Consider the following 56431-nt stretch of genomic DNA (forward strand, 5'->3'; position numbering starts at 1 on the left):
GACCGCGCGGGCGAGACTCTCGGGAAGGCGCTACGTGAGTCCCAACGGCTCCGACCGCTCGCCGCGGCGCCCGATGCGGCGGAAGCTGCTGCAGGCACTGACCGCGGGCCTGGTCCTTGCGACCGCAACCGGTTGCACATACGAGGACTTCCCCCGCCTTGGCATGCCCACCCCGACCACGGAAGAGGCTCCGCGGATCCTCTCCCTGTGGCAGGGCTCATGGGCTGCCGCGCTGGCCACCGGCGTGCTGGTGTGGGGCCTGATCCTGTGGAGTGCTTTCTTCCACCGGCGCAGCCGCACCAAGGTCGAGGTACCTCCGCAGACCCGGTACAACATGCCCATCGAGGCCCTGTACACGGTGGTCCCGATCATCATCGTCTCGGTCCTCTTCTACTTCACCGCCCGCGACGAATCGAAGCTGCTCAGCCTCGAGAAGAAGCCCGACGTCACGGTCAACGTGGTCGGCTTCCAGTGGAGCTGGTGCTTCAACTACATCGAGAGCGTCGACGGTTCCACCGGTGACGCGAAGTCCGACAAGAACCTGGCCGCGATCCCGGACCGGTACAAGAAGGACTTCCCGGCCGACGCGGGCGGTGTCTACACCTGCGGCACCCCCGGTGAGCGGAACCCGCAGACCAACAACCCCGGCCCGACCCTCTGGCTCCCCGAGGGCAAGACGGTCCGCTTCGTCCTCACCTCGCGTGACGTCATCCACTCCTTCTGGGTGGTGCCGTTCCTGATGAAGCAGGACGTCATCCCGGGCCACACCAACGCCTTCCAGGTGACCCCCAACAAGCAGGGCACCTTCCTGGGCAAGTGCGCCGAGCTGTGCGGCGTCGACCACTCCCGGATGCTGTTCAACGTGAAGGTCGTCTCCCCCGAGCGCTACGAGCAGCACCTGAAGGACCTCGCCAAGAAGGGGCAGACCGGTTACGTTCCGGCCGGCATCGAGCAGACGAGCCCCGAGAAGAACCGGGAGTCGAACATCCTGTGAGCATCCTCAACGAACCCCAGGGTGCCGCCGCAGCAGGGTCCCACTATGAGGACGAGCTGCCGGTCCGGCGCCAGCGCCGCGGCGAAGTCGCCGTCAAGTGGCTCACCACGACGGACCACAAGACGATCGGCACGCTGTACCTCGTGACGTCGTTCGTGTTCTTCTGCATCGGTGGCGTGATGGCGCTCGTCATGCGCGCCGAGCTGGCCCGTCCGGGCCTGCAGATCATGTCGAACGAGCAGTTCAACCAGGCGTTCACGATGCACGGCACGATCATGCTGCTGATGTTCGCGACGCCGCTGTTCGCCGGCTTCGCCAACTGGATCATGCCGCTCCAGATCGGTGCCCCCGACGTCGCCTTCCCGCGGCTGAACATGTTCGCCTACTGGCTGTACCTGTTCGGCTCGCTGATCGCCGTGGCCGGTTTCCTCACCCCCGCGGGTGCGGCCGACTTCGGCTGGTTCGCCTACTCCCCGCTGTCGGACGCGGTCCGCAGCCCGGGCATCGGCGCCGACATGTGGATCATGGGCCTGGCCTTCTCCGGCTTCGGCACGATCCTCGGCTCGGTCAACTTCATCACCACGATCATCTGCATGCGCGCACCGGGCATGACCATGTTCCGCATGCCGATCTTCACCTGGAACGTCCTGCTGACCGGTGTCCTGGTCCTGCTGGCCTTCCCGGTCCTCGCGGCGGCGCTGTTCGCCCTGGAGGCGGACCGCAAGTTCGGCGCCCACATCTTCGACTCGGCCAACGGCGGCGCGCTGCTGTGGCAGCACCTCTTCTGGTTCTTCGGCCACCCAGAGGTGTACATCATCGCCCTGCCGTTCTTCGGGATCATCTCCGAAGTGATCCCCGTGTTCTCCCGCAAGCCGATGTTCGGCTACATGGGCCTGATCGCCGCGACCATCTCGATCGCCGGTCTGTCCGTGACGGTGTGGGCCCACCACATGTACGTCACCGGTGGCGTCCTGCTCCCGTTCTTCTCCTTCATGACGTTCCTCATCGCCGTCCCGACGGGCGTGAAGTTCTTCAACTGGATCGGGACGATGTGGAAGGGGTCGCTGAGCTTCGAGACCCCGATGCTGTGGGCGGCCGGCTTCCTGATCACCTTCACCTTCGGTGGTCTGACCGGTGTCATCCTGGCCTCGCCGCCCATGGACTTCCACGTCTCGGACTCGTACTTCGTGGTGGCGCACTTCCACTACGTCGTCTTCGGCACCGTCGTCTTCGCGATGTTCTCCGGCTTCCACTTCTGGTGGCCGAAGTTCACCGGCAAGATGCTCGACGAGCGCCTCGGCAAGATCACCTTCTGGACGCTGTTCGCCGGCTTCCACGGCACGTTCCTGGTCCAGCACTGGCTGGGCGCCGAGGGCATGCCGCGCCGCTACGCGGACTACCTGGCCGCCGACGGCTTCACGGCCCTGAACACGATCTCGACGATCAGCTCGTTCGTGCTCGGCCTGTCCGTCCTGCCGTTCTTCTACAACGTGTGGAAGACCGCCAAGTACGGCAAGCCGGTCCAGGTCGACGACCCGTGGGGCTACGGCCGCTCCCTGGAGTGGGCGACCTCCTGCCCGCCGCCGCGGCACAACTTCCTCACCCTGCCGCGGATCCGCAGTGAATCCCCGGCGTTCGACCTGCACCACCCGGAGATCGCAGCGCTCGAGCAGCTGGAGCACGCCGGTCACGGCGCCGCCGCCGTCGCGGGCAGCAAGGAGGCCGGCAAGTGAAGATCCAGGGCAAGATGTTCATCTGGCTGAGCGTCTTCCTGCTCGTCATGGCGACCGTCTACGGCGTCTGGTCCAAGGAGCCGGCCGGCACGACGGCCCTCTTCCTGGCCTTCGGCCTGTCCATCATGGTCGGCTTCTACCTGGGCTTCACCGCCAAGCGGGTCGACACCGGTGCCCAGGACAACAAGGAGGCGGACGTCGCGGACGACGCCGGCGAGCTGGGCTTCTTCAGCCCGCACAGCTGGCAGCCGCTCTCCCTGGCCATCGGCGGCGCCCTCGCCTTCCTGGGGGTCGCGGTCGGCTGGTGGCTGCTCTACTTCTCCGCCCCGCTGATCCTCATCGGCCTGTGGGGCTGGGTCTTCGAGTACTACCGCGGGGAGAACCGCACCCAGTAGCACGCGCCGCGCGCGGCAGAGCCCGGACACTCCGTGAGGAGGGTCCGGGCTCCTGCTTTTGCCGTAATCGGTATCGCCCGTCCGTGTCACCCAGCGTGCCGTGGTTGACGCCGCTCCCTAGCGTGAAGCCATGAGCCACGAACCCCGCCCCCGCACCGTCGTCAGCTGCACGCTGCTGGTGATCGCCCTGGTCGCGGGCGCAACCGCCTGCGGCTCGGACGGCAACCCGCTCGCCTCACGCCCGTACGACGCGACGGACCGGATCTCGTTCAACGTCCCCCGCGGCGACGCCGAGAAGGCCGACCCGGACAAGCCCCTGGAGATCAGGGCGGAGGACTCCGGCGAGCGGATCACCGACGTCACCGCCCAGGACGCCACGGGCCGCCACGTGGCGGGCGAACTCGCCGCCGACGGCCGTCGCTGGCACAGCACCGAGCCGCTCGCCGCAGGCGCCCGCTACACGGTCCGGGTGAGCACCGAGGACGAGGACGGCGCCCCCGGCCGCCGGGTCCTCACCTTCGACACCGGCACACCCGCCGCCAAGAAGCGGCTGACCGTCACCTTCGGCCCCGGCACGGGCACCTACGGCGTCGGACGGCCCGTCACCGCCGAACTGAACCGGCCGGTCAAGGACCCCGCCCAGCGGGCCGTCGTGGAACGCGCCCTGAAGGTCGACGCCAGGCCCTCCGTCCAGGGCGGCTGGCACTGGGTGGACGACAAGACGCTGCACTACCGCCCGAGGGACTACTGGCCCGCCCACGCCACCGTCCGCGTCCGCAGCAGCCTCGACGGCATCAAGGTCGGAGACCGGCTCTGGGGCGGCAGGTCGAAGGGCGTCACCTTCACCATCGGCGACCGCGTCGTCGCCGTCACCGACGCCTCCGCGCACTCCCTCACGCTGTACCGCAACGGTGAGGAGGTGAAGGAGATCCCCGTCACCACCGGAAAGCCCGGCTTCGAGACCCGCAACGGCGTCAAGGTCGTCCTGGGCAAGGAGTACTTCGTACGCATGCGCGGCACCACCGTCGGCATCGCCGAGGGCTCCTCGGAGTCGTACGACCTGCCCGTGTACTACGCCACCCGCGTCACCTGGAGCGGCGAGTACGTCCACGCCGCCCCCTGGTCGGTCGGCTCCCAGGGCTCCGCCAACGTCAGCCACGGCTGCGTGGGCATGAGCACCGCGAACGCCGAGTGGTTCTTCGAGAACGTCCGTGAGGGCGACGTCGTCCAGGTCGTCAACAGCGACGGCGACACGATGGAGGCCTTCGGCAACGGTTTCGGCGACTGGAACCTGGACTGGAAGGAGTGGCGCGAGGGCAGCGCCCTGGCCGCCGGCACGCAGAAAACCCAGGAGGACACCTCGAGGCTCCGGCCGACGGCCGTCTAGCGCGCCCCGGCGCTCAGGTCCCGGCAGGGCCCTCGGACGCGCCCACGAGGCTCCGGCGGCGCAGCAGGGACGCCAGGGCCTCCGCGAGCTCCACGGGGTCCACCGGCAGCGTCACGGCCGCGTCGGCGCGGCTCCAGGTCGCCAGCCACGCGTCCTGCGGGCGCCCGATGAGCAGCAGCACCGGCGGGCAGCGGAACACCTCGTCCTTGATCTGCCGGCACAGCCCCATGCCGCCCATGGGCACGGCCTCGCCGTCCAGCACACACACGTCGATCCCGCCCCGGTCCAGCTCCGTCAGCACGGCGGCGGGCGTCGCGCACTCCAGGAACTCGACCAGGGGCGCGTCCGGGGCCGGCCGCCGGCCGGCGGCCAGCCGCACCTGCTCCCTGGTGTTGGCGTCGTCGCTGTAGACCAGCACCGTGGCGGTCGCCTGCATGGTTCCTCCGCGTCATTGGAGTGGAACTTCGGGGTACCGATGGGGCGGATGCTACTCCCCCGGACACCTCGTCAACACCTGTTGGAACATGCCTGCGATGGGCCATACGGGCAGTACACGGGGTGCGAACACTCCGAACGGCACCCCCCGGAGTGAGGGCGGGATAAGCGACCGACATAATGTCGGTCGTGGCGACAGCAACGACAGTAGACACCGGGCACGCGCACCCGTCGGTCAATCGGCCGAACCTCACCAGCGTCGGAACCATCATCTGGCTGAGTTCCGAGCTGATGTTCTTCGCGGCCCTCTTCGCGATGTACTTCACCCTGCGATCGGTGACGGGTCCCGATCACTGGAAGGAAATGGCGCACGCGCTGAACCTTCCGTTCTCGGCGACGAACACCACGATCCTGGTGCTCTCCTCCCTCACCTGCCAGCTCGGCGTCTTCGCCGCCGAGCGCGGTGACGTGAAGAAGCTCAGAATGTGGTTCATCGTCACCTTCGTGATGGGTGCGATCTTCATCGGCGGTCAGGTGTACGAGTACACCGAGCTGGTCAAGAAGGACGGGCTCTCGCTCTCCTCCGACCCGTACGGCTCGGTGTTCTACCTGACCACCGGGTTCCACGGCCTGCACGTGACGGGTGGCCTCATCGCCTTCCTGTTCGTCCTCGGCCGCACCTACGCGGCGAAGAGGTTCACCCACGAACAGGCGACCGCGGCCATCGTCGTGTCCTACTACTGGCACTTCGTCGATGTCGTCTGGATCGGCCTCTTCGCCACGATCTACCTGATCAAGTAGCCGGGCCCGATCCCGCACCCGTCCCAGAAGCATCGACGCAGAAGATCCTGACACCGGGGTAATCCGTGAAAAAGCTCTCCGCACGACGACGCCATCCGATGGCGGCGCTCGTCGTCCTACTCCTCGCGCTGGCATGCACCGGGGGGCTGTACGCCGCGTTCGCACCCGCGAGCAAGGCGCAGGCAGACGAAACCGCACAGTCCCTCGCCATCGAAGAGGGCAAGAAGCTCTACGCCGTCGGCTGCGCCAGCTGCCACGGCACCGGCGGTCAGGGCACCTCCGACGGTCCGAGCCTGGTCGGCGTGGGCGCCGCGTCCGTCGACTTCCAGGTCGCCACCGGCCGGATGCCGGCCGCGACCTCCCAGGGCGCCCAGGTGCCCAAGAAGAAGAACATCTACACGCAGGCCGAGATCGACCAGCTCGCCGCGTACATCGCCTCGCTCGGCGCCGGCCCGGCCGTCCCCACCGAGGCCCAGTACGGTCCCGAGGGCGCGGACATCGCCGAGGGTGGTGAGCTGTTCCGCAACAACTGCGCCCAGTGCCACAACTTCACCGGCAAGGGCGGCGCCCTGACCCGGGGCAAGTACGCGCCTTCGCTGGAGGGCGTGGACCCGAAGCACATCTACGAGGCCATGCAGACGGGCCCGCAGAACATGCCCTCCTTCCCCGACACCACCATGTCGGAGCAGAACAAGAAGGACATCATCGCGTACCTGGACGCGGTCAACAGCTCCGACACGGAGAGCCCCGGCGGTCTTGAGCTGGGCGGCCTCGGGCCGGTCAGCGAGGGCCTCTTCGGCTGGATCTTCGGTCTCGGCGGGCTGATCGCCGTCGCCGTGTGGGTCGCCGCCCGGACCGCAAAGGCCAGGAAGTCATGAGTAGCCAAGACATCCCAGAAGAGAACCTGCCCGCTGAGCAGGATCACGCCCACGGAGCCGTGGACGTCGCGGACGAGAAGCACCCGTTCGCCGACCCCGGGCTGCCGCCGCACGAGCACCGTGTGCAGGACATCGACGAGCGGGCCGCCAAGCGGTCCGAGCGTGCGGTCGCCTTCCTGTTCACGCTGTCGATGCTGGCCACCGTCGGCTTCATCGCCTCCTACGTGGCGATCCCGCACGACAAGTCGGTCTTCATCTTCCCGCTCGGCCACATCAGCGCGCTGAACTTCGCGCTCGGTATGACGCTCGGCGCGGCCCTGTTCTGCATCGGCGCGGGCGCGGTCCACTGGGCCCGCACCCTGATGTCCGACGTGGAGATCGCCGACGAGCGGCACCCGATCGAGGCGGCGCCCGAGGTCAAGGCCAAGGTCATGGCCGACTTCCGGGACGGTGCCAGGGAGTCCGCGCTGGGCCGCCGCAAGCTCATCCGCAACACGATGTTCGGTGCGCTGGCCCTGTTCCCGCTCTCCGGCGTCGTCCTGCTGCGCGACCTCGGTCCGCTGCCCGAGGACAAGCTGCGGCACACGCGGTGGGCCAAGGGCAAGCTGCTCGTCAACATGAACACCAACGAGCCGCTGCGTCCCTCGGACGTCGCCGTCGGTTCCCTCACCTTCGCCAAGCCGGAAGGCCTGGAGGAGGAGGACCACGACTTCCAGACCGAGATCGCCAAGGCCGCCCTGATGATCGTCCGCATCCAGCCGGACAACATCAAGGACAAGCGCGAGCTCGAATGGTCGCACGAGGGCATCGTGGCGTACTCGAAGATCTGCACCCACGTGGGTTGCCCGATCTCCCTGTACGAGCAGCAGACGCACCACGTGCTGTGCCCCTGCCACCAGTCCACCTTCGACCTGTCCGACGGTGCCCGAGTGATCTTCGGTCCCGCCGGTCACGCCCTGCCGCAGCTGCGCATCGGCGTGAACGACGAGGGCTATCTCGAGGCGCTCGGCGACTTCGAAGAGCCCGTCGGTCCTGCCTTCTGGGAGCGCGGATGAGCAACAAGGACGACCGCCGCAAGGCACCCGCGGGCGAGCGGGTCGCCGACTGGGCCGACGGCCGCCTGGGGATCTACTCCCTGGCCAAGGCCAACATGCGCAAGATCTTCCCGGACCACTGGTCCTTCATGCTCGGTGAGATCTGCCTCTACAGCTTCATCATCATCATCCTCACGGGTGTGTACCTGACGCTGTTCTTCCACCCGTCGATGAACGAGGTGGAGTACCACGGCAGCTACGTCCCGCTGCAGGGCCAGCTGATGTCCGAGGCCTTCAACTCGACCATGCACATCTCCTTCGACGTGCGCGGTGGTCTGCTCATCCGGCAGATCCACCACTGGGCCGCGGTCATCTTCCTCGCCGGCATGTTCGTGCACATGATGCGCGTCTTCTTCACGGGCGCCTTCCGCAAGCCGCGCGAGATCAACTGGCTGTTCGGCTTCCTGCTGTTCGTCCTGGGCATGTTCACCGGTTTCACCGGCTACTCGCTCCCGGACGACCTGCTCTCCGGCACCGGTGTCCGCTTCACGCAGGGTGCGATCCTGTCCGTGCCGATCGTCGGCACGTACATCTCGATGTTCCTGTTCGGCGGGGAGTTCCCGGGCGGCGACTTCGTCGCGCGGTTCTACTCGATCCACATCCTGCTGCTGCCGGGCATCATGCTCGGGCTCGTGGTCGGCCACCTGATCCTGGTCTTCTACCACAAGCACACCCAGTTCGCGGGTCCCGGACGCACCAACAAGAACGTCGTCGGCATGCCGCTGCTGCCGGTCTACATGGCCAAGGCCGGAGGCTTCTTCTTCCTGGTCTTCGGCGCCATCTCGGCCATGGCCGGCATCGCGACCATCAACCCGATCTGGGTGCTGGGCCCCTACCGTCCGGACCAGGTGTCCACCGGCGCCCAGCCCGACTGGTACATGGGCTTCGCCGAGGGTCTGATCCGCGCGATGCCGGGCTGGGAGATCAACTTCTGGGGCCACACGCTGGTCATGGGCGTGTTCGTCCCGCTGGTGCTGTTCGGTCTGTTCCTCGGTGTGATCGCCATGTACCCGTTCATCGAGTCCTGGATCACCGGCGACAAGCGCGAGCACCACATCCTGGACCGTCCGCGCAACGCCCCGACCCGTACGGCCTTCGGTGTCGCCTGGGTCACCGGCTACCTGATCATGCTGATCGGTGGTGGCAACGACATCTTCGCCACCCACTTCCACCTGTCGATCAACGCGGTCACCTGGTTCGTCCGGATCGGCTTCTTCGCCGGACCGGTCATCGCCTTCGTGATCACCAAGCGGATCTGCCTCGGCCTCCAGCGCCGCGACAAGGACAAGGTGCTGCACGGTCGCGAGACCGGCACCATCAAGCGCCTGCCGCACGGTGAGTTCATCGAGGTGCACGAGCCGCTCAGCCAGGAGGCGCTCTACACGCTCACCGCGCACGAGCAGTACAAGCCCGCCGAGATCGGCCCGACGGTCGACGAGAACGGCGTCGAGCGCAAGGTGAAGCGCACCGAGAAGGTCCGCGCCAAGCTGAGCAAGGCGTACTACGGCGAGGAGAACCAGATCCCCAAGCCGACCGTCGAGGAGTACAAGGAGATCACGAGCGGCCACGGCCACCACTGATCACTGCGTCGCCACGCACCCCAGAAGGGCCCCGTCCGGTGTACGGACGGGGCCCTTCGCCCTGTCCGCGGCTGGATAGGGTGGAACCGTCGAGACGCGCGTCCCGTGCAGCGGGACCACACTGACCCAGGAGCGGCTTATGAGCGCTGTGACCCCCGCCGGAGGCGACACCGCGGCGGCCCGTTCCTGGCCCGAGGTGCTGAACGCCCTGCTGTCCGGCCACGACCTGAGCGCCGACGCCACGGCGTGGGCGATGGACCGGATCATGCGCGGCGAGGCCACCGACGCGCAGATCGCCGGCTTCGTGGTGGCGCTGCGCGCCAAGGGCGAGACCGTCGAGGAGATCAACGGACTCGTCCGCGCGATGTACGAGCACGCCAACGTGATCGAGGTGCCCGGCCCGGCCGTCGACATCGTCGGCACGGGCGGCGACGGCGCGAAGACGGTCAACATCTCCACGATGTCCTCGATCGTCGTCGCCGGCACGGGCGTCAAGGTCGTCAAGCACGGCAACCGGGCCGCGTCCTCCGCCTCCGGCGCCTCGGACGTCCTGGAGAAGCTCGGCGTCCGCCTCGACCTGACCCCGCGGCGGGTGGCCGAGGTCGCCGAGGAGGCGGGCATCACCTTCTGCTTCGCCGTCAAGTTCCACCCGGCGCTGCGTCACGCGGGCGCCGCGCGCGGCCAGCTGGGCATCCGCACGGTGTTCAACGTCCTCGGCCCGCTGACCAACCCGGCCAGGGTCCGGGCCCAGGCGGTCGGTGTGGCGGACCCGCGCATGGCGCCGATCGTCGCCGGTGTCTTCGCCGAACGAGGCCACTCCTCGCTGGTGTTCCGCGGCGACGACGGCCTCGACGAGCTGACGACGACCTCCACCTCCCGGGTCTGGGTGGTGCGGGAGGGCAAGGTGACCGAGGAGTCCTTCGACCCGCGCGACGTCGGCCTCGACCTCGTTCCCGTCGAGGCCCTGCGGGGTGCCGACGCCTCCTACAACGCCGAGGTGGCGCGCAGGCTGCTGGACGGCGGGACGGGTCCGGTCCGCGACGCCGTCCTGCTGAACTCGGCGGCCGCCCTGGTCGCCCTGGAGCCGACCGGGGCGCCGCTCGCCGAGCAGCTGCGCGCCGGCATGACCAGGGCCGCGGAGTCCCTCGACTCGGGGGCGGCGAAGCGGACGCTGGAGCGCTGGGCGGCGGCCACCCACGCCTGAGCCGGGACAGCGGCCGGCGAGGCGCGGTCCGGACTCCCGGTGTCTCAGGACATGGACCGCGCCTCGCGCGCCGGTGACCGTGTGGCAGAATGCCGTACCAGGTCATGAGTGACAGTCATGAGGCCCCGGCCGACTGTCCGGCAACCCTCCGTCCGTGGCGGGGTGCCCCGGGTGAAGACCAGGCTGTGGACAGAAAGGTCCACGGCAAGCGCGGACCCCTCACCGCACCAGGGGTCCTGGTCGTCGAGGAGCCTTCCGTGAGCAAGCGAATGCGATAGGGCCGCAGAGCCCCGCCTCCGCATCCCTCCTTCACCTTTCCCGCGCTCGAGCCGTAGCCGCTCGCGTGGTGAATCCCCCTGCCTCTCACGGGAGTTCAGCCATGTCCGTCTCCACCGCTGCCGCCGCCCCGACCCTTTGCGCCCCCCTGCCCGTTCTGGGACGGGACGTCACCGTCCCGCTCGTCACCGGCGGCGAGGTCGGCTACGCGGCCCTGGACTACGCCGCCAGCGCCCCCGCCCTCCAGCGCGTCTGGGACGACGTGGCCGCCTACGCCCCCTACTACGGCAGCGTCCACCGCGGCGCCGGACATCTTTCCCAGCTCTCCACCGACCTCTTCGAGAACGCCCGCCGCACGGTCGCCGCGTTCCTCGACTGCCGGCCCGACGACCAGCTCGTCTTCACGCGCTCCACCACCGACTCCCTCAACCTCCTGGCCGCCGCGCTCCCCGCCGACTGCCAGGTCTTCGTCTTCGAGACCGAGCACCACGCCGCGCTGCTGCCCTGGAAGGACGCCCGGGTCACCTGCCTCGACGCCCCGCGCACCCCGCTCCAGGCCGTCGCCGCCCTGGAGCGGGCCCTCGCCGACCGGGAACCGCACGGCCCGGCCCTGGTCTGCGTCACCGGCGCCTCCAACGTCACCGGCGAGTTGTGGCCCGTACGCGAACTGGCCGCCGCGGCCCACGCCCACGGTGCCCGGATCGTCCTGGACGCCGCCCAGCTCGCCCCCCACCACCCGGTGTCCGTCCGCGACCTCGACGTCGACTGGGTCGCCTTCTCCGGCCACAAGCTGTACGCCCCCTTCGGCTCCGGCGTGCTGGCCGGCCGCGCCGACTGGCTGCGGGCGGCCGAGCCGTACCTCGCCGGTGGCGGTGCCAGCCGCAGGGTGGCCCGGCGCGCGGACGGGGGAGTGGACGTGGAGTGGCACGAGAGCGCCGCCCGGCACGAGGCCGGCTCCCCGAACGTCATCGGGGCCTACGCCATCGCCTCCGCCTGCAAGGCCCTCACCGAAGCGGGCTTCGACACCCTGGTGGCCCGTGAGCAGCACCTCGTGGAGAAGGTCCGCACCGGCCTCGCGGAGGTCCCCGGGGTACGGATCCTGTCCCTCTTCGGCGACGACGCGCCGCGGGTCGGCGTGATCTCCTTCGTCGTGGAGGGCTGGAACAGCTCCCACTTCGCCGCCGCGCTCTCCGCCGAGTACGGCATCGGCGTCCGCGACGGCCTCTTCTGCGCCCATCCCCTGGTGCGCACCCTCCTCGGGGGCACCCCTCACAGCCAGGGCGAGTGCGGCGCCCCCGAGGCGGCCCCGGGCGAGAAGTCCCTCAACGCGATCCGCGTGAGCTTCGGCGCGGGCACCCCCGACGAGCACGTCGACCGCTTCGTGGCGGCGGTGCGTGAGCTGGTGACCGAGGGCGCGAAGTGGCGCTACCGCACGCAGGACGGCCGCTGCGTCCCGGCGGTGTAGGCGGGGCCTTTCCGCCGCGGGCGGTGCGCCGGACGGTCAGGAGTCCAGCCCGATGGCGAACGCGGCCTCGAGGTCGTGCTGCGAGTAGGTGCGGAACGCCACGTGCGTGTCCGTCGCCTCCACGCCAGGGATCTTGCTGATCCGTCCCGGGATCACGTCGGCGAGGTCCTCGTGCTGCCGCACCCGCACCATGGCGATCAGGTCGTAGGTGCCGGTCACGGAGAACACCTCGCTCACGGACTCCAGCGAAGCGATCGACTCCGCGATCTCGGGGATCCGGTCCACGCTGGTCTTGATGAGGACGATCGCGGTGATCACGGCTGGTTCTCTCCCTCGGGGGCCGGGGCTGGGCTGCTGCTCACTCTAGTGCCGCGGCAGGCGACGTCCGCCCCGTCGCGACGCCCTGCACGCCCCCTCGCCGCACCGGCCGAGAGTCCGAGTGCGTCCAGTACCGAGGACTTCCGGCCGGCACTCCCCCCGCCTTCGGCCGGGGGTACCCCCGGAGCACGCACCGGCCGCCGCTCCTTCACGGGCGAACGTCGCCTGCCGCGGCACTGGTGGGCCGGGCGAACCGGGCCCACGCGTAGACGAAGCCCAGCCCGAAGCCCACCAGGTGCGCCAGGTACGCCACGCCCGGCCCCGGTCCGGCCCGCCCCGCCGCCACCCATTGCAGCGCCGCCCAGAAGGGCAGCACGACCCAGGCCGGGAAGCGCAGCGGCAGGAAGAAGAGGAACGGCAGGAGACTGGTGACGCGGGCTCGGGGAAACAGGTACAGCAAGGCGCCGAGAACCGCCGAGATCGCCCCGGAGGCCCCGACCAGGGACTGCCCGGAGTCGGCGTTGGCGGCGGCGTACCCCAGCAGCGCCAGGGCGCCGCAGCCGAGGTAGAAGAGCGTGAACTCGACGCGGCCCATCCGGTGCTCGGTCATCGCCCCGAAGACGTAGAGGAAGAGCATGTTGCCCAGCAGGTGCACCCAGCTGCCGTGGACGAACAGGGCCGTGAAGGGCGTCAGGGCGGACCTCGGCGCGCCGTCGAACACGTCCTCGGGGATCACGCCCCACCGGCGGAAGTAGGCGCGTTGCGCGAGCGCCGCCTCCTCGCCGGTGCCGTACACCGGATCGAGGCCCGAGGCCGGACCGATCACGAAGATCAGGCAGCACAGGGCCATCAGCGCGTACGTCACGGGCGCCACGGGGTGTCGGACGGCCCGGCCCAGGGGTCTCCTCCAGTCGCTGATCATGGCTACAGAGCATGACGCAACGGGACGTACCGGGCCGTACCGCCTCGCCGCCGTGGACGGACGGGCGGCGAGGACCCGCCAGGCCGTAGGGTTACGAGCCACATGCTCCGGGGAGCCTTCGACGCGCCCCGGTCCCGGAAGACCGACACTAGAAGGAAGCGGACGGTCACGATGACGGTTCCCCTGCCGACCGCCACGACGCGGTGGCGCTGCACTCTCTGCGGCAACCTCACGCGGTTCGACGTGACGCGCTCGTCGAAGGTCGTCGAGTACGTCCACCTCGATCTCGCCGGTGAGGCGAAGGTGGAGGAGCGCGAGGTGGTCAGTGAGACCATCGAGTCGGTGCGGTGCCGTTGGTGCAACGCCGTGGATCAGGTGGAGCTGGTGGACAGGCCGGGCGCCGGCTCCTGAGGATGGGGGTCCCCCCGCTCGGGCGAAGCCGAGAGCGGGGGAGGGCCCCGCACGGAATTGGGGTGTGACGGATGGTGGAGACCACGGGCGGGGGGCCGGGCGACGGCGCCGCCGAGGTGCTCGACCGTCCGCTGCCCGACGGGGTGCGGCGCCGGGTCGTGCAGATCGTCTCGGACGGCTTCGGCGGCCTGACCGTCGCCGAACTGCCCGCCCAGCTGCGGCAGTACGCCCGGTTCGCCCCGAACCGGCGGGCCAAGTTCGCGGGCAACGCGATGGCCGCCGCGCTGGAGACCGACCCGCTGTTCCGCCAGCGCATCGCGGAGAAGTTCAGGGAGGCCCAGCCGGAACTGGCCGGCGCCCTGGACTCCGGTTCGCCGCCCCCGGCCGCGGACCCGCTCGACGTGGCCGCCGCGGCCTACGTGCTGCGCCCCACCGGCTGGGTCAAGCTGGTCACCGCCGCCGGCGAGGAGGCCCTGCGGGCGGACGCCGAGCGGGCCGACGAGGAGAGCCGGGCGGAGCTGGAGCGGCTGCGCGAGCAGCTCGCCGAGGCCCGTGAGCTGACCCGGACCGAGACCGAGCGGCTGCGCGCCGAGCTGGACGCGGCGAAGCGGGAGGGCGAGTCGCTGCACCGCAAGCTGCGGTCGGCCCTCAGCGACGTCAAGCGGGGCGAGGCCGCGCTGCGCAAGCTCCAGGGCGAGATGGAGGCCGTACGGAGCGAGGGGCAGGCGCAGGTGTCCGCGGCCGAGAGCGAGTCGCGGCGGCTCAAGGCGCGGCTCGGCGAGGCGGAGGCCGCGCTGGAGGCCACCCGGCGGGCGGCCCGCGAGGGGCGCAGCGTCGAGGACATGCGGGTACGGCTGCTGCTGGACACCCTGCTGGAATCGGCCCAGGGGCTGCGCCGGGAACTGGCGCTGCCGCCGGTGTCGGTGCGTCCGGCGGAGACCGTCGACGCGGTGGAGCCCGGCCGGATGACCCCGAAGGACATCGCGGCCCGCGCGCTGTCGGAGAACGACCCGGCGATCCTGGACCAGTTGCTGGCGCTGCCGCAGGCGCATCTCGTCGTCGACGGCTACAACGTCACCAAGACCGGTTATCCGCAGATGCCGTTGGAGAAGCAGCGGCTGCGGCTGCTCGGGCAGCTCTCGGCGCTCGCCGCGCAGACCGGCGCCGAGGTCACCTGCGTCTTCGACGGTGCCGAGCTGGTCGCGCCGGTACTGCTGGCGCCGCCGCGCGGGGTGCGGGTGCTGTTCTCCAAGCCGGGGATCACCGCCGACGAGCTGATCCGCCAGCTGGTGCGGGCCGAGCCGCCCGGCCGGCCGGTCATCGTGGCCTCGACGGACCGCGAGGTGGCCGACGGGGTGGCCAGGGCGGGGGCCCGGCCTGTGGCTTCTGCGGTACTCCTGAAGCGACTGACCTGAAGGTCAACGTAAAGGTTTAATGCCCGAATTGACGCAATCATCACGCAACGTAGCGTCAATCATGCGTCACCGCATGTGGGTTGAGTGTAAAGAATGCGGTGCGTCACCGACTTTTTCGGCTCCAGGATTTGAAGTGATCACAAGAAGGTCACTAGGGTCTGCCTTCGAACCTCCGCACGAGTGATCACTCACATGAAGGAGCTCGCTCTCCGTGGCGTCCCACCGTCGACCCAAGCAGCCGAGTCGCGCGCGCGTGACCTTGCTGACCACCGCGGCCGCCGCCGCTGTTGCCCTGACCTCGCAGACCGCCAACGCCGCGCCGAGCGAGAAGCCCAGCAAGGACGAGGTCAAGTCCAAGGTCGACAAGCTCTACGAAGAGGCGGAGCAGGCCACCGAGAAGTACAACGGGGCCAAGGAGAAGCAGGAGAAGCTCCAGAAGGAGATCTCCACGATCCAGGACGACGTCGCCCGCGGCCAGGAAGAGCTGAACGGGCTGCGCGAGTCCATAGGCCAGGCGGCGGCGGCCCAGTACCGCTCCGGCAGCATCGACTCCTCCCTGCAGCTGTTCCTGTCCTCGGACCCGGACGACTACCTGGACAAGGCGTCCGCCGCCGACCAGCTGAGCGCCCAGCAGGTCGAGTCGCTGAAGAAGATCCAGGACAAGCAGCGCGAGCTGGCCCAGGACCGCGCGGAGGCCTCCGACAAGCTCGAGGACCTCGCCTCCACCCGCACCGAACTGGGCAAGAAGAAGAAGGAAGTCCAGGCCAAGCTCGCCGAGGCGCAGAAGCTCCTCAACACGCTGACGGCCGAGGAGAAGGCCGCGCTGGCCGCCTCCGACGCCCGCGCCAGCCGTGACGCCGGTGAGCGCGTCGAGCTCGGCAACACGGGCGCCGCCTCCGGCCGCGCCATGGCCGCCTTCCAGGCCGCCCAGAGCAAGATCGGCTCGCCCTACGTCTACGGCGCCACCGGCCCGTCCTCCTTCGACTGCTCGGGCCTGACCTCCTGGGCCTTCGGCCAGGCCGGCGTCAGCATCCCGCGCATCTCGCAGGACCAGGCGAACGCCGGTACGCGCATCTACTCCCAGTCCGACCTCAAGGTCGGCGACCTGGTGATCTTCTACGGCGACCTGCACCACGTCGGCTTCTACGCGGGCAACGGCCAGGTGCTGCACGCCCCGCGCACCGGCACCGTCGTGCGCTACGAGTCGATCAACAACATGCCGTACCAGTTCGGCGTCCGGATCTGAGCATCCGTCCGACCGCGACACCCGGACGCCCGAACGGGCGAATCACCGCGACGTGAACTGACCCCGCACCCCGCCCATGACCTGCGTCAGCGGCGGGGTGTCACGTTGTGTCGCCGCCGAGGTCTTTGGTGGGCCCCCCGTCGCGCGGCTACTGTCTGCCGCGTTTCCCCGGCACGCGTGCCGGGGGGACGGTCTCTGTCCGCCAGAGGAAGGAGCGCGGCTTCCCGTGGGGTCCCATCGCCGCCTTGCACCGTCCGGGTTCGACCGGGGCGCCCTGTGCGTCCTGTCCGCCGCCGCAGCCGCCCTCGGGGCCGTCGCCACCACCGCCGTACCGGCCACGGCCGCCCCGCACGAGGACACCCGGACCGAGGTGGACCGGCTCTACGAGGCCGCCGAGAAGGCCACCGAGGCCTTCAACGAGGCCGGGGAACGGGCCGGCACCCTGCGCCGGCAGGTCGGGGACTCCCAGGACCGCGTCGCCCGCAAGCAGGAGCGCGTCAACGTGCTGCGCGAGCGGCTCGGCGCACTGGCCGGCGCCCAGTACCGCTCCGGCGGACTCGACCCGTCCCTGGCACTGCTGTTCTCCGACGACCCGGCCGACTACCTCGACAGGGCCTCCGTCCTCGACCGCGTCACCGCCCGCCAGGCCGACGACCTGAAGGACCTCCAGCACGCCCTGCGCGAACTGACCCAGGAACGCGCCGAGGCCACCCGCAGGCTCGGCGAGCTGGAGAAGAGCCGCGAGGCCGTCGAGAAGCACAAGCGGACCGTCGAGCGGAAGCTCGCCGGCGCCCGGCGGCTGCTGGACTCCCTCCCGTCCGCCGAGCGCGCCGCCTACGACCGGGCTGCTCGGTCCGGCCGCTCCGGCCCGCCCGGTCCCGAGGGCGCCGGCGCCGCCTCGGGCCGCGCGGCCGCCGCTCTGGCCGCCGCCCGCTCCGCACTCGGCAGACCGTACGTCTGGGGCGCCAACGGGCCCGCCGGCTTCGACTGCTCGGGCCTGGTGCAGTGGTCGTACGCGCGGGCCGGGATCTTTCTGCCGCGGACCTCGCAGGCCCAGGCGCACGCCGGACGGCGGGTCCCGCTCTCCCAGGCCCGGCCCGGCGACATCGTCACCTACCGCTCCGACGCCAGCCACGTCGGCATGTACGCGGGCAACGGTCAGGTCATCCACGCCCCCCACCCGGGCGCGCCCGTGCGCTACGACCCGGTCGGGATGATGCCGGTGTCGTCGGTGACGAGGCCCTGACCGGGGCGGTCGGCGCCACGCCTTCGGGGTTCCGCCCGGGACGGCCCGCCGTACGATCGGGGGGATGGCTGGTCACGGGCGGGCGCGCGGATCCGGAGCCGTGGGGCTCGCGGTGCTGCTGCTCGTCCTGCTCGTGGGCTGCGGCGGGCGGCCCGCCACCGACGGCGCCAGGGCCGAGGTCCAGCGGGTGCTGGACCGGCGGGCCGCCGCCGTCCTGGCCCACGACGCGACCGCCTACGCCGCCACCGGCGACCCCGCCGGATACACCCGGCTGCGGGCCGTGCCGCTGGCCGCCTGGTCCTACCGGGTGACCGCCGTCCGGCCCGGCGGGGCCGGGGCCCAGGCCGACGCGGAGCTGAGCTACCGCGTCGAGGGCCACGACCGGGGCCCGGTGACCGTGGCGCGCACCCTGCGGCTGACCCGCGACGCCGCCGGGCGGTGGAACGTGGCCGCCGAGAAGCCCGCGCGCGAGTCCGGCCAGCAGCTGTGGGACCAGGGCACGGTCACGGCCGTCCGGGGCGCCCGCAGCCTCGTCCTCGGGGTCGGCCGGTCCGGCGAGCAGCTGCGGACCTTCGCGGGGCTGGCCGACCGGGCCGTCCCCGCGGTCTCGCAGGCGTGGGGCACCGACTGGGCCCGGCGGGTCGTCGTCCTCGTGCCGGAGTCGCTCGACGGCATGGCGGCGCTGCTCGGCTCGCCCGCCTCCTCCTACCGCGGGATCGCCGCGGTCACCACGGGGGAGACGGGCGGTGGGGCCGACGCGCCGGCCGACCGGATCATCGTCAACCCGGACGCCTTCGGCATGCTGGGCCCGGTCGGCCGACAGGTGGTGCTCACCCACGAGACCACGCACGTCGCCACCCGGGCCGACACCAATGAGGCGACCCCGCTGTGGCTGTCGGAGGGGTACGCCGACTGGGTCGGCTACCGCGGCACCGGCCGCACCCCGGACGAGGCCGCGCCCGAGCTGCAGAAGGCCGTCCGCGCGGGTGACCTGCCGGACGGGCTGCCGTCCGACGGCGACTTCGCTTTCGCCGGGGACGCGGCGCGGCTGGCGCGGGCCTACGAGGGCGGCTGGACGGCCTGCCGGGTGATCGCCGGGCGATGGGGCGAGGAGGAACTCCACGCCTTCTACCGGGCCGTGGGGGGGCACGGGAAACGGCCGGGGGCGGTCGAGGGGGCGCTGGAGAGCGTGCTGGGAACGACCCTGGAGGACTTCACCGCCGAGTGGCGGCGGTACCTCCACGACGAGCTGGGCTGAGCGCCGCCGCGTCCCGTCACCCGGCCGGCCGGTCGCCTCTTCGCGCCGGGCCCGCCCGGCTCCCCGCGGGCCGTCCCCGGCGTCAGGAGGAGACCGGCGCGTGCCCGGCGTCAGGAGGAGACCGGCGCGTGCCCGGCGCGGGCGGCCCGACCGGGTCCGGCGGGCGGGGCGGCGGCCCGCGGCACCGTCGAGCGCCACAGCCGTACGGCCGCGGTGGCCGTGGCCGCCACCAGCAGGCCGTTGCGCAGGAACAGCAGGGTGAGCCCGAGGGCGTCGCTCGCGACGACGTGGTCGAACCAGACGGGAAACTCCAGCACCGTCACCGGCGACGCGGCCAGCACCAGGACGGTCGGCGGCCCCATCCGGCTGCCCGGGAAGCACCGGCAGACGGCGGCCAGACCGACCAGCCACACCAGGTACTGCGGACTGATCACGCGGCTGGTGGTGGTGAACAGCAGGACGGCGGTGAAGGCGGCGTCCGCGAGCGTGTGCGGCGCGAACCGCCGCGCCCGCAGCCGCCACAGCAGCAGCCAGCCGAACGCGGCCGCCGTCAGGCCCAGGGCGGCATTGCTCACCACGCCCACGTACGGGCCGAGGAACTCCACCGAGCCGTAGTTGAGCAGCACCTCGCCGCTCCAGCCGGCATGCCGGGCGACGTGGAGGACCAGGGCGCCCAGCGACTCCACCTCGGTGCCGCGGTCCCGCTGGGAGGAGAGGAAGACGAAGGCGCCGGGCGCGGCCAGTGCGAACAGGGCCGCGAGGGCGCCGACGGTGACGGCCGCCGCGCCCCAGGCCCGCCGCCGCACGGCGCCGGCCAGCAGCAGCACCGGCCACACCTTGAGCAGGGCTCCCAGACCGGCCAGCGCCCCCATGACCCGGGGATGCCGGACCCCGGCGAGCAGCGCGGCCACCGCGACCGCGGTCACCATCAGGTCGTAGCGGGCGTACACCGTCGGGCCCAGCAGGGGGACGCCCGCCACCCATACCAGGGCGCCGCGCGGGGAGCGGCCGGCGGTCAGCAGCAGCACCAGGACGGCGAGATCGGCGAGGAGGGCCAGGACGAAGAACGCCGACGCGTAGTCCAGGAAGGGCAGCAGACCGGGGGAGAGGATCGCGAGGGCGGCCGCGGGCGGGTACTGCCAGGTCACGTCGTCCCGCGGGTAGGCCCCGGCGCTCAGCACGTCGTACCAGCCCCGGTAGATCACCGACACGTCGGTGGTGACGTCCGGGCCGGGGAAGACGTACACCTTGAACACGCACAGCAGCAGCACGAGCCGGGTCACGCCCCAGAGGGCCGCCAGACCCGTCAGGCCGGCCGGGGAGCGCCTGTCGTCCATGAACTCCACGTGTGCCCCTGTTCGTCCTCTTGGTCAGGGTATGCGGACCACATGGTCTCCCGCCCGGCTGTGCGCGGGCCGTGCGGCACGGCCGGGCGCGGCTGTGAGGGACGGTTTGGATAGGGTCGGCGACGATGGACAAGACCCTGATCGTGACCAACGACTTCCCGCCCCGCCCGGGCGGCATCCAGGCGTTCCTGCACAACATGGCGCTGCGCCTCGACCCCGAGCGCGTCGTCGTCTACGCGTCCACCTGGAAGCGGGGCCGCGAGGGCACCGAGGCGACGGCCGCCTTCGACGCCGAGCAGCCCTTCACCGTCGTACGGGACTCCACGACCATGCTGCTGCCGACGCCCGGCGCGACGCGGCGGGCCGTCGGGCTGCTGCGCGAACACGGGTGCACGTCCGTGTGGTTCGGCGCCGCCGCGCCGCTCGGACTGATGGCTCCCGCGCTCAGGAAGGCCGGCGCCCGGCGACTGGTGGCCACCACGCACGGCCACGAGGCCGGCTGGGCCCAGCTGCCCGCCGCCCGGCAACTGCTGGGGCGCATCGGCGAGGCCACCGACACGATCACCTACCTCGGCGAGTACACGCGCTCGCGGATCGCCACCGCGCTGAGCCCCGAGGCCGCCGCGCGGATGGTGCAACTGCCGCCGGGCGTCGACGAGAAGACCTTCCACCCCGGCTCCGGCGGCGACCTGGTGCGCGCCCGCCTCGGACTCACCGACCGCCCGGTGGTGGTGTGCGTCTCGCGGCTCGTGCCGCGCAAGGGCCAGGACACGCTGATCCGGGCCATGCCCCGGATCCTCGCCGCCGAGCCGGAGGCCGTGCTGCTCGTCGTCGGCGGCGGACCCTACGAGAAGGACCTGCGCCGCCTGGCCCACGAGAGGGGGGTCGCCGCCTCCGTACGGTTCACCGGCTCCGTCCCCTGGTCGGACCTGCCCGCCCACTACGGCGCCGGCGACGTCTTCGCCATGCCGTGCCGCACCCGCCGGGGCGGACTCGACGTCGAGGGCCTCGGCATCGTCTACCTGGAGGCCTCCGCGACCGGGCTGCCCGTCGTCGCCGGCGACTCCGGCGGCGCCCCCGACGCCGTGCTGGACGGCGAGACCGGCTGGGTCGTACGGGGCACCTCGCCCGAGGACACGGCCGACCGCGTCACGGCCCTGCTGGCCGATCCCGAACTGCGCCGCCGCATGGGCGAACGGGGCCGCCGCTGGGTCGAGGAGAAGTGGCGCTGGGACCTGCTGGCGGAGCGGCTGAGGGAACTGCTCTAGACACCCCCCGCCGCCCCGTCACGGTCGCCCCTACTTCGCGTAGATCGCCTCGATCTCCGCCGCGTAGTCCTTCGCCACGACGTTGCGCTTGAGCTTCAGCGACGGGGTGAGGTGGCCCGAGTCCTCCGTGAACTGGGCGGACAGGACGCGGAACTTCCGCACCGATTCCGCCTTCGAGACCGCGGCGTTGCCGTCGTCGACCGCCGACTGGATCGCCGACAGCAGGTCGGCGTCCTCGCGCAGCGACGCCGCGGTGGAGCCCGCCGGCTTGCCGTGGTCGGCGGCCCACCGGCCCAGGAACTCCTCGTCGATGGTGACCAGCGCGCCCACGAACGGCCGCCCGTCGCCCACCACCATGCACTCCGCGACCAGAGCGTGCGCCCGGATGCGGTCCTCGATCACGGCCGGGGCGACGTTCTTGCCGCCCGCGGTGACGATGATCTCCTTCTTGCGGCCGGTGATCCTGAGGTAGCCGTCCTCGTCCAGGGTGCCGATGTCGCCGGTGTGGAACCAGCCGTCGGCCAGCGCCTCCGCGGTCGCGCCGGGGTTGTTCCAGTACTCCTTGAACAGGTGCTCGCCGTGCAGCAGCACCTCGCCGTCGTCCGCTATGCGCACGACCGACCCCGGCAGCGGCTGGCCGACCGTGCCGATCTTCTGCCGGTCCCACGGGTTGAACGCGGTCGCCGCGCAGGACTCCGTCAGGCCGTAGCCCTCCAGGACGGTGAAGCCGATGCCGCGGAAGAAGTGGCCGAGGCGCTCGCCCAGCGGGGCGCCGCCGGAGATGGCGTACTCGCCCCTGCCGCCGAGCACCGCGCGCAGCTTGCCGTAGACGAGCTTGTCGAAGACCTTGTGCTTGATCCGCACGCCGATCGACGGGCCCGACGGGGTGTCCAGCGCCTTGCTGTACGCGATCGCGGCGTCCGCCGCCCTGTCGAAGATCGAGCCCTTGCCGTCCGCCTGCGCCTTGGCCCGCGCCGCGTTGTAGACCTTCTCGAACACGCGCGGCACGCCGAGGATCAGCGTCGGCCGGAAGGACGCCAGTTCGTCGGTGAGGTTCTTGATGTCCGGGACCGTGCCCAGCTTGATCGGCGCCATCATCGGGGCGATCTGCACCAGGCGGCCGAAGACGTGCGCGAGCGGGAGGAACAGCAGCACGCTGCACTCGCCGGTGCGGAACAGCGGGCGCAGCCGCTCCACCACGTTGCCGCACTCGGCGAAGAAGCTGCGGTGGGTGAGCACGCAGCCCTTGGGCCGGCCGGTCGTGCCGGAGGTGTAGACGATGGTGGCCGGGTCGTCGGCCTTGGCGAGCGAACTGCGCTCCTCCACGGCCTCGTCGGAGACGCCCGTGCCCAGCCGCCGCAGCTCCTCGACGCCGCCGTCCTCGATCTGCCAGACGTGCTTCAGGGCCGGCAGGGTCTCGCGCACCGACTCGACGGCGGCGTTGTGGTTGTCCAGCTCGACGACGCAGGCCGTCGCGCCCGAGTCGGAGAGGATCCACTGCACCTGCTCGGGCGAGCTGGTCTCGTACACCGGCACGGTGACGGCGCCCGCGCACCAGATCGCGAAGTCGAGCAGTGTCCACTCGTAACGGGTGCGGGACATCAGGCCCACGCGGTCGCCCGGCTGGACGCCGGAGGCGATGAGGCCCTTGGCCGCCGCGTGCACCTCGGCCAGGAAGGCCGTGGCCGTGACGTCCTGCCAGACGCCGTCGACCTTGCGGGCGATGACGGCGACGTCGGGATGCTGCGCGGCGTTTCTCCGGACGATGTCGGTCAGATTGCCGTCCGCGGGGACCTCGTACAAAGCCGGAAGGCTGAACTCGCGCAAGACTGCTGCTCCTCATAGGGCGCCGGCGCCACGACGTTGTGCGATGCGACGGTGCGGTCCAAGGCTCGGGCAAGTGCTCGCGCATCGGTGGTTGAAATGCTGAGCACGACTGGACTGCCCGGACGTTACCCGCCGGTATGGCTTCTTCGACAGGGGGTCCTGGCGAGATGTTCGCTGCGTCACACAGATGGATGTTGCAGTCCGTACGGTAGTCCACCCGAAAACCGACCGGCCAGTAACGGCAGGTTTCACCGGCACTGTTCACGTATGCCGCACGGGCCTACCCTTGATCGACATGGCCTCCACACCGTCCGGGAACCCCGGCACACGTATCCACGTGGTCAGCGACGTGCACGGCAACGCGCGCGATCTGTCCCGGGCCGGCGAGGGCGCGGACGCGCTGGTCTGCCTGGGCGACCTCGTCCTCTTCCTCGACTACGCCGACCACTCCCGCGGCATCTTCCCCGACCTGTTCGGCGTGGAGAACGCCCACCGCATCGTCGAGCTGCGCACGGCCCGCCGCTTCGCCGAGGCCCGTGAGCTGGGCGCCCGGCTGTGGGCCGGGGTCGGCGAGGACCGGGCCGCGGTGATCGAGCGGGCGGTGCGCAGGCAGTACGCCGAGATGTTCGCCGCCTTCCCGACGCCGACGTACGCCACCTACGGCAACGTCGACATGCCGGCACTGTGGCCGGAGTACGCCGGTCCCGGCACCACCGTGCTCGACGGGGAGCGCGTGGAGATCGGCGGCCGGGTCTTCGGCTTCGTGGGCGGCGGCCTGCGCACCCCGATGCGCACCCCCTACGAGATCAGCGACGAGGAGTACGCCGCGAAGATCGAGGCCGTCGGCGAGGTCGACGTCCTGTGCACGCACATCCCGCCCGAGGTGCCGGAACTCGTCTACGACACCGTCGCGCGCCGCTTCGAACGCGGCAGCCGCGCGCTGCTGGAGGCCATCCGCCGCACCCGGCCCCGCTACTCCCTCTTCGGCCACGTCCACCAGCCGCTGGTCCGGCGGATGCGGATCGGGGCGACCGAGTGCGTCAACGTCGGGCACTTCGCGGGGACCGGGAAGCCGTGGGCGCTGCAGTGGTGAACGCCGTCGCGCGGCACGGCACGGGCCGCCGTGCCCCACGGGGTGAAGGCGGCTGGTCGGGCGCGCGGTAGCCTTCACGCTGCACACACGTGCGCACGCTCGCGCACGGGGGATCCCTCCCTACCGGACCGCATCTGGAGGAGCCACCGCGATGGCGGAATACACCAGCTCGAGCATCACGATCGAGGCGGCACCGGCCGACGTCATGGCGGTCATCGCCGACTTCGCCCGCTACCCGGACTGGACCGGCGAGGTCAAGGAGGCGGAGGTCCTGGCGGCCGACGCGGCGGGACGCGCCGAGCGGGTGCGGCTGGTCATGGACGCGGGCGCGATCAAGGACGACCAGACGCTGGCCTACACCTGGACCGGCGAGCACGAGGTCTCCTGGACGCTGGTGAAGTCCCAGATGCTGCGCTCCCTGGACGGCTCGTACATCCTCAGGGCCGCGGGGGCGGGGGCGACCGAGGTCACCTACCAGCTGACGGTCGACGTCAAGATCCCCATGCTGGGCATGATCAAGCGCAAGGCGGAGAAGGTCATCATCGACCGGGCGCTGGCGGGCCTCAAGAAGCGGGTCGAGTCGGGCCGGTAGCCGGTAACCCGACGCCGGTAGCCGGTAGCCGGTAGCCGGTAGCCGGTAGCCGGTCACCCGGCGTCGGTGCGGGCCGCCGCGAGGACTGCCCCCGGCCGCCCCGGCCCCGGCCCCCGTCCTGCCGTCGGCCACCGGGGCACCACCCCGACGTCCGTTACCGTTCACCCTCATGCGCACCATCCTGATCACCGGCCCCGGCGGCAGCGGCCGTACGACCGTCGCCGCGGCCACCGCGCTCGGGGCGGCCCGCGCGGGCGTGAGGACCCTCGTGCTCAGCGCCGACCGCACCGACACCCTGGGCGCGGCCCTCGGCACGGCGACGGGCGCGGTACCGGTGCAGGCGGGCCCGGACCTCACCGCCTGGCGCCCCGACGCCACCGCGGGCTTCCGGGACGACCTCACCTCCTTCCAGGACCGCGCATCCACCGTCCTGGACCTGCTCGGCGCCTCCCGGCTCGACCCGGAGGAGGTCACCCCGCTGCCCGGCGCGGAGGAACTGACCCTGCTGCGCGCCCTGCGCGACGCCGCCCTCGCCGGGACCCACGACCTCCTCGTCGTCGACCTGCCGCCCGCCCCGCAGGCCCTCGCCCTGCTCGCCCTCCCGGAGGAACTGCGGCGCTACCTGCGCCGGCTGCTCCCCCCGGAGCGGCAGGCCGCCCGCGCCCTGCGCCCCGTCCTCGGCCGCCTGGCCGGCGTCCCCATGCCCGCCGAGTGGCTGTACGAGACGGCCGCCCGCTGGGACGTGGAACTGGCCGCGGTGCAGGCCGTCCTCGCCGACCGGGGGACCTCCGTGCGGCTGGTGGCCGAGCCGGGGCCGGCCGGCGCCGACGCCGTCCGCGACGCCCGCCTCGGCCTGGCCCTGCGCGGCCTGCCCGTCGAGGCGCTCCTCGCCAACCGCGTCCTGCCCGGGGACGCCGGCGACGGCGCGTTCGCCGGGCTCCACGCCCAGCAGCAGAAGACCCTGGGGGAGTGGACCGGCGCGCGGACCGTCGGGCACCTCGGCCGCGACCCCCGCGGGGACGACGACCTGACCGCCCTGGCCGTGCCCGGCGTCAACCCGGCGGCCTCCCCGGTCGAGTGGCCGGTGGAGGACCGGATCGGCGCGGACGGCGTCCTGGTGTGGCACCTCCCGCTGCCCGGCGCCGTACGCGACGGGCTGGACCTGGTCCGCCGCGGCGACGAACTCGTCGTCACCGCCGGTCCGTTCCGCCGGATCGTCCCGCTGCCCTCCGCCCTGCGCCGCTGCACCGTGGTGGGCGCCGCCCTGCGCGACGGCGAACTGCGCGTGCGGTTCGCGCCGGATCCCGCGCTCTGGCCGCGGACCCGGTGAGGGCGTTCCGCCGTTCGGGTAACGTCGGAGGGACGAAACGTAGTCAGGAGCCCGTCATGAGCGAAGAGCTTCCCCCGTCGGACCCCGGTGAGCGCCAGACCACCGACGAGGTACCTCGCGCCACCGACGCCGACGCCTGGGCGACCGCCTGCGCCGAGGACATGGCGGCGGAGAAGGCCCGCCGCCGGGCGGAGCAGGGCGTGCCCCAGGGATCGGCCGCCGAGGAACTGCGCAGGCTTCTCGACACGGTCGCCGACAAGCTCTCCGGCCTCCAGTCCCCCCTGCTCGGCGCGGTCGCCGGGCCCGCCGCCCAGCAGGTGGTCCGCCAGGTCGTCCAGCAGGCCAGGGCGGCCGTCGAACCCGTCATCGAGCGCAACCCGGACGTCTTCGACCACCTGGCCGCCGCGGGCGGCGAACTGCTCGCCGCCTACCGCTCCGCCGTCCAGCAGCAGGAGCGGCGCTGGACGGCCCGCACCGCCGATCCGCGCGAGGACCCGGCCCACCCCCGCGACGACGACGGGGGCACCGGCCCCGGCCAGCGCATCGATCTCGACTGACGGTCCTTCCCGGCACCCGGGCGGCGCTCGCGCGGTAGCGGCGCCGCCCCCTCGGGTACGGTTGGCCGTAGCGGGGCTCGACCGAAACTGAGGGATTCATGGGACTCACCATCGGCGTCGACATCGGCGGCACGAAGATCGCGGCCGGCGTGGTCGACGAGGAAGGCAACATCCTCTCGACCTTCAAGGTGCCGACCCCGGGTACGCCCGAGGGCATCGTGGACGCCATCGCCTCCGCGGTGGAGGGCGCGCGCGCCGGGCACGAGATCGTCGGCGTGGGCATCGGCGCCGCCGGTTACGTCAACCGCCAGCGCTCCACGGTCTACTTCGCGCCCAACATCGACTGGCGCAACGAGCCGCTCAAGGAGAAGGTCGAGACCCGCGTCGGCCTGCCGGTCGTCGTGGAGAACGACGCCAACGCCGCGGCCTGGGGCGAGTACAAGTTCGGCGCGGGCAAGGGCCACCGCAACGTCATCTGCATCACGCTCGGCACCGGCCTCGGCGGCGGCATCATCATCGGCAACAAGCTGCGCCGCGGCCACTTCGGCGTGGCCGCCGAGTTCGGCCACATCCGCATGGTCCCGGACGGGCTGCTGTGCGGCTGCGGCTCGCAGGGCTGCTGGGAGCAGTACGCCTCCGGCCGCGCCCTCGTGCGGTACGCCAAGCAGCGCGCCAACGCCACCCCGGAGCGCGCCGAGGTACTGCTCGCGCTCGGCGACGGCACCCCCGACGGCATCGAGGGCAAGCACATCTCCATGGCCGCCCGCCAGGGCGACCCGGTCGCCGTGGACTCCTACCGCGAGCTGGCCCGCTGGGCCGGCGCCGGCCTCGCCGACCTGGCCTCCCTGTTCGACCCGTCCGCCTTCATCGTCGGCGGCGGCCTCTCGGACGAGGGCGACCTGGTCCTCGACCCGATCCGCAAGTCCTACAAGCGGTGGCTGGTCGGCGGCAACTGGCGCCCGGTGGCGGACGTGATCGCGGCCCGGCTGGGCAACAAGGCGGGGCTGGTGGGCGCGGCCGACCTGGCCCGCGAGCCCGACCCGATCATGTGAGGGCGGCTGCCTGACGCGCGGCTGTTCCCCGCACCCCTTCGGGGGCGCGGGGAACCACGCCCGCGGCCGCCCGGGATCCTCACCCCCGCCGGGCGGTCAGCCCGTATCGTGACGGCATGGTGACGCCCCCGCCGCTCCCGGAACCCCGTACCGAACCCGACGGCTCCGCCGTGATCCGCGTCCTCGGCTACAACATCCGCTCGATGCGCGACGACACCGCCGCCCTCGCCCGAGTGATCACCGCCTGCGCCCCCGACCTGGTCCTGGTCCAGGAGGCCCCGCGGTTCTTCCGCTGGCGCAAGAAGCTGGCCCGGCTCGCGGCCGCCTCCGGGCAGGTCGTCCTCACCGGCGGCGGCACGGCCGCGGGCCCCGCCGTCCTGTGCTCGCTGCGGGCGACCGTCGAACGCACCGAGGACGTGCTCCTGCCTCTCACCCCCGGACACCACCGACGGGGCTTCGCCACCGCCGTGGTCCGGTTCGCGGGCGCCCGCCTCGGTGTCCTCAGCTGTCACCTCGGCCTGGACGGGGCCGAGCGGTACGAGCAGGCCGGGATGCTCCTCGACCGGCTCGCCGGACTGGGCGTGGAGCACGCCGTCGCGGGCGGCGACCTCAACGAGCGCCCCGGCGGACGCGCCTTCACCCGCCTGACCGCCGCACTCCAGGACTGCCGTACGACGGCACCCTGGGGCGGCGAGAACACCTTCCCGCCCGCCCGTCCGGACCGCCGCATCGACGCCCTCCTCGCGACGAAGGGCGTGGAGGTGCTGGGCTGCGGGGTCCCCCTCGGCCTCCCGGGCGTCACGGACACGGACCTGAGGACGGCCACGGACCACCTGCCGGTCCTGGCCGCCCTGCGGGTGCCCGCCGGCTGAACCGACCGCCGGACGGCGGGCCGGGGCCGCGCGGTGCGCGCGTCAGGTGAGCCCGCTGAGTCCGTGCCGCGGACGGCCACGGCCACCGGACGGCCAGGGCTCACCGGCCGGTCCCGGCGCCCTCGCAGCGTCCGGCGCGGAGCGACGGCGCGCGGGTGCGCGGTCCTCAGACGACCGCGCCCCGCCCCGGATCCTCGTCGTCCTCGTCGTCCGGGCGCATGCGCATCACCAGCGTGGCGAAGCCGCCGAGGAAGCCGCCGATGCAGATCGTCGTCAGCCACCAGGTCATCTCCCAGCCGAGCAGGATCGCCAGCAGCAGCAGGACCGGACCGCCGATCACCCCGAGCCAGGCGAACTTGGCCGTCGCGTCGGCCTCGGGCAGCGGCGGCGGCTCGGGCGGCACGAAGTGCCCCTCGTCGTCCCCGTCGGGGTCCGTCGCGGCGGGCTCGGCCGGCGAGTAGTCGCGCGGTCCGACACCGGGGGCGAAGGAGACCGAACTGCCCAGCGGCCCGGCCGGCTTCTTCTCCTCGGCGGGCTCCTCCACGGGGCCCGCGCCCGAGGGCGCGCCGCTCACCGGACCCTCGTCGTTGGTCTCCGCCTCCAGGAGCGCCAGGTCCTCGACCGACTTGAACGGCTTGGCGCCCGGCGGGTCCACCGGCTCGTCGCCGTACCCCGCGACGATCGCCGCCCACGCGGCCTCCTCGTCGAAGGGCACGCTCTGCTCCGGCTCGTGGTCGCGGCCGTCCTCGCGGTCCTCACGGTCCTCGCGGTCGGAGTCGTGCTCAGCCACCTGCTGTCGTCCCTTCCTTGCCGACACGGGGTGCGAGCCGGCCGATGAACGTGAGAGTCTCCTCGAAGATCCGGTCCGCGTCGTGGTCCAACGTCGCCACGTGACAGCTCTGTTCCAGCAGGACCTCGGTCACGTCCGTCGACGACACCCGGCTCAGGATCCGGGCGGAGTCGGCGGCCGGCACCACATGGTCCCGCACACTGCGCAGGAGCAGCAGCGGCTGGGTGACCTGCGGCAGTTCGCCGTCGACCAGCCGGAGGAAGGTCCGCAGCGAGTGCGCCGCGTGCAGCGGCACCCGGTCGTACCCGACCTCCAGCGCCCCCTCCTTCGCGATGTCGCTGACGATCCCCCTCGTCGTGCGCACGAGGTGACGCGCCACCGGAAGCGCGCGGGCGGACAGACCGTGCACCCGGTTCGCCGGGTTGACCACCACGACGCCCTCGACCGCGTCGCCGTGCCGGGCGGCGAGCCGCAGCGCCAGGGCGCCGCCCATCGAGAGCCCGGCCACGAACACCCGCGCGCACCGCTCCCGCAGGACGCGCAGCTCCCGGTCCACCTCCGCGTACCAGTCGGGCCAGCCGGTGAGCGCCATGTCCTCCCAGCGCGTGCCGTGGCCCGGCAACAGGGGCAACGAGACGGTCAGGCCGTGCCCGGCCAGATGCCGCGCCCAGGGACGCAGCGACTGCGGGGAACCGGTGAAGCCGTGACAGAGGAGGATCCCTACCTCCCCGCCCTCGTGGCGGTACGGCTCGGCTCCAGGAAGGACCGGCACCTTCGGTCTCCTGTCTTCGTCGTTCTCGATGGGGGCTTCTCGCTGGAGTTTCTCGGTGGGGTCTTCGGTGGCGCTTCTCGACGGGGCTTCCGCGACGGGACTTCCGCAATGGACGGACGTGAGGTTCACCGTACGCGACCGCACCGACACCGACCAGGGTCGTCGAAGCCTCAAGCCACCACTCCGGGTTAAGGTCTGAGCGACACTTACAGGAGGCACTCGGTTGTTGTACGGCGCGATGAAGGTTTCCGTCGGGGGGCCGCTGAAGATGATCTTCAGGCCCTGGGTGGAGGGCCTGGAGAACGTGCCCGCCGAGGGCCCCGCGATCCTGGCGAGCAACCACCTCTCCTTCTCGGACTCGTTCTTCCTCCCCGCGGTCCTCGACCGCAAGGTCACGTTCATCGCGAAAGCCGAGTACTTCACCACGCCCGGCGTGAAGGGCCGGCTGACGGCGGCCTTCTTCAAGGGTGTCGGACAGCTCCCCGTGGACCGTTCCGGCGCCCGCGGCGCGGGCGAGGCGGCGATCAGGAGCGGGATAGGCGTGCTGGAGCGCGGTGAGCTGTTCGGGATCTACCCGGAGGGCACCCGCTCGCCCGACGGCCGGCTCTACCGCGGCAAGCCGGGCGGCCTCGCGCGCGTGGCGCTCGCCACCGGCGCCCCGGTGATCCCGGTCGCGATGATCGACACGGAGAAGATCCAGCCGCCCGGCCAGGTGATGCCGAAGATCATGCGGCCCGGCATCCGCATCGGCAGGCCGCTGGACTTCAGCCGCTACCACGGCATGGAACACGACCGTTTCGTGCTCCGGGCGGTGACCGACGAGGTCATGTACGAGATCATGAAGCTCTCCGGCCAGGAGTACGTCGACGTCTACGCGACGGCCGCCAAGCGGCAGATCGCGGAGGCGGCGAAGGCCGACAGGGAAGCGGAGAAGGCCGCGAAGGCCGCCCTCGCACAGGCCGAGAGGGAACAGGCGAAGAAGGAGAAGTCCGGGCGGAGCGAGCCCTAGGGCCCGTCCTTCGGATCAGGCCGGGCTCAGGGGGTGGGGGAAGTGCCCAAGCGCGAGAGAGTCATGAGGATGTCGGTCGAGCTGCCGCTGTGGCGTGCGCTCACCGCCTACCGGGTGCTGACCATGCTGTACGCGGTCGGCCTCTTCGTCGCCGACCACGACGGCTACGACCGGCCCGGCATCGCCGTCGCCTACTTCGCCGTCCTGTGCGGCTGGACGCTCGCCACCCTGCCCCACGTGCAGAACGCGACGGCGTGCACCAAGCGCTTCCTCACCGCCGACCTCCTCGTCGCGCTCACCGGCATCCTCCTCACCCCGCTGGTCGTCAGCGACCAGCACATCCAGGACAGCGGTCCCACCCTGCCCTCGATATGGACGGCCGGCTCGGTCCTGGCGTTCGCCATCAAGGGCGGCTGGCGCTGGGCGGCGTTCGCCTCCACCCCGGTGGCCGCCGCCAACCTGATCGAGCGCGGTCACCCGGCCCGCGACACCGTCCACAACGTGATCCTCGTCTGGGTCGCCTCCATCGCCATCGGGTACGTCGTCGAGGTCGCCCGCGCCTCCGAGCGCACCCTCGCCCGTGCCCTGGAGATCGAGGCCGCGACCCGCGAGCGGGAGCGGCTCGCCCGCGACATCCACGACAGCGTGCTCCAGGTGCTCGCCATGGTGCAGCGGCGCGGCGCGGTCATCGGCGGCGAGGCGGCCGAGCTGGGCCGGATGGCCGGCGAGCAGGAGGTCGCCCTGCGCACCCTGGTCTCCGGCGGCCTCGTCCCGGTCTCCCGGGTGTCGCGGGACGCCGCCGAGGGAGCCGTCGTCGTCGCGGTGGACGAGAGTGACGACGACGAGGCCGGTCCGGTCGACCTGCGCGCGCTGCTCGCCCCCTTCGCCGCTGCCCGGGTCAGCCTCGCCGAACCCGGCGCCCCGGTCCTGCTGGCCCCGGCCGCCGCCCGGGAGCTGGCCGCGGCGGTCGGGGCCGCGCTGGACAACGTGCGCCGGCACGCGGGGGAGCAGGCACGGGCCTGGATCCTGGTCGAGGACGAGCCCGACGCGGTGATCGTGACCGTACGGGACGACGGACCGGGCATCGCGGAGGGCCGGCTGGCGCAGGCCGAGGGCGAGGGGCGGCTCGGGGTCGCCCAGTCCATCCGGGGCCGGCTGCGCGACCTCGGCGGCGGGGCCGAGCTGGTGTCGACGCCGGGACAGGGCACCGAGGTCGAACTGACGGTACCGAAACAGCACGTCAAGCGGGGGAAGGCAGGCACACGATGAGCAGCGGACAGGACCCGATCAAGGTGATGGTGGTCGACGACCACCCCATGTGGCGCGAGGCCGTCGCCCGCGACCTCGCCGAGTCCGGCTTCGACGTGGTCGCCACCGCCGGCGACGGCGAGCAGGCCGTGCGCCGCGCCAGGGCCACCTCGCCCGAAGTCCTCGTCCTGGACCTCAACCTGCCAGCCAAGCCGGGCGTCCAGGTCTGCAAGGAGGTCGTCGCCGCCGACCCGGCACTGCGCGTCCTGGTGCTGTCCGCGAGCGGCGAGCACGCCGACGTACTGGAGGCGGTGAAGTCCGGCGCGACCGGCTACCTGCTGAAGTCGGCGTCCACGGAGGAACTGCTGGACGCGGTGCGCCGCACCGCCGTCGGCGACCCGGTGTTCACACCGGGCCTGGCCGGACTGGTGCTCGGCGAGTACCGGCGGCTGGCCTCCGGCCCCGGCCCGGCGTCCGGCACCGACGAACCGGACGCGCCCCGGCTCACCGACCGCGAGACCGAGGTGCTGCGCCTGGTCGCCAAGGGCCTGAGCTACAAGCAGATCGCCGAACGCCTCGTCATCTCGCACCGCACGGTCCAGAACCACGTGCAGAACACCCTCGGCAAGCTCCAGCTGCACAACCGCGTGGAGTTGGTGCGGTACGCGATAGAGCGCGGCCTCGACGACGAGTGACCCCGCCGCCGAGCCGCCGGGGAGCACCCCGCCGGCGCCGGTCGCGGCACCGCCGGGTCCCCGCAGGCGCCGACCCCGGGGCCGCCGTCGACGGGAGCGTGTGCCGGGCAGCCCCGGCTGCACCGGCCCAGGGTCTTTCGTCTGGATCGGGCCGGAGCAGGGAGCGGGGTCCGGTGCCGGGGGCACCTCCCACGCCTTTCGGGCAGGGGGAGCCTCGCGAGGCGGAGGAGGGAGTCGGGGCGGGGCCCTGGCGACCGACGACAACGCGGCGGGGGGGGGTACCTCCCGCTCGGGCGGAGCCGGGAGCGGGGGAGCGGTGCCGGACCCCGCGAGCCCGGCATGCTCCAAAGGAAAGACCCTAGAGCGCCGGCCGCCGCTCGGACCGGCTGCCGGTGTCCCGCAGCCGGGCCATCAGCTCCCGCACGATCGCCGTCCCGTCCAGCGTGAGCACCGACTCCGGATGGAACTGCACGCCGGCGAACCCGGGCCCGCGCAGCGCGTGCACCTCCCCGTTCGCAGCCCGGCTCACCTCCACCCCGTGCGCGGTCAGCTCCTGCCGGGCGTCGTCGTCGCACCGCGCCACGAAGCTGTTGTAGAACCCGACGGTCTCCTCCCGCCCGAACAGCTCTACCCGCGTCTGCGCCCCCTGGTACGGCACCTCCTTCCGCACGATGTCCAGCCCCAGCTCCGCCGCGATCAGTTCGTGCCCGAGGCACACGCCCAGCACCCCGTGCCGGTGCTCCCCGACGACCCGCGCGGTCAGCTCCCGCAGGAACCGCATCCTGGGGTCGGCCAGGTCGGACGGATCACCCGGACCCGGGCCCAGCACCACGGGACCCCCGTGCGCGAGCACCGCCGCCCGCAGTCCCGGTTCGTCGTAACGCCGGACGGTGACCTCCAGCCCGGACGAGCGCAGGACGTGCGCGAGCATCGCCGTGAAGGTGTCCTCGCAGTCGACCACCAGGGCGTGCCCGGTCAGTTCCCGGGACCGCTCCTGCATCCGCAGCCAGAACGGCGCCAGCGAGGCCCGGCGACCGTCCAGCGCCGCCCGCACCCGCGGATCGTCGGCCAGCCGGGCCCGCACCCGCTCGGCCCGCGGCCTTCCCGGCCGGACGCCGAGGGCCGCCAGCACGCCCGCCGCCTTGGCGTGCGTCTCCGCGACCTCGCCCGCCGGGTCCGAACCGCGCACCAGCGTCGCCCCGACCGGCACCCGCAGCCGGCCGGCCGCGTCGATGTCGGCGGTGCGGATGAGGATGGGGGAGTCGAGGGTCTGGGCCCCGCCGGAGTCCCGCCCGATCAGCGCCAGCGCTGCCCCGTAGTAGCCGCGCCCGCCGGCCTCGTGCCGCTCGATGACCCGGCAGGCGTTCTGCACCGGCGAACCCGTGACGGTCGCCGCGAACATCGTCTCCCGCAGCACATCGCGCACGTCCATCGAGGACTTCCCGCGCAGCTCGTACTCGGTGTGCGCGAGGTGGGCCATCTCCTTCAGCCGCGGCCCGACCACCACCCCGCCCATGTCGCCGACGGTGCACATCATCTTCAGCTCCTCGTCGACGACCATCGACAGCTCCTCGATCTCCTTGCCGTCGGCGAGGAAGTCCAGCAGGTGCCCCGGCGTCGGCCCCCCGTCGGGATAGCGGTACGTCCCGCTGATCGGGTTCATCACGACCGTGCCGCCCGACATCCGCACGTGCACCTCGGGGCTGGCGCCCACCAGCGTCCGGTCCCCGGTGTGCACGACGAACGTCCAGTACGCGCCCCGCTCGCCCTCCAGCAGCCGCCGGAACAGCGCGAGCGCGTCGGCCCTCCCGAATCCCGGGACCGCGCCCTCGTACGTCCGCCGGATGACGAAGTTCGCCCCCTCGCCCCGCCCGATCTCCTCCCGCAGCACCCGCCCGACGATCTCCGCGTACTCCTCGTCGCCGACGTCGAAGCCACCGCCCTCGACGCGCACCTCGTGCGCGGGGAGCTGCTCCAGCGCCTCGGCGAGCGGGATCTCGTACCGCTCCTCGGGGATCAGGACGGACAGCGGCGTGCCGTCGTCGCGGACGTCGAAGCCGCGCTCGCGGATCTGGCGGAACGGCACCAGTGCGAGGCCCTCGTCGGGCAGGTCGGCGAGCCGCTCGCGGACGGCGACCGGGCCGAGGAGCAGCTCCACGGTGGCGCCGTCCTCGGCGGCCCGGCCCGGCGCCCGGCGGCGCAGCAGGGCGAACGGGCGGGGGTCGGTCAGGAGGTCGAGCAGATGCATGGGGTCCGTGTCCTTCTCGGTGGGAGAGTCGACAGGGACGGCCGGGCCCGGAAACACCGAAGGCCGCCCCTTCGGGCGGCCTTCGCGAAGTCTTGCGTACGCGCAGTCAGTGGGCCGCCGGATGAGCGGTCCACCACCAGTTCTGGGTCGAAAGCGCGAACACGGGGTGCACGGTACACGATGTGACGCGTCCGGCTCCGCCCCGTTCGGCGAGGTGTGCTCCCCGCCGCGCGGGGGCGGCCCGAGGCTGAGGACCCCGCTTCGACGGGTGCGGTTCGCCCCCCGCGGCGGCGGGGCTGCCAGGCTCTGTCCCGGCCCGGTGAGCCGGGACAGACCCGTCTCACAGGCTGAGCGCGGCAATGGACGCACGGACCGACCGCGTACTGTTGGGCGCGTGACCGTGAACGCTGATTCCCGAAGTGTCGCCGCTCAGGCGACGTGGCGAGACCTGCCCGCGGCGCAGCAGCCCGAGTACCCGGATGCCGAGGCTCTGCGCGAAGTGATCGCCGAGCTCGAGACGTATCCCCCGCTGGTGTTCGCCGGTGAGTGCGACCAGCTCCGCGCACGGATGGCCGCGGTCGCTCGGGGGGAGGCGTTCCTGCTGCAGGGCGGTGACTGCGCCGAGTCCTTCGACGCGGTGTCCGCCGAGCACATCCGGGCGAAGCTGAAGACGCTCCTGCAGATGGGCGCCGTCCTCACGTACGCGGCCTCCGTGCCGGTCGTGAAGGTGGGCCGGATCGCGGGCCAGTACTCCAAGCCGCGCTCCAAGAACACCGAGACCCGCGACGGCGTGACCCTGCCGACGTACCGCGGTGACTCGGTCAACGGCTTCGACTTCAACGAGGCCGCCCGCGTCCCGGACCCCGAGCGCCTGAAGCGGATGTACCACGCGTCCGCCTCCACGCTGAACCTGGTGCGCGCCTTCACCACCGGCGGCTACGCCGACCTGCGCCAGGTCCACGCCTGGAACCAGGACTTCGTGAAGTCGTCCCCCTCCGGCCAGCGTTACGAGCAGCTCGCCCGCGAGATCGACCAGGCGCTCCACTTCATGCACGCCTGCGGGGCGGACCCGGAGGAGTTCAAGACGGTCGAGTTCTACGCCTCCCACGAGGCGCTGCTCCTCGACTACGAGTCGGCCCTCACCCGTGTCGACTCCCGCACCGGCCGCCTGTACGACGTCTCCGCGCACATGGTGTGGATCGGCGAGCGCACCCGCCAGCTGGACCACGCGCACATCGAGTTCGCCTCGAAGATCCGCAACCCCATCGGCATCAAGCTCGGTCCGACGACGACGGCCGAGGAGGCGCTGCAGTACATCGAGCGCCTCGACCCCGACCGGGAGCCGGGCCGGCTGACCTTCGTCGTCCGCATGGGCGCCGACAAGGTCCGCGACAAGCTGCCGGAGCTGGTCGAGAAGGTCACCGCCTCGGGCGCGACCGTCGCCTGGGTGACCGACCCGATGCACGGCAACACCTTCGAGGCGGCCTCCGGCCACAAGACCCGCCGCTTCGACGACGTGCTCGACGAGGTCAAGGGCTTCTTCGAGGTCCACAAGGGCCTCGGCACCCACCCCGGCGGCATCCACGTCGAGCTGACCGGCGACGACGTCACCGAGTGCGTGGGCGGCGGCGACGAGATCTTCGTCGACGACCTCCACCAGCGCTACGAGACCGCCTGCGACCCGCGGCTCAACCGCAGCCAGTCGCTCGACCTGGCGTTCCTCGTCGCGGAGATGTACCGGGACCAGTAGCGGCCGGTGATGCGGCAGACCGGTGGCGGCTTCGCCCGTCACCGGAACCGAAGTGGGGCGCGGATCACATACGATCCGCGCCCCCTCTCCCTTTTGCGGCCTCTGGGTGCCGGGTAAGGTTAGGTAAACCTAATCGATCTCGGCGGGAGGTGTCCGCGTGTACGTCTGCAGCTGCTTCGGAGTGACGGAAGCGCAGGTCCAGCAGCATGCGGACGACGGCGCCTGTACGCCCCGCCAGATCGCCTCCGCCTGCAAGGCGGGCACGGACTGCGGTTCGTGCGTCCGCCGCATCCAGGCGATCCTCGGCCGGGGCGCCTGCCCGCGCCGCGACCTGGCCGACCAGGGGCGGCCGGCCCTCACCGCGCTCGACGAAGCCGCCTGAGCGCCCGCCCGGCGGGAACCGCCGGGCCTTCCCGGTTCCCGCCGGTTCCCGCCGGTTCCCGCCGGTTCCCGCCGGTTCCCGCCGGGGCTGTCCGTCGGGTCCCGGCCCTTCCGCCGCGTCTCAGCTCTCCGGCTGCTCGATCAGCTGCGCGATGTACAGCGCCTCGCCGAGCTTCTCCACCAGGTCCAGCTGGGTGTCGAGGTAGTCGATGTGGTGCTCCTCGTCCTCGAGGATCGACTCGAAGACGTTCGCGGACGTGATGTCGCCCTTCTCGCGCATCACCTTGATCCCCCGCTTGAGGCGGTCGATCGCCTCCACCTCGACCTGCCGGTCGGCCTCGAACATCTCCTTGACCGTCTGCCCCACGCGTACGTGGAACAGTCGCTGGTAGTTCGGCAGGCCGTCCAGGAGCAGGATCCGGTCGGTCAGGATCTCCGCGTGCTTCATCTCGTCGAACGACTCGTGCCGCGTGTATTTCGCGAGCTTCGTCCAGCCGAGGTTCTCCTGCATCTTCGCGTGCAGGAAGTACTGGTTGATCGCGGTCAGCTCGCCGGTGAGCTGCTCGTTGAGGAACTCGAGGACCTCGGGGTCGCCCTGCATCGCAGAGGCTCCTTCCGCACGGGGATTCGGGAGGTTGCCGCCGAATGATGTCACCGGCGCGGAAGATCGTCCAGTAAGTGCGCACTTAGTAAGTTGACCCATACTTGATGCCGATTGCCCGATTCTGGTCATGCTTGGTCATTCGCACCGGCCGGGGTCTGTCAGGATGGAGTCATGGGGCATCCGGTGGAGCGAGAACCAGGAGAAGCAGCAGCGTCCGAGCTTCCGCCGGGGCAGCGACTTCAGCGGGGCTGGCCTGTCACCCATTACGGCCCGGTGCCCAAGTTCCGGCCCGAGCGCTGGGAGTTCAGGGTCTTCGGCGGCACCGCCGACGGCGACAAGCGCTGCTGGACCCACGAGGAGTTCACCGCCCTCCCGTACGCCACCGTGGTGGCCGATCTGCACTGCGTGACGAAGTTCAGCATGCTCGGCGCCGAATGGGGCGGCGTCCCCGCCCGGACCATCCTGGAGGCCGTGCCGCCCGCCGCCGACGTCACCCACGTCATGGTCTGGGCGGAGTACGGCTTCAGCTCCAACCTGCGGCTGTCGGACTTCGCCGCCGAGCACACCCTCTTCGCCACCCACAAGGACGGCGAACTGCTCACCGCCGAGCACGGCTTCCCGGTGCGCCTGGTCGTGCCCCACCTCTACGCCTGGAAGGGCCCCAAGTGGGTCCGCGGTGTCGAGTACATGACCGCCGACCGCCGCGGCTTCTGGGAGGAACGCGGCTACCACAACATCGGCGACCCCTGGAAAGAGCAGCGCTACTCCTACCAGGAGGAGCCCGGGGACGGCCCCGAACTCTGAGCCCCGGCGTCCCCGGGACATCCGGGCACAGCTTAGAAGGGGCGGATCAGCCGTCCCGGAGTTTCTTCAGCCGCTCCACGTCCGCCGCGTGCCCCTCCCTGCCCCCGGGCGTCTCGATCACGAGCGGTACGCCCGCGGTCGCCGGGTGCGTCATCAGCGCGCGGAACGGGTCCTCGCCGATGTGACCCGCGCCGATGTTCTCGTGCCGGTCCTTGTGGGCGCCCACCACGTCCTTGGAGTCGTTGGCGTGGATCAGCTTCAGCCGGCCCTCGCCGACCGTGTCCACCAGCAGATCGAGGGTCTGGTGCATGCCCGCCGGACCGGCCAGGTCGTGCCCGGCCGCGAAGACGTGGCAGGTGTCCAGGCAGACGCCGAGCCTCGGATGGGCGTCCAGCGCCTCGAAGTACGGCCCGAAGTCCCAGGTCCGCGAGCAGAGCGAGGCGCCCTGCCCGGCCGTCGACTCCAGCAGCAGGAACGGGTCGTCGTCGTGGGTCAGCTCGTCCAGCAGGGGCAGCAGGTACTCCCGGACCTGCTTCAGGGCCACGTCCCGGTCCCGTCCGCCCGTCGCGCTCCCCGTGTGCACGACCACGCCCAGCGCGCCGATCTCCCGCCCCCGGCGCAGCGAGTGCCGCAGGGACTCCACCGACCGCTGTGCCGTCGCCTCGGTGTGCGAACCGAAGTTGATCAGATACGGCGCGTGCACGTAGGCCGGGATCGACTCCGCGGCGCAGGCCTCCCGGAACGCCTCGTCCTGCGCCGGGTTGCCCGCCGGGGTGGCCCAGGCGCGCGGGTTGGCGACGAAGACCTGGATCGTCTCGGCCTTGAGGTCATGGGCGTAGGACATGCCCACGGAGTGCAGCCCGCCGGCCACCGGGACGTGGCCGCCGACGGGATTGCGGGAGGGGAAGGGGTGCGCGGAACTCACCCGTTCAGGGTGTCATGCCCCCGGCGCCGCCCGGTCACCGGAGGGCGGTCTCCCCCGTCACCCCTGTCGCCCCGCCGCGCGGGACGGGCCGCGGGCGCCGGGGTGCGGGCGGGCGGCACCGTCACCGGATGGTGATCGTGATCGTCGATCCCTTGGGGGCCGTCTCGCCGCCGTCCACGGACTGGCTCTTGACCGTGTCGCCGAACAGACCCAGCAGGCCGCGGTCCTCGTCCACCTCGAAGCCGGCCTTCTCCAGCTCGGCCTTGGCGTCGTCCACGCTCGCGCCCACCACGTCCGGGACCTCGACCATCTCCGGGCCCTTGGACAGGGTCAGCGTCACCGTGTCGCCGTCGGCGACCTCCTCGTCCGCGCCCGGCGACTGGGCGGCGACCTGGCCCTTGTCGAACTCGGAGGTGACCTCCCCGGCGGAGACCTCCACCTCCAGGCCGGCCTCCTCCAGCTCGGCCCGCGCGTCGTCCAGGTCCTGGCCGGTGACGTCCGGGACCTCGATCGGACTGCCCTTGCTGACGACGAGGGAGACCGCCGAGCCCGCCCGCCGCTCGGTGCCGGCCTGCGGGCTGCTGCTGATCACGAAGCCCTTGACGACGTCCTCGCTGAACGCCTCGGTGACCAGGCCGGGCTCCAGCCCGTCCGTCTTCAGCAGGTCCTTGGCCTTGTCCAGCCGCGAGCCCTTCACGTCCGGCACCTTCACCGTCTCGGGGCCGTCGGAGACGGTGAGGGTCACCGAGTCGTTGGCGCGGATGCGAGCGCCCGGCTCCGGGTCCGTGCTGATGACGGTGCCGCGCTCGACCGTGTCGCTGTAGGCGTGCCGCACCTCGCCGACGTCCAGCCCGGCCGCCTCCAGCCGCTGTCTGGCCTGCGCCTCGGTCTGGGTGAGGACCCCCGGGACCTTGGTGAACTGGCCCGAGTTGATGTACCAGACGCCCGCGCCGACACCGAGCACCAGCAGGACGGCGGCGACGATCGCGACCAGTTCGCGGCGGGGCCGCACCGGGCGGCGCCGGGGCGGCGGCGGCTCCGCCGCGAACCGGGACGTCCGGTTCGTCGGGTCCCCGTCGCCCACGTGCCCGTCCGCGTCCTCGTCGACGGGCAGGAGGCGCGGGACCGTGAGCGAGCGCGGGATCACGCTGGTGCGGTCCTCGGCGATGTCGCGGTCCGCCGACAGGGCCTGCGGCGGCAGCGCGTCCAGCTGGGCCTCGTCGAGCGCGGCCCGCGCCTCGCGGACCTGCGCGAGCAGGACCACGGCGTCCGCCGGGCGGACGCCGGGGGTGCGGGCGGTGGCCGAGGCCACCAGCTCGTCCAGCGCGAACGCCATACCGGGGACGGCGGCGGAGGGCGGCGGCACGTCCTCGTGGAGGTGCTTGTAGAGCACCACGGCGGGGGTGTCGCCGTCGTGCGGCTTGTCGCCGGTCAGCATCTCGTAGAGCACGACCCCGCAGGCGTAGACGTCCACGCGTGCGTCGGTGGTGCCCTGCTCCATCTGCTCGGGCGCGAGGTAGGCGACGGTACCGAGGACGGCCCCGGTGGTGCTGGTCACGGTGTCCACGGACCTGACCAGGCCGAAGTCGGCGACCTTGACCCGGCCGTCGTCCCCTATCAGCACGTTCTCCGGCTTCATGTCCCGGTGCACGAACCCGGCGCGGTGCGCGGCTCCGAGCGCGGCGAGGACCGGCTCCAGGATGTCCAGCGCGGCCCGCGGCTGGAGGGCACCGCGCTCGCGCAGCACGTCCCGCAGGGTGCAGCCGGCGACGTACTCCATCGCGAGGTAGACGTACGACCTGTCGGCCCCCTGGTCGAACACCTGGACGACGTTCGGGTGTGCCAGCCGGGCCACGGACTTGGCCTCGCGGATGAAGCGCTCGACGAAGGAGGCGTCGGCCGCGAGGGCCGGGTGCATCACCTTGAGCGCGAGGACGCGGTCGAGGCGGGTGTCCACGGCCCGGTAGACCGTGGCCATCCCGCCGACCGCGATCCGCGCGTCCACGCGATAACGCCCGTCGAGCACCTGCCCGACCAGAGGGTCCTGAAGGGTCGTGTCCACGCAGGCGAGTCTACGAGCCCGCACCGGCACCCCTCACCGCTCACACCGGTATCGCAGCGGGACTGAAGCGGACCTGTGACGAGCGGCACGACCGGAGCGGCGTGCCCGTCCGCCCGGAGCCGTCACCCACCCGCACGGGCGCCCACCCGCACGGGCGCCCACCCGCACGGGCGCCCACCCGCGCGGGCGCCCACCCGCGCGGGCGCCCACCCGCACGGGCACCCGGCCGCCGACGGCGCCCGGCCCCCCGGCGACGGCCACCGCCCGGCCGGGGCGGACGGTGCGGGGCCGGGGCGGACGGTGCGGGGCCGGGGCGGACGGTGCGGGGCCGGGACGGACGGCGCGGGGGAGACGTCGTCAGAAGGCCGGCCGTTCCGGGTCGAGGGCGGCGCGGCCCTCCCCCGGCGACGACGCCTGCGCGAAGTGACGGCGGGGAATGCGGCCCGCGAGCCTGGCCAGCCTCCCCGCCTCCACGCCCCTCCGCATCGCCCGGGCCATCAGCACCGGCTCCTGCGCCCGCGTCACCGCCGACGCCAGCATCACCGCCGCGCACCCCAGCTCCATCGCCAGCGCCACGTCCGACGCCGTACCGGCGCCCGCGTCCAGGATCACCGGCACGCGCGCGTTCTCGACGATCAGCTGGAAGTTGTGGGGGTTGCGGATGCCCAGTCCGGACCCGATCGGCGAGCCCAGCGGCATCACCGCCGCACACCCGACGTCCTCCAGCTTCCGCGCCAGCACCGGATCGTCGTTCGTGTACGGCAGCACCGTGAACCCGTCGTCGACCAGCGTCTCCGCCGCGTCCAGCAGCTCGACCGGATCGGGGAGCAGCGTCCGCTCGTCGGCGATGACCTCCAGCTTGACCAGGTCGGTGCCCAGCGCCTCCCGCGCCAGCCGTGCCGTCAGGACCGCCTCCCCGGCCGTGAAACACCCCGCCGTGTTCGGCAGCACCCGGATGCCGAGCCGTTCCAGGACCGACAGCACGGACCCGTGCACCGAGGGGTCCACCCGCCGCATCGCGACGGTGGTCAGCTCGGTGCCGGACGCGACCAGCGCCCGCTCCAGCACCTCCAGGCTGGGCGCGCCGCCCGTCCCCATGATCAGACGGGACGAGTACGCCGTACCGCCGAGGACGAAGGGATCGTCGGCCATGGCTCAGCCTCCCTGGACGGCGGTGAGGACTTCCACGCGGTCTCCGTCGCAGAGGGCGGTGGCGGACCACCGCGCGCGCGGGACGACGGTTTCGTTGAGGGCCGCGGCCACCCCGGAGGACGCCGGCGTCAGGGACCGTACGACGCTGTCGAGGGCCGTGCCGGGAGCGACCTCGCGCCGCTCACCGTTCACCGAGATCTTCATGCGGGCTGCTCCGAGAGTGCGGCGGCGTGGAAGCGCCGGGGGGTGAAGGGACGGGCCTCGGCGGGGAGTTCGCCGGTGACCAGCGCGTGCGCCAGCACGTCCCCGGTGACCGGCGCCAGCAGCACGCCGTTGCGGTAGTGCCCGGTCGCCAGCAGCAGTCCGTCCAGCCCGGTCGGCCCGAGCAGCGGCGCGTTGTCCGGTGAGCCGGGACGCAGCCCCGCGCGGGTCTCGGTGAGCGGCAGCTCGGTGATCCCGGGGACCAGTTCGTGGGCGTCCCGCAGCAGCTCGTACACGCCGCCCGCCGTCACCGTCGTGTCCCAGCCCAGTTCCTCGCTCGTCGCCCCGACGACCAGCTCGCCGTTCTCGCGCGGCACCAGGTAGACCTGGCTGCCGCGCACCACGGCCCGGACCGTCCGGGTCAGGAACGGCGCGTACCGCCGCGGCACGGTCAGCCGCAGCACCTGCCCCTTCACCGGCCGCACCGGCGGCAGCACCTTTGCCGGGACGCCCGCGAGCCGCCCGCTGAGGCTGCCCGCCGCGAGCACCACCTGCCGCGCCGCGAGCGTCGTACCCGCGCGCGTGCGCACTCCCGTGGCGCGCCCGGCCGACACCGTCAGCCGCTCCGCCCGGTCGCGGTGGAAGGCCACGCCCGTCCGCTCACAGGCGGCCACCAGCGCCGCCACCAGCCGCCGCGGATCGACCTGGTGATCCCCGTCCACCCGCAGTCCGCCCCGCACCCCGGGCGCGAGCAGGGGCTCCAGCCGCCGGCACTCCCGGCCGGACAGCCACTCCGAGTCCAGCCCCGACCGCCGTTGCAGGGCGTGCAGTTCCCGCAGGTGGGCGCGGTCGTCGGCGTCCAGCGCGACCGCGAGGGTCCCGGAGCGGCGGTAGCCGAGGTCGTGGCCGGTCAGTTCGGTCAGCTCGGCCGCGAAGTCCGGGTAGCGGCGGGCCGATTCCAGGTTCAGACCGAGCAGTGTCTGTTCGCCGTGGTGCAGTTCGGAGACGGCGGCCAGCATCCCGGCCGCCACCTGTGCGGCCCCGCCGCCCGGCTCGGGATCCAGCACCACCGTGGCGAACCCGCGCTGCGCGGCCCGCCACGCGGTGACCAGCCCGATGATGCCGCCCCCGACGACGAGGACGTCCGACGTGACTGAGGACATGGGCGTCCAGCCCCTCCCTTCGCCGGCATGACCCGGATCAGGTTCGTACGGTCGGAGGCCGCCAGCCTCCCTCTCAGCCCGGTGCGTCCGGGCTCCCGCGAGTGCTCTAGGTTGGCCACCCTAGTCCCCCGTCCTCCGTCTCGGTAAGGGAGCCTCCTCTCGTGGCCCGTTCGCTCGACGGCCTGGTCCTGGCCCCGGTGGCCGACCAGGCCCCCGGTCAGGTCGGCACCCGCACCCGCTTCACGTACCGCGAACGCGACGGCGTCGTCTGGGCCGACTACGCGGGCGGCGACGTCGTCCGCGGGCATCTCGTGGGCACCCGGCGGGGGGACCGGCTGGACTTCCGGTACGTCCAGCTGGGGCGCGACGGGACGACGTCGTCCGGGCACTGCGCGTCCACGGTCGTCGAGCTGCCCGACGGGCGGCTGCGCCTCGACGAGACCTGGCAGTGGGAGTCGCGGGCCGGCAGCGGGACCAGCGTGGTGGAGCAGATCACGGAGCAGGACGGCTGACTGACGACACGTCAGCTGTCTAAGGTGATCGGGTGAGCGAGCAGACGCGGGAAGAAGACGGGCGGGCGGCGCGACGGGTGGTCGTCGTCGGCGCGGGGATGGCCGGGGTGCAGACCGCGGTCGCCCTGCGCGAACAGGGCTTCGACGGCACGGTGATCGTCGTCGGCGCCGAACCCCACCAGCCCTACGACCGGCCCCCGCTGTCCAAGGCCGTCCTGCTCGGCAAGGCCGAGCACTCCGCCTTCGACGTCGACTTCGAGAGCCTCGACGTCGAACTCCGGCTCGGCAGCGAGGCCCTCGGCGTCCGCCCCGCCGACCACGAACTCGACACCGAGTCCGGGCCCGTCCCGTACGACGTCCTCGTGCTCGCCACCGGCGCCGAACCGATCCGGCTGCCCGGCGCCGAGGGCGTTCCCGGCGTCCATCTGCTGCGCACCCTGGACGACGCCGAACGGCTGCGGCCGGTGCTCGCCGGCCGGCACGACATCGTCGTCGTCGGCGCCGGCTGGATCGGCGCCGAGTTCGCCACCGCCGCGCGCGAGGCCGGCTGCGCGGTCACCGTCGTCGAGGCCGCAGACCGGCCGCTGGCCGGCGCCCTGCCCGCCGACGTCGCCGCCGCGATGACCGCCTGGTACGCAGACAGCGGCACCGGACTGCGCACCCACGCGCGCGTGCGGCGCGTCGAGCCCGGCGCGGTCCTCCTCGACGACGGGTCCCGGCTGCCCGCCGACGCCGTCGTGGTCGGCATCGGCGCCCGCCCCGCCACGGCCTGGCTGACCGGCTCGGGCATCGAGCTGGGCCGGCACGGCGAGGTCGTGGCCGACGCCGGCCTGCGCACCTCCCTGCCCGACGTGTACGCGGTCGGCGACTGCGCGTCCTTCCCCTCCGGGCGGTACGACGAGCGCCTCCTGGTCCACCACTGGGACAACGCCCTCCAGGGCCCGCGCACGGTCGCCGCGAACATCCTCGGCACGGCCCGCGGGGAGGCCCCCGCGGTCTACGACCCGGTCCCGTACTTCTGGTCGGAGCAGTTCGGCCGCTTCGTCCAGTACGCCGGGCACCACGGCGGCGCCGACACCACCCTGTGGCGCGGCGACCCCGCCGGACCGGCCTGGACCGTCTGCTGGCTGCGCGACGACCGCCTGGTCGCCCTGCTGGCGGTGGGCCGCCCGCGCGACCTCGCGCAGGGCCGCCGGCTGATCGAGTCGGGCACGCCGGTCGACCCGGAGCTGCTCGTGGACCCGGAGCGGCCGCTCAAGACGGCGACGGCCTGACCGGGGCGTCTCCGGGGCGTCTCCGGGGCATCTCCGGGGCGTCACCGGTGCTCCGTCCGGAGGGGTCCCGCGGCGTCCGGCGGCGGCCCCGTCCCCCTGGGGGGAGCCTCGGGTACCGACTGTCGGTCCGGGATGGCAGTCTTGGGGGGTGACCGAGATTGACGCAAAGATCGATGCTCTCGTCCCCGCCTGGCTCACCCTGCCCGACATCGCGGAGATGCTCGATGTCGACGTGACGCGTGTGCGGCAGCTGGTCAAGGAAGGCCAGCTCGTCGCCGTACGCCGTGGTGAGAACAGGGCGCTGCACGTCCCCGCCGCCTTCATCGACGAGGACAAGGTGACCAAGGGCCTGTCCGGGACCCTGACCCTGCTGCGGGACGACGGCTTCACGGACGAAGAGATGCTGGAGTGGCTGTTCACGCCCGACCCGTCCCTGCCCGGGACCCCGGCGCAGGCACTGAGTGAGAACCGCGGCACGGAGGTGAAGCGCCGCGCCCAGGCGCTCGCCGTCTGAGCCCGAGATCCGCTCCACGGATCCGCCGCTCTCCACGGATCCGCCGCTCTCCACGGATCCGCCGCTCTCCACGGATCCGCTGATCCGCTGATCCGTCGATTCACGGATCCGCCGATCCGTTCGGAGACCTGCCGCGCGGACTCGCCGTCAGAACCGCCAGGTGTGCGGCCGTGGTCCGCCGCGGCCGCACACCGCCGCCCCGGGAAAGACCCGAGGCGCCGCCCACGTCCCGGGGGACCCACGCATGCCCGACACGGCCCGCTCCCAGCTCGCCGACGCCCGCCTCTACCTCTGCACGGACGCCCGTAAGCGCCAGGGCGACCTGCCGGAGTTCCTGGACGCGGTCCTCGCGGGCGGCGTCGACATCGTGCAGCTGCGCGACAAGGGCATGGAGGCGGCGGAGGAGCTGGAGCACCTCGAGGTGTTCGCCGACGCCTGCGCCCGCCACGGCAGGCTGCTCGCGGTCAACGACCGGGCGGACGTCGCCCATGCCGCCGGCTCCCAGGTCCTCCACCTCGGCCAGGGCGACCTGCCGGTCCCCGCGGCCCGCGCCCTCCTCGGGGCCGGCGTGCTGATCGGCCGCTCCACGCACAGCGAGGCGGAGGCGGACGCCGCGGCCGTCCAGGAGGGCGTCGACTACTTCTGCACGGGCCCGTGCTGGCCCACCCCCACCAAGCCCGGCCGCCCGGCCCCCGGCCTCGGCCTGGTCCGTCACACGGCGGCGCTGGGCACCGGGCGTCCCTGGTTCGCGATCGGCGGCGTCGACCTCGGCAACCTCGACGAGGTGCTGGAGGCGGGCGCCCGCCGCGTCGTGGTCGTCCGGGCGATCACCGAGGCCGACGACCCCGGGGCCGCGGCGGCGGAGTTCGCCGAGCGGTTGCGCGCGGTCTGAGCCGGGCGCCCGGACGCCGGCCCGTTCACCCGTCCGGCCTCCTCGCCCGTCCCCGTCCCGGTCCCTCCCGTCCTGGTCCTTCCCGTACCGGTCCCTCCCGCGCCGGCCCGGTCCCGCGCTGTCCGTCGACCTCCCCTCCCGGCTCGCGCCCGCCTGTCCAAGGGGTGGACAACAAGGCGACAATTCGGGCAAATTTCCGAGTTTCGGTGAGGGGAGGCCCCTCCCCTGGCTAACCTGCGGGTATGGCCCTCGGAACCGCATCCACCAGGACCGACCGCGCCCGCACCGTGCGCGACATCCTGGCCACCGGCAAGACGACCTACTCGTTCGAGTTCTACGCGCCGAAGACCGCCCAGGGCGAGCGGAACCTGTGGAACGCGCTCCGGCGGGTCGAGGCCGTGGCCCCCGACTTCGTCTCCGTCACCTACGGCGCCGGTGGCACCACGCGGGCGACCACGGTCAAGGAGACGCAGCAGATCGTCGTCGACACCACCCTCACCCCGGTCGCGCACCTCACGGCCGTGGACCACTCCATCGCCGAACTCCGCAACATCATCGGCCAGTACGCCGACGCCGGGATCCGCAACATGCTCGCCGTGCGCGGCGACCCGCCCGGCGACCCCATGGGGGAGTGGGTGCCGCATCCGCAGGGCCTCACCTACGCCGCCGAACTCGTCCAGCTGATCAAGGAGTCGGGCGACTTCTGCGTCGGCGTCGCCGCCTTCCCCGAGATGCACCCGCGTTCCAGCGACTGGGACACCGACGTCGCGCGCTTCGTCGACAAGTGCCGGGCCGGCGCCGACTACGCCATCACGCAGATGTTCTTCGAGCCCGACTCCTACCTGCGGCTGCGGGACCGGGTGTCGGCGGCCGGCTGCGCGACCCCGGTGATCCCCGAGATCCTGCCGGTGACGAGTGTGAAGATGCTGGAGAGGCTGCCCAAGCTCAGCAACGCCCACTTCCCGGCGGCGCTGAAAGAGCGGATCCTCACAGCCAAAGACGATGCGGCCGCTGTACGCTCCATTGGCATCGACTTCGCCACGGAGTTCTGCGCTCGGCTGCTCGCCGAGGGAGTGCCCGGACTGCACTTCATCACGCTCAACAACTCCACGGCGACGCTGGAAATCTACGAGAACCTGGGTCTGCACCACCCACCGCAGGCCTAGACCGGCCGCACCGCCTTACGACACACTGCGGAGCGGCCGAGGGGAGAGGGGCGTACATGGGCTGGACGGTCCTCTACATCGCGTTCGGCGTCGTCGCGCTGTGGCTGCTCGGTGAGGTGCTGCTGCAGTACAAGGCACGGCTGCGCTGGCGGCTGCTCGCCTTCGGCGGCTTCCTCGGCGTGGTGGTCGGTGTCCTGATCCCGTCGGTCGTCGTCATCGGTGTGGGGGCGGCCGCCTTCGCGGTCGGCCAGACGTACGTCACGCTGTCGTTCCGCCGCGGCTTCGCCGAGGGCTGGGCCGTCAGCCGCCCCGGCACCGAAGGCACCAAGCGCCGCCGCGGCAAGGGCGAGCACCAGGACCCGACCCTGGAGGTCTCCGACCTGGAGGAGACCGAGGGCGGCCCCGACCCGTACGGCCGGGACGCGGGCACGACGTTCGGCGACGACATCGCGTACGGCCAGGACAAGGGCGCCTACGGCGACGACGACCGCGACGACGTGTTCACGCCCACCGCGCGCGGCGCCGGCGCCGCGGCGGCCGAGGCCACCTCCGTCTACGAGCCGCAGCCCCTGCCCGACGACACCGGCTCCTACGGCGTGTACAGCGACACCGCCCACGCGTCCGCCGCCCAGACCCAGGACCAGTACGCGACCACCGCCCAGGGCGCCGACCAGGGGTACGGCTACGACGGCTACTCCGGATACGGCCAGCAGCAGTACGGCTACGACGCCTCCGGCGAGCAGCAGTACGCGGCCTACTCCGACCCCTACATCGGCACCCAGACCTACGGTGGCGGCTCCTACGACGCCGGGTACGACCAGCAGCAGTACCCGCAGCAGGGCTACGGCCAGGACCAGTACGGCACCGGCGGCTACGACGGAACCCCGGCCGGCGGTGTCTGGGTCCCGCAGCAGCGCAGCACCGACGACCCGCTCGCCGGCGAACTCCCGCCCGAGCAGCCGTACCCCTACCAGGGCGACGGGCAGCGGCAGGGCAACGGCTACGACGAGCAGTACCGCTTCTGACAGGCGCTCACGGCCGCCGCCCCGAGGGGGCGGCCCGGGCAGTGGCCGGGGCTCACTGCGAGCCGCGGAACCCCGGCCCCTCCACGACGAGTCCCGACACCAGCGCGCCCGACATGCCCGCGTGGGGGAGCCCACCGCCCGGGTGCGCCCAGCCGCCCGCGGTGAACAGGCCCGCAACGGCGGTCGAGTTGGCCGGGTGCAGCAGCCGTCCCCCCGCCGCCGCCAGCGCCGGCGCCGGGACGGACCCGCCCTCCGCGCCGGTCTCCTCCGCGATGTCCGCCGGGGTGCGCACCTCGCGCCACAGGACGCGGTCCCGCAGGCCCGGAAGGGCGCGCTCGGCGACGCCGAGCACCGCCTCCACCAGGTCGGCCCCCGGCTCGGTCCCGGCCGGGACGACGACACTCAGGGTGACCGCCTCATGGGAGGAGTCCGGCACGAGAGCCGGGTCCCCGGGCCGCAGCACCGTGACCGTCGGACCGGCGGCCGGCGTGGGCGCCGTACCGAACAGGGCCTCCAACTCGCCCTCGCGGTCGCGCGTGTGCACCACCGTCCGGTGCACGGTCCCCTCCGGGCGCCCGCCGCGCAGGGCGAGCAGCACGGTGAGCCGGCTCGGCAGGCCCCGCTGCGGCGCGACCTCGCCCCGGCCGCGCGGCGGCAGCCCGGTGAGCCGGCCCGTCCCCGGCGCGACCACGAAGTCGGCCTCCGCCACACTGCTTCCCCCGGAGCCGGAAGCCGGGGAGGCGCCCCCGGCCAGCTCCACGCCCGCCGCCCGGCCGTCCTTCTCCACGATTCCGGTGACCTCGGCACCGAACTCGAACACGACCCGGCGGGCCAGGCATCTCTCGTACACCGCGCGGGCCAGCTCGCGCACGCCACCGCGCACGGACCACATGCCGAAGGCGTGCTCCATGTACGGCAGGACGGCCGCGCTCGCCGGGGTGACCCGCGGATCGAGGCCGTACGCGAGCGCGTGACTCTCCAGGAGGGCGGCGAGCCTGGGGTCGCGCAGTTCCCAGGCGCCGACCTCGGCGAGCGTGCCGGCCCGGCGGGTGCGCAGCAGGCGCTTGTGCGGCACCGCCGGATAGGGCTCGCGGTCGGCGAGCACCGCCCAGTTCGGCCACAGCGGCTCCTCCAGGAGCGGGCGGCGCGTGCGGTCCCAGGCCTCGCGGGCCCGGACCAGGAAGTCGCCCCAACGCCCGCCGGCCCCCTGGCCCAGCGCCTCGTCCAGGGCGGAGACGACACCCGCGCGTGAGGCGTTCGGCAGCACGGCCTCGGTGCCGTCGGCGAACACGTGCCGCGCCGACGGGTCGACCTGGACCAGCTCGACACAGTCCTCCAGCGGCTCCTTGCCGGTCTTGACGAAGAGATCGCGCCAGACCGCGGGCAGAGTCAGCAGACCGGGGCCCGTGTCGAAGGAGAACCCGTCCCGCTCGAAGCGGCGCACCGCACCGCCGTACGTCTCCGTACGCTCGTACACCGTCACCCGGTGGCCCGCGACGGCCAGCCGGGCGGCAGCCGCCAGCGCGCCCATCCCGGCGCCGATCACCGCAATCCGTGCCATGCCCGCGACCTTATCGGCCGCCACCGACAGTGACGGCGCCGGCCCGGCCGCCCGTGAACACCGGGGGAGCAGGGACCCGGGGGCGGTCATCACCAGGGCGGCCGCGCAGCGCCCCGGGGCCGGGCACCCGGGTCTGAGTAGCCGTACCTAGCCGCCGAGATGAGTACCCGCGCGGATGGGACGCGACCTGGGGGGAGGGGAGAGTGGAGCCCACGGAAAGGGGCCCGGCACCGCACCGCCGACACGGGGCTGCGGAACGGTGCCGGTCCTGGACCGCTCCTTTTGCCGGCCCGGTCGGCGGGAGCGGGGCACGGGGGCGGGCCGGGGAACGACCGGAAGAGGAACGCGGGGGACACGGGGGACACGGGGGAAGCACCAGGGAGCGCCGGTTCGCGGTGGCACACGGGGGACGTGGCCACGGCGGACCGGCGCTTTCGTGCCCGCCCCGACGGCCGGTGGCGGCACCTTCCGCGCGGAGGGCTCAGAGCCCGCTGACCCGGCCCTGGAGCAGTCGGGACAGGGCCGCGTGGACGTCGTCCAGGGACCGCTCCGGCTGGAAGGCCTGCCAGTCCAGGGCGGCCACCAGGACCATGCCGACTAGCGCGGCCGCGGTCAGCGGCACGTCGATCTCGTCGCTGAACTCGCCGTGGTCGATGCCCTCGCGCAGCACGCCCTCGACGACGGCCACCGCCTGCTGCCGCACCACCAGGAGCGTGGACTGCCAGGCCCGGTTGGTGCGCCAGAGCTCGGCCACGTAGAGCTGGGTGAACGCCGGATAGCGGTCGATGAAGACCAGACCCGCGCGGATCATCGCGTCCAGCGCGTCGACCCGGCTGCCGCCCTGGCGCGCCGTGCTCTCGGCGGCCTCGCGGAGGGACGCGGTGAGCAGTCCCACGCCGTGCCGCAGCAACTCCTCGAAGAGGACCGACTTGCTCGCGAAGTTGTAGTAGACCGTGCCCTTCGCGACGCCCGCCCGCTCGGCGATCTCGTCCACGGTGGTCGCGGAGAAGCCCTGCTCGGCGATGAGTGTGACGGCTGCCTCGTAGAGCTTCTGCCGGGTGGCCTCGCGGCGGGTGCGGCCGGCCGGCGTGGTGGTGCTGTCCATGCCCCTGATTGTCACAGGAACCCGCCCCGCCGAAGTCACCGGTCGCGCGGTCACAGGGTCAGCTCCGGGTGCAGCCGGTCCAGCGTCCACACCTGACGGCGGCGCGCGGACAGCGCGGTCAGTGCCAGGGCGCCCGCCGTGAAGGCCGTCAGCACCACGCACGCGTGCCACACCGGTTCCAGGCCGCCGCCCGTGATGAGCCGGCGCAGCGCCTCGACGACGTAGCTCATCGGCAGGAAGGGGTGCAGGGCGTTGAAGAAGCCCGGACTCGTCTGCACCGGGTAGGTGCCGCCCGCCGACGTGAGCTGGAGCATCAGCAGGGCCAGGACGAGGATCCGGCCCGCCGGGCCGAAGCGCGCGTTGAGCCACTGGACGATGGCCGCGAAGCAGGCGACCACCAGGAACAGGAAGCCCACCGTGCCGGCCGCCCGGACCATCCGCAGGCCCACCGCCCAGTGCAGCACGGCCATCAGGGCCGCGGTCTGGAGCACCCCGATCGCGGCCACCGGCAGCCATCCGGCCAGCGCGATCCGCCACGCGGAGGCGCCCGCGGCGAGCGCGCGCCGGTTCATCGGCGCGATCAGCATGTACGCCACCATCGCGCCCACCCACAGCGACAGCGGGATGAAGTACGGGGCGAAGCCGGTGCCGTAGTTGGGCGCCTTGTGCAGGTCGTGGGAGGCCAGCTGGACCGGGTCCGCCATGACGGCGGTGCGCGCGTCCCGGTCCTCCTCGTCGTAGTCGGGGATCCGCCCGGCGCCGTCGTGCAGTCCGCCGGCGAGCTCCGCGGAGCCGTCGACCAGCTTGAACATGCCGCCGTCGAGTTCCTCGGCGCCCTTCTTGAGCTTGCCGACGCCCTTGTCCAGGTCGCTCGCGCCGCTCCTCGCGGTGCCGATGCCGGTGTTCAGCTTCTTCGCACCCGCGGCCACCTTCTGGGCGCCCTTGTTCAGCTCGTTGATCCTGGAGACCGCGTCGGCGACGTCCTCGGAGAGGTGCGGGGCGCGGTCGGCGAGCGCCTGGGCCTGCTTCTGGAGCGCCGCGAGGTTCGTGCGCATCGTCTTCAGGTCGCCGTCCTGATCGGCGACGAGCGTGTCGACGTCGTCGGCGATCAGCACCACGTCCGCGGCGGCGTCCCTGGCCTTCTTCAGGTCGGCGCAGGCCGGGTCGGGCAGCGCGGGTGTCTCGCAGCGCGTCCGGTGGATCCCGTCCAGGGTCTCGGAGGCGATCCGCGCACCTCCGGCGGCCACCGGAGCCCTCTTCACCAGGGCGGACAGACGGCCGCGGACCACCTTGGCGGAGTCGGCGACCAGCTGGGCGGTGTCCCCGATGGTCTTCTCGTTGTCCTCGATGAAGGGTGTGACCTCGCCGGAGACGCCGTTGACCTTGTCGGCGAGCGTCTGCGTGCCGTCGGCGACCCCGCGCGAGCCGTCCTCCAGGTCACCGGCGCCCTTGTCGAGCTTCGCCAGTCCCCCGGACAGCTTGCCACTGCCCGACTTGGCGTCCTCGAGGCCGTCCGCGAGGGCCTTGGAGCCCTGCTCGGCCTTCCCGACGCCGCCCTTCAGCCTGTCGGCCCCGTCGGCGGCCTCCACGGTCTTGCCGTGGATGTCGGAGAAGGAGACGAAGATCCTGTCCAGGAAGGAGCGGGAGGCCTTCGTCGAGGCGGCCGTGCGGACCTCGCTGAAGACCGTCCGCGAGATCTGCCCGACGATGTAGTTGTTGGCGTCGTTCGTGCGCACCTGGAGGGCGCTCGTCGCGGGGGAGTCCCCCGAGCTGGAGGCGATGCGCCGGCTGAAGTCGGCGGGCATGGTCAGCGACAGGTAGTAGGTGCCGTCCTCCACGCCCGCGCGTGCCCGTGCGGCATCGACCTCGTGCCAGTCGAAGACCTTGCTGTCGCGCAGCCCTTCGGTGATGTCGTCCCCGGCGGCGATCCGCCTGCCGTCGGCACTCGCCCCCTCGTCGTCGTTCACCAGGGCCACGGGGACGCGGTCGAGCCGGCCGTACGGGTCCCAGAAGGACCACAGGTACAGCGCGCCGTAGAGCAGGGGCAGCAGCAGGAGCGCGACCAGGGCGGCGCGCGGGAGCCTCCCCCGGCCGAAGCGGCGCAGCTCAAGCGCGGCGAGTCGCGGCGAGTGCATCGGCCGCCTCCTCTCCGGGTCCCGGCCGGCTGGCCACCGTCACGGCGCCGGCGGGCGCCTCGGCGCACGCCGCCACGACGGTGGTCCCGGACCCGGCGACGGAGGCCAGCAGGGCCCCGGCCGCGGCGCGCTCGGCGTCGGACAGCTTCAGGTCGGCGTCGTCGACCGCGAGCAGTCGCGGTCGCCCGAGCAGGGCCAGCGCGACCGACAACCGCAACGCCTCCAGCCGCTCCAGATCGCGTACGGCGGTCCGCGCGCCCTCGGGCAGCGCCTCCCGTTCTAGCCCGGCGGCGGCCAGCGCGGCTTCGACCTGCAGCTTCTCCTCGCTCACGCGCGCAGAGCGCGGCCGCAGCAGCGCGCGTACGGAGCCGCCGAACCGCCGCTGCAGCAGCGCCCGCTCGTGCAGGTGCTCGCCGACGGTCAGCGCCGGGTCGAGGTCGGTGACACCGGTGACGTTGGCCAGGGCGCTGACGCGGCGCACCGCGGCCAGCTGCTTCGGCAGCCGCGCGGTGCCGACGACCGCCGTGCCCTCGGTGGCCCTCATCCGGCCGGTGAGCGCGAGCAGCAGGCTGGTCCGGCCGGAGCCGGAGGGCCCCTCGACCGCGATCAGCGAGCCGGGCTCCGCGTCGAGACCGACGTCCCGGAAGGCCCAGCCGCGCGGACCCCGCAGCCCGAAGCCCTCGGCGGTGACGGCGACTCCGTGCACGGTTCCCCCCGTGAGCAGAATTTGAACTGACTGGTCAGTGCAAAAACTAACCCGAACTTTCGATCGAGGCAAAAGCCCAGGTCGCCACGGATTGTCAGTGGCATAGCGCACGATGGGCACATACGGCACCACCGGACAGGATCGTGCCGTCACACAGACGACAGGAGGTTCGTCATGGCCAGCTCCCACGCAGCAGCCGCACGTCGGCGACGCGCCACCGGCCCTGCCCCCTCACTGACCGGCCCGGCGAGCGACGTGCACCCCGTGCTGCGCCGGACCACGGCCCCGCCCGCCGCCCTCGACCTGCTCGCCCAGGCCCACGCCGGGCTGGACGAGGCCACCGTCCTCGACACCCCCAACGAGCGGTACGCCACGGCCCACCTCGCCGCGCTGCGCACCGCCGCCGCCGTCCTTGCCGCGCGGGGGCGCCCGGAGGCCACCCCCCGACGCCGGGCCCGGATCAGGAGCGCGTGGGAGGTGCTCCCCGAGATAGCGCCCGAACTGTCCGAGTGGAGCGCGCTGTTCGCCTCCGGAGCCGGGCGCCGGGCCCGTGCCGAGGCGGGTATCCGGGGTGCGGCCAGCCGTCGTGACGCCGACGACCTGATACGCGACGTGGCCATGTTCCTCCGCCTCGTCGAACGCATGCTGGTCCTCCAGCCGGTGCTGCCCCAGCCCCGCCAGGAGGGCGCTGAAGCGGACGGCCCGAGCGCGGGGGCGGGCATGCCGGACGCGGGATGAGCCC

Annotated in this window: 54 protein-coding genes and 2 riboswitches; of the genes, 35 read left to right on the forward strand and 19 right to left on the reverse strand. The window is 72.6% G+C overall.

What is annotated here, in order from left to right; translation table 11 throughout:
* The first annotated feature begins 34 nt into the window (after positions 1–34).
* From coxB to ACGFQC_RS04155, 4 genes are all read left to right on the forward strand, one after another.
* Positions 35–994: a cytochrome c oxidase subunit II gene (gene coxB, locus ACGFQC_RS04140; protein WP_363087163.1), complete on the forward strand. Its 960-nt coding sequence runs from the start codon at positions 35–37 to the stop codon at positions 992–994.
* Positions 991–2727, forward strand: a complete 1737-nt coding sequence (gene ctaD / locus ACGFQC_RS04145) for a cytochrome c oxidase subunit I (protein WP_363087164.1) — start codon at positions 991–993, stop codon at positions 2725–2727. Before coxB ends, ctaD begins: the two co-directional genes overlap by 4 nt.
* Entirely contained in the window at positions 2724–3122 is a 399-nt protein-coding gene (locus ACGFQC_RS04150) for a cytochrome c oxidase subunit 4 (protein ID WP_363087165.1), read from the forward strand. The genes ctaD and ACGFQC_RS04150 overlap by 4 nt, the downstream gene beginning before the upstream one ends.
* Positions 3123–3252: 130 nt before the next feature.
* Positions 3253–4509 (forward strand): Ig-like domain-containing protein, encoded by a 1257-nt coding sequence (locus ACGFQC_RS04155; protein ID WP_363087166.1) that lies wholly within the window; start codon positions 3253–3255, stop codon positions 4507–4509.
* Between the two features lie 13 nt (positions 4510–4522).
* Here ACGFQC_RS04155 and ACGFQC_RS04160 read toward each other — a convergent pair whose 3' ends face one another.
* Positions 4523–4945, reverse strand: a complete 423-nt coding sequence (locus ACGFQC_RS04160; RefSeq protein ID WP_363087167.1) for a hypothetical protein — start codon at positions 4943–4945, stop codon at positions 4523–4525.
* Between the two features lie 179 nt (positions 4946–5124).
* On the opposite strand from ACGFQC_RS04160, the gene ACGFQC_RS04165 reads away from it, so the two are divergent.
* From ACGFQC_RS04165 to ACGFQC_RS04190, 6 genes are all read left to right on the forward strand, one after another.
* Positions 5125–5745: a heme-copper oxidase subunit III gene (locus ACGFQC_RS04165; RefSeq protein WP_363087168.1), complete on the forward strand. Its 621-nt coding sequence runs from the start codon at positions 5125–5127 to the stop codon at positions 5743–5745.
* A 65-nt stretch (positions 5746–5810) separates the two neighbouring features.
* On the forward strand, positions 5811–6623 hold the full coding sequence (locus ACGFQC_RS04170) for a c-type cytochrome (protein WP_363087169.1): 813 nt from the start codon (positions 5811–5813) through the stop codon (positions 6621–6623).
* A complete protein-coding gene (locus ACGFQC_RS04175) occupies positions 6620–7678 on the forward strand; it encodes a Rieske 2Fe-2S domain-containing protein (RefSeq protein ID WP_363087170.1) in 1059 nt (352 codons plus the stop codon). Before ACGFQC_RS04170 ends, ACGFQC_RS04175 begins: the two co-directional genes overlap by 4 nt.
* A complete protein-coding gene (locus ACGFQC_RS04180) occupies positions 7675–9297 on the forward strand; it encodes a cytochrome bc complex cytochrome b subunit (RefSeq protein ID WP_363087171.1) in 1623 nt (540 codons plus the stop codon). The genes ACGFQC_RS04175 and ACGFQC_RS04180 overlap by 4 nt, the downstream gene beginning before the upstream one ends.
* 139 nt (positions 9298–9436) lie before the next feature.
* Positions 9437–10501, forward strand: a complete 1065-nt coding sequence (gene trpD, locus ACGFQC_RS04185) for an anthranilate phosphoribosyltransferase (RefSeq protein ID WP_363087172.1) — start codon at positions 9437–9439, stop codon at positions 10499–10501.
* A 100-nt stretch (positions 10502–10601) separates the two neighbouring features.
* A riboswitch (SAM riboswitch) is annotated at positions 10602–10718 on the forward strand.
* 162 nt (positions 10719–10880) lie between these two features.
* Positions 10881–12242 (forward strand): aminotransferase class V-fold PLP-dependent enzyme, encoded by a 1362-nt coding sequence (locus ACGFQC_RS04190; protein ID WP_363087173.1) that lies wholly within the window; start codon positions 10881–10883, stop codon positions 12240–12242.
* Positions 12243–12278: 36 nt separating this feature from the next.
* Here ACGFQC_RS04190 and ACGFQC_RS04195 read toward each other — a convergent pair whose 3' ends face one another.
* Together ACGFQC_RS04195 and ACGFQC_RS04200 are read right to left on the reverse strand one after the other, a co-directional pair.
* On the reverse strand, positions 12279–12560 hold the full coding sequence (locus tag ACGFQC_RS04195) for an Lrp/AsnC ligand binding domain-containing protein (protein WP_363087174.1): 282 nt from the start codon (positions 12558–12560) through the stop codon (positions 12279–12281).
* 208 nt (positions 12561–12768) lie between these two features.
* Positions 12769–13482: a rhomboid family intramembrane serine protease gene (locus ACGFQC_RS04200; protein WP_363087175.1), complete on the reverse strand. Its 714-nt coding sequence runs from the start codon at positions 13480–13482 to the stop codon at positions 12769–12771.
* Between the two features lie 171 nt (positions 13483–13653).
* On the opposite strand from ACGFQC_RS04200, the gene ACGFQC_RS04205 reads away from it, so the two are divergent.
* The 5 genes from ACGFQC_RS04205 to ACGFQC_RS04225 all read left to right on the forward strand — a co-directional run bounded on the left by ACGFQC_RS04205 (position 13654) and on the right by ACGFQC_RS04225 (position 19058).
* Positions 13654–13893, forward strand: a complete 240-nt coding sequence (locus ACGFQC_RS04205; RefSeq protein WP_073491882.1) for a hypothetical protein — start codon at positions 13654–13656, stop codon at positions 13891–13893.
* Between the two features lie 71 nt (positions 13894–13964).
* A complete protein-coding gene (locus ACGFQC_RS04210) occupies positions 13965–15308 on the forward strand; it encodes an NYN domain-containing protein (RefSeq protein WP_363087176.1) in 1344 nt (447 codons plus the stop codon).
* A 211-nt stretch (positions 15309–15519) separates the two neighbouring features.
* Positions 15520–16554 carry an NlpC/P60 family protein gene (locus ACGFQC_RS04215; RefSeq protein ID WP_363087177.1) on the forward strand — a complete coding sequence of 345 codons (1035 nt, stop codon included), beginning with the start codon at positions 15520–15522 and terminating at the stop codon, positions 16552–16554.
* A 226-nt stretch (positions 16555–16780) separates the two neighbouring features.
* Positions 16781–17800 carry an NlpC/P60 family protein gene (locus ACGFQC_RS04220; RefSeq protein WP_363087178.1) on the forward strand — a complete coding sequence of 340 codons (1020 nt, stop codon included), beginning with the start codon at positions 16781–16783 and terminating at the stop codon, positions 17798–17800.
* Positions 17801–17864: 64 nt separating this feature from the next.
* Positions 17865–19058, forward strand: coding sequence for a hypothetical protein (locus ACGFQC_RS04225; protein WP_363087179.1), 1194 nt, complete (start codon positions 17865–17867; stop codon positions 19056–19058).
* A gap of 110 nt (positions 19059–19168) precedes the next feature.
* Here ACGFQC_RS04225 and ACGFQC_RS04230 read toward each other — a convergent pair whose 3' ends face one another.
* On the reverse strand, positions 19169–20395 hold the full coding sequence (locus tag ACGFQC_RS04230; RefSeq protein ID WP_363087180.1) for a glycosyltransferase 87 family protein: 1227 nt from the start codon (positions 20393–20395) through the stop codon (positions 19169–19171).
* Positions 20396–20529: 134 nt separating this feature from the next.
* On the opposite strand from ACGFQC_RS04230, the gene ACGFQC_RS04235 reads away from it, so the two are divergent.
* Entirely contained in the window at positions 20530–21672 is a 1143-nt protein-coding gene (locus tag ACGFQC_RS04235; RefSeq protein WP_363087181.1) for a glycosyltransferase family 4 protein, read from the forward strand.
* 30 nt (positions 21673–21702) lie between these two features.
* Here ACGFQC_RS04235 and ACGFQC_RS04240 read toward each other — a convergent pair whose 3' ends face one another.
* Complete coding sequence (locus ACGFQC_RS04240) at positions 21703–23499, reverse strand: AMP-dependent synthetase/ligase (RefSeq protein WP_363087182.1); 1797 nt, start codon at positions 23497–23499, stop codon at positions 21703–21705.
* 337 nt (positions 23500–23836) lie between these two features.
* On the opposite strand from ACGFQC_RS04240, the gene ACGFQC_RS04245 reads away from it, so the two are divergent.
* The 6 genes from ACGFQC_RS04245 to ACGFQC_RS04270 all read left to right on the forward strand — a co-directional run bounded on the left by ACGFQC_RS04245 (position 23837) and on the right by ACGFQC_RS04270 (position 28995).
* Complete coding sequence (locus ACGFQC_RS04245; protein ID WP_363087370.1) at positions 23837–24592, forward strand: metallophosphoesterase; 756 nt, start codon at positions 23837–23839, stop codon at positions 24590–24592.
* Between the two features lie 151 nt (positions 24593–24743).
* Positions 24744–25184 carry an SRPBCC family protein gene (locus ACGFQC_RS04250; protein WP_363087183.1) on the forward strand — a complete coding sequence of 147 codons (441 nt, stop codon included), beginning with the start codon at positions 24744–24746 and terminating at the stop codon, positions 25182–25184.
* A 169-nt stretch (positions 25185–25353) separates the two neighbouring features.
* Positions 25354–26514, forward strand: a complete 1161-nt coding sequence (locus ACGFQC_RS04255) for an ArsA-related P-loop ATPase (RefSeq protein WP_363087184.1) — start codon at positions 25354–25356, stop codon at positions 26512–26514.
* A 56-nt stretch (positions 26515–26570) separates the two neighbouring features.
* Positions 26571–27071 (forward strand): DUF5304 domain-containing protein, encoded by a 501-nt coding sequence (locus ACGFQC_RS04260; RefSeq protein ID WP_363087185.1) that lies wholly within the window; start codon positions 26571–26573, stop codon positions 27069–27071.
* 98 nt (positions 27072–27169) lie between these two features.
* On the forward strand, positions 27170–28123 hold the full coding sequence (locus ACGFQC_RS04265; protein WP_363087186.1) for an ROK family glucokinase: 954 nt from the start codon (positions 27170–27172) through the stop codon (positions 28121–28123).
* Positions 28124–28239: 116 nt separating this feature from the next.
* Positions 28240–28995, forward strand: coding sequence for an endonuclease/exonuclease/phosphatase family protein (locus tag ACGFQC_RS04270; RefSeq protein ID WP_363087187.1), 756 nt, complete (start codon positions 28240–28242; stop codon positions 28993–28995).
* Positions 28996–29161: 166 nt separating this feature from the next.
* On the opposite strand, the gene ACGFQC_RS04275 is transcribed toward ACGFQC_RS04270, so the two are convergent.
* Both ACGFQC_RS04275 and ACGFQC_RS04280 read right to left on the reverse strand, forming a co-directional pair.
* A complete protein-coding gene (locus ACGFQC_RS04275; protein ID WP_363087188.1) occupies positions 29162–29785 on the reverse strand; it encodes a hypothetical protein in 624 nt (207 codons plus the stop codon).
* Positions 29778–30557: an alpha/beta fold hydrolase gene (locus tag ACGFQC_RS04280; RefSeq protein ID WP_363087189.1), complete on the reverse strand. Its 780-nt coding sequence runs from the start codon at positions 30555–30557 to the stop codon at positions 29778–29780. The genes ACGFQC_RS04275 and ACGFQC_RS04280 overlap by 8 nt, the downstream gene beginning before the upstream one ends.
* 238 nt (positions 30558–30795) lie before the next feature.
* Here ACGFQC_RS04280 and ACGFQC_RS04285 point away from each other — a divergent pair, with 238 nt between their 5' ends.
* The 3 genes from ACGFQC_RS04285 to ACGFQC_RS04295 are packed head-to-tail and all read left to right on the forward strand — an operon-like array spanning position 30796 to position 33509.
* Positions 30796–31566, forward strand: coding sequence for a lysophospholipid acyltransferase family protein (locus tag ACGFQC_RS04285; RefSeq protein WP_363087190.1), 771 nt, complete (start codon positions 30796–30798; stop codon positions 31564–31566).
* A gap of 42 nt (positions 31567–31608) precedes the next feature.
* The gene (gene macS, locus ACGFQC_RS04290) at positions 31609–32835 is read left to right on the forward strand and encodes a MacS family sensor histidine kinase (protein ID WP_363087191.1); all 1227 of its coding nucleotides are present in this window, start codon (positions 31609–31611) and stop codon (positions 32833–32835) included.
* Positions 32832–33509 (forward strand): response regulator transcription factor, encoded by a 678-nt coding sequence (locus tag ACGFQC_RS04295; protein WP_363087192.1) that lies wholly within the window; start codon positions 32832–32834, stop codon positions 33507–33509. The genes macS and ACGFQC_RS04295 overlap by 4 nt, the downstream gene beginning before the upstream one ends.
* A 358-nt stretch (positions 33510–33867) precedes the next feature.
* Here the strand turns inward: ACGFQC_RS04295 and ACGFQC_RS04300 are convergent, their stop codons facing one another.
* Together ACGFQC_RS04300 and ACGFQC_RS04305 are read right to left on the reverse strand one after the other, a co-directional pair.
* Positions 33868–35757 (reverse strand): anthranilate synthase family protein, encoded by a 1890-nt coding sequence (locus ACGFQC_RS04300; RefSeq protein WP_363087193.1) that lies wholly within the window; start codon positions 35755–35757, stop codon positions 33868–33870.
* A gap of 106 nt (positions 35758–35863) precedes the next feature.
* A complete protein-coding gene (locus ACGFQC_RS04305) occupies positions 35864–35929 on the reverse strand; it encodes a trp operon leader peptide (RefSeq protein ID WP_363087371.1) in 66 nt (21 codons plus the stop codon).
* Positions 35930–36151: 222 nt separating this feature from the next.
* Between ACGFQC_RS04305 and ACGFQC_RS04310 the strand changes: the two genes are divergently transcribed.
* Both ACGFQC_RS04310 and ACGFQC_RS04315 read left to right on the forward strand, forming a co-directional pair.
* Positions 36152–37507: a class II 3-deoxy-7-phosphoheptulonate synthase gene (locus ACGFQC_RS04310; RefSeq protein WP_363087194.1), complete on the forward strand. Its 1356-nt coding sequence runs from the start codon at positions 36152–36154 to the stop codon at positions 37505–37507.
* Positions 37508–37664: 157 nt separating this feature from the next.
* Positions 37665–37889, forward strand: coding sequence for a (2Fe-2S)-binding protein (locus ACGFQC_RS04315; RefSeq protein ID WP_363087195.1), 225 nt, complete (start codon positions 37665–37667; stop codon positions 37887–37889).
* Positions 37890–38009: 120 nt separating this feature from the next.
* Here ACGFQC_RS04315 and bfr read toward each other — a convergent pair whose 3' ends face one another.
* Complete coding sequence (gene bfr, locus ACGFQC_RS04320) at positions 38010–38489, reverse strand: bacterioferritin (RefSeq protein ID WP_363087196.1); 480 nt, start codon at positions 38487–38489, stop codon at positions 38010–38012.
* A gap of 174 nt (positions 38490–38663) precedes the next feature.
* On the opposite strand from bfr, the gene ACGFQC_RS04325 reads away from it, so the two are divergent.
* Complete coding sequence (locus ACGFQC_RS04325) at positions 38664–39296, forward strand: sulfite oxidase-like oxidoreductase (protein WP_363087197.1); 633 nt, start codon at positions 38664–38666, stop codon at positions 39294–39296.
* Between the two features lie 46 nt (positions 39297–39342).
* Here ACGFQC_RS04325 and ACGFQC_RS04330 read toward each other — a convergent pair whose 3' ends face one another.
* The 5 genes from ACGFQC_RS04330 to thiO form a co-directional block, all read right to left on the reverse strand.
* Positions 39343–40221 carry a deoxyribonuclease IV gene (locus tag ACGFQC_RS04330; protein WP_363087198.1) on the reverse strand — a complete coding sequence of 293 codons (879 nt, stop codon included), beginning with the start codon at positions 40219–40221 and terminating at the stop codon, positions 39343–39345.
* Positions 40222–40342: 121 nt separating this feature from the next.
* Complete coding sequence (gene pknB, locus ACGFQC_RS04335) at positions 40343–42283, reverse strand: Stk1 family PASTA domain-containing Ser/Thr kinase (RefSeq protein ID WP_363087199.1); 1941 nt, start codon at positions 42281–42283, stop codon at positions 40343–40345.
* A 357-nt stretch (positions 42284–42640) separates the two neighbouring features.
* A complete protein-coding gene (locus tag ACGFQC_RS04340; protein WP_363087200.1) occupies positions 42641–43435 on the reverse strand; it encodes a thiazole synthase in 795 nt (264 codons plus the stop codon).
* Positions 43436–43438: 3 nt separating this feature from the next.
* On the reverse strand, positions 43439–43639 hold the full coding sequence (gene thiS, locus ACGFQC_RS04345; RefSeq protein WP_363087201.1) for a sulfur carrier protein ThiS: 201 nt from the start codon (positions 43637–43639) through the stop codon (positions 43439–43441).
* The gene (thiO, locus tag ACGFQC_RS04350; protein ID WP_363087202.1) at positions 43636–44799 is read right to left on the reverse strand and encodes a glycine oxidase ThiO; all 1164 of its coding nucleotides are present in this window, start codon (positions 44797–44799) and stop codon (positions 43636–43638) included. Before thiO ends, thiS begins: the two co-directional genes overlap by 4 nt.
* A riboswitch (TPP riboswitch) is annotated at positions 44797–44908 on the reverse strand. It overlaps the preceding gene by 3 nt.
* A 52-nt stretch (positions 44909–44960) precedes the next feature.
* On the opposite strand from thiO, the gene ACGFQC_RS04355 reads away from it, so the two are divergent.
* The 6 genes from ACGFQC_RS04355 to ACGFQC_RS04380 all read left to right on the forward strand — a co-directional run bounded on the left by ACGFQC_RS04355 (position 44961) and on the right by ACGFQC_RS04380 (position 50182).
* Positions 44961–45311 (forward strand): hypothetical protein, encoded by a 351-nt coding sequence (locus ACGFQC_RS04355; RefSeq protein ID WP_363087203.1) that lies wholly within the window; start codon positions 44961–44963, stop codon positions 45309–45311.
* Between the two features lie 32 nt (positions 45312–45343).
* On the forward strand, positions 45344–46585 hold the full coding sequence (locus tag ACGFQC_RS04360; RefSeq protein ID WP_363087204.1) for an FAD-dependent oxidoreductase: 1242 nt from the start codon (positions 45344–45346) through the stop codon (positions 46583–46585).
* A gap of 148 nt (positions 46586–46733) precedes the next feature.
* Entirely contained in the window at positions 46734–47099 is a 366-nt protein-coding gene (locus ACGFQC_RS04365) for an Rv2175c family DNA-binding protein (protein ID WP_363087205.1), read from the forward strand.
* Positions 47100–47343: 244 nt separating this feature from the next.
* On the forward strand, positions 47344–47991 hold the full coding sequence (thiE, locus tag ACGFQC_RS04370; RefSeq protein ID WP_363087206.1) for a thiamine phosphate synthase: 648 nt from the start codon (positions 47344–47346) through the stop codon (positions 47989–47991).
* Positions 47992–48233: 242 nt separating this feature from the next.
* A complete protein-coding gene (gene metF, locus ACGFQC_RS04375) occupies positions 48234–49157 on the forward strand; it encodes a methylenetetrahydrofolate reductase [NAD(P)H] (RefSeq protein ID WP_363087207.1) in 924 nt (307 codons plus the stop codon).
* 56 nt (positions 49158–49213) lie between these two features.
* Complete coding sequence (locus tag ACGFQC_RS04380) at positions 49214–50182, forward strand: hypothetical protein (RefSeq protein WP_363087208.1); 969 nt, start codon at positions 49214–49216, stop codon at positions 50180–50182.
* 52 nt (positions 50183–50234) lie between these two features.
* Here the strand turns inward: ACGFQC_RS04380 and ACGFQC_RS04385 are convergent, their stop codons facing one another.
* From ACGFQC_RS04385 to ACGFQC_RS04400, 4 genes are all read right to left on the reverse strand, one after another.
* Positions 50235–51743, reverse strand: coding sequence for an NAD(P)/FAD-dependent oxidoreductase (locus ACGFQC_RS04385; protein ID WP_363087209.1), 1509 nt, complete (start codon positions 51741–51743; stop codon positions 50235–50237).
* 481 nt (positions 51744–52224) lie between these two features.
* Entirely contained in the window at positions 52225–52848 is a 624-nt protein-coding gene (locus ACGFQC_RS04390) for a TetR/AcrR family transcriptional regulator (RefSeq protein ID WP_363087210.1), read from the reverse strand.
* A gap of 50 nt (positions 52849–52898) precedes the next feature.
* Positions 52899–54983 carry a YhgE/Pip domain-containing protein gene (locus tag ACGFQC_RS04395; protein ID WP_363087211.1) on the reverse strand — a complete coding sequence of 695 codons (2085 nt, stop codon included), beginning with the start codon at positions 54981–54983 and terminating at the stop codon, positions 52899–52901.
* The gene (locus ACGFQC_RS04400) at positions 54955–55689 is read right to left on the reverse strand and encodes an ATP-binding cassette domain-containing protein (RefSeq protein WP_363087212.1); all 735 of its coding nucleotides are present in this window, start codon (positions 55687–55689) and stop codon (positions 54955–54957) included. Before ACGFQC_RS04400 ends, ACGFQC_RS04395 begins: the two co-directional genes overlap by 29 nt.
* Before the next feature lie 174 nt (positions 55690–55863).
* Between ACGFQC_RS04400 and ACGFQC_RS04405 the strand changes: the two genes are divergently transcribed.
* The gene (locus ACGFQC_RS04405; RefSeq protein ID WP_363087213.1) at positions 55864–56427 is read left to right on the forward strand and encodes an SAV_6107 family HEPN domain-containing protein; all 564 of its coding nucleotides are present in this window, start codon (positions 55864–55866) and stop codon (positions 56425–56427) included.
* Positions 56428–56431: the final 4 nt, after the last annotated feature.

This window comes from Streptomyces sp. NPDC048734 (assembly GCF_043198675.1).
GTDB lineage: Bacteria > Actinomycetota > Actinomycetes > Streptomycetales > Streptomycetaceae > Streptomyces.

Bases quoted from the DNA above. Each gene is read 5' to 3' on its own strand.
- ACGFQC_RS04190 (WP_363087173.1), top strand. From the start codon at position 10,881: ATGTCCGTCTCCACCGCTGCCGCCGCCCCGACCCTTTGCGCCCCCCTG.
- ACGFQC_RS04225 (WP_363087179.1), top strand. From the start codon at position 17,865: ATGGCTGGTCACGGGCGGGCGCGCGGATCCGGAGCCGTGGGGCTCGCG.
- ACGFQC_RS04340 (WP_363087200.1), bottom strand. From the start codon at position 43,435: ATGGCCGACGATCCCTTCGTCCTCGGCGGTACGGCGTACTCGTCCCGT.
- ACGFQC_RS04380 (WP_363087208.1), top strand. From the start codon at position 49,214: ATGGGCTGGACGGTCCTCTACATCGCGTTCGGCGTCGTCGCGCTGTGG.
- ACGFQC_RS04205 (WP_073491882.1), top strand. From the start codon at position 13,654: ATGACGGTTCCCCTGCCGACCGCCACGACGCGGTGGCGCTGCACTCTC.
- ACGFQC_RS04165 (WP_363087168.1), top strand. From the start codon at position 5,125: ATGTCGGTCGTGGCGACAGCAACGACAGTAGACACCGGGCACGCGCAC.
- ACGFQC_RS04270 (WP_363087187.1), top strand. From the start codon at position 28,240: ATGGTGACGCCCCCGCCGCTCCCGGAACCCCGTACCGAACCCGACGGC.
- ACGFQC_RS04295 (WP_363087192.1), top strand. From the start codon at position 32,832: ATGAGCAGCGGACAGGACCCGATCAAGGTGATGGTGGTCGACGACCAC.
- metF (WP_363087207.1), top strand. From the start codon at position 48,234: ATGGCCCTCGGAACCGCATCCACCAGGACCGACCGCGCCCGCACCGTG.
- ACGFQC_RS04160 (WP_363087167.1), bottom strand. From the start codon at position 4,945: ATGCAGGCGACCGCCACGGTGCTGGTCTACAGCGACGACGCCAACACC.
- ACGFQC_RS04235 (WP_363087181.1), top strand. From the start codon at position 20,530: ATGGACAAGACCCTGATCGTGACCAACGACTTCCCGCCCCGCCCGGGC.
- ACGFQC_RS04265 (WP_363087186.1), top strand. From the start codon at position 27,170: ATGGGACTCACCATCGGCGTCGACATCGGCGGCACGAAGATCGCGGCC.
- ACGFQC_RS04405 (WP_363087213.1), top strand. From the start codon at position 55,864: ATGGCCAGCTCCCACGCAGCAGCCGCACGTCGGCGACGCGCCACCGGC.
- trpD (WP_363087172.1), top strand. From the start codon at position 9,437: ATGAGCGCTGTGACCCCCGCCGGAGGCGACACCGCGGCGGCCCGTTCC.
- ACGFQC_RS04385 (WP_363087209.1), bottom strand. From the start codon at position 51,743: ATGGCACGGATTGCGGTGATCGGCGCCGGGATGGGCGCGCTGGCGGCT.
- thiS (WP_363087201.1), bottom strand. From the start codon at position 43,639: ATGAAGATCTCGGTGAACGGTGAGCGGCGCGAGGTCGCTCCCGGCACG.
- ACGFQC_RS04260 (WP_363087185.1), top strand. From the start codon at position 26,571: ATGAGCGAAGAGCTTCCCCCGTCGGACCCCGGTGAGCGCCAGACCACC.
- ACGFQC_RS04155 (WP_363087166.1), top strand. From the start codon at position 3,253: ATGAGCCACGAACCCCGCCCCCGCACCGTCGTCAGCTGCACGCTGCTG.
- ACGFQC_RS04390 (WP_363087210.1), bottom strand. From the start codon at position 52,848: ATGGACAGCACCACCACGCCGGCCGGCCGCACCCGCCGCGAGGCCACC.
- thiE (WP_363087206.1), top strand. From the start codon at position 47,344: ATGCCCGACACGGCCCGCTCCCAGCTCGCCGACGCCCGCCTCTACCTC.
- ACGFQC_RS04300 (WP_363087193.1), bottom strand. From the start codon at position 35,757: ATGCATCTGCTCGACCTCCTGACCGACCCCCGCCCGTTCGCCCTGCTG.
- ACGFQC_RS04230 (WP_363087180.1), bottom strand. From the start codon at position 20,395: ATGGACGACAGGCGCTCCCCGGCCGGCCTGACGGGTCTGGCGGCCCTC.
- ACGFQC_RS04325 (WP_363087197.1), top strand. From the start codon at position 38,664: ATGGGGCATCCGGTGGAGCGAGAACCAGGAGAAGCAGCAGCGTCCGAG.
- ACGFQC_RS04395 (WP_363087211.1), bottom strand. From the start codon at position 54,983: ATGCACTCGCCGCGACTCGCCGCGCTTGAGCTGCGCCGCTTCGGCCGG.
- ACGFQC_RS04210 (WP_363087176.1), top strand. From the start codon at position 13,965: ATGGTGGAGACCACGGGCGGGGGGCCGGGCGACGGCGCCGCCGAGGTG.
- ACGFQC_RS04285 (WP_363087190.1), top strand. From the start codon at position 30,796: ATGAAGGTTTCCGTCGGGGGGCCGCTGAAGATGATCTTCAGGCCCTGG.
- ACGFQC_RS04200 (WP_363087175.1), bottom strand. From the start codon at position 13,482: ATGATCAGCGACTGGAGGAGACCCCTGGGCCGGGCCGTCCGACACCCC.
- ACGFQC_RS04250 (WP_363087183.1), top strand. From the start codon at position 24,744: ATGGCGGAATACACCAGCTCGAGCATCACGATCGAGGCGGCACCGGCC.
- ACGFQC_RS04180 (WP_363087171.1), top strand. From the start codon at position 7,675: ATGAGCAACAAGGACGACCGCCGCAAGGCACCCGCGGGCGAGCGGGTC.
- thiO (WP_363087202.1), bottom strand. From the start codon at position 44,799: ATGTCCTCAGTCACGTCGGACGTCCTCGTCGTCGGGGGCGGCATCATC.
- ACGFQC_RS04255 (WP_363087184.1), top strand. From the start codon at position 25,354: ATGCGCACCATCCTGATCACCGGCCCCGGCGGCAGCGGCCGTACGACC.
- ACGFQC_RS04175 (WP_363087170.1), top strand. From the start codon at position 6,620: ATGAGTAGCCAAGACATCCCAGAAGAGAACCTGCCCGCTGAGCAGGAT.
- bfr (WP_363087196.1), bottom strand. From the start codon at position 38,489: ATGCAGGGCGACCCCGAGGTCCTCGAGTTCCTCAACGAGCAGCTCACC.